At 67.6% G+C, this 55,419-nt stretch carries 55 protein-coding genes, 1 tRNA gene and 1 pseudogene (1 of these 57 only partly in view); 37 read left to right on the top strand and 20 right to left on the bottom strand.

What is annotated here, in order from left to right; genetic code table 11:
• Positions 1–270: 270 nt before the first annotated feature.
• Positions 271–780 (top strand): DUF1993 domain-containing protein, encoded by a 510-nt coding sequence (locus tag QRN67_RS18955; protein ID WP_285413104.1) that lies wholly within the window; start codon positions 271–273, stop codon positions 778–780.
• Between the two features lie 84 nt (positions 781–864).
• Here QRN67_RS18955 and QRN67_RS18960 read toward each other — a convergent pair whose 3' ends face one another.
• Positions 865–2,448 (bottom strand): tannase/feruloyl esterase family alpha/beta hydrolase, encoded by a 1,584-nt coding sequence (locus tag QRN67_RS18960; protein ID WP_285413105.1) that lies wholly within the window; start codon positions 2,446–2,448, stop codon positions 865–867.
• A 102-nt stretch (positions 2,449–2,550) separates the two neighbouring features.
• Here QRN67_RS18960 and QRN67_RS18965 point away from each other — a divergent pair, with 102 nt between their 5' ends.
• Positions 2,551–3,246: a Crp/Fnr family transcriptional regulator gene (locus tag QRN67_RS18965; protein ID WP_285413106.1), complete on the top strand. Its 696-nt coding sequence runs from the start codon at positions 2,551–2,553 to the stop codon at positions 3,244–3,246.
• 126 nt (positions 3,247–3,372) lie between these two features.
• Here QRN67_RS18965 and QRN67_RS18970 read toward each other — a convergent pair whose 3' ends face one another.
• Together QRN67_RS18970 and QRN67_RS18975 are read right to left on the bottom strand one after the other, a co-directional pair.
• Entirely contained in the window at positions 3,373–3,576 is a 204-nt protein-coding gene (locus tag QRN67_RS18970; RefSeq protein WP_285413107.1) for a hypothetical protein, read from the bottom strand.
• 53 nt (positions 3,577–3,629) lie between these two features.
• Entirely contained in the window at positions 3,630–5,087 is a 1,458-nt protein-coding gene (locus tag QRN67_RS18975; RefSeq protein ID WP_285413108.1) for an efflux transporter outer membrane subunit, read from the bottom strand.
• Between the two features lie 103 nt (positions 5,088–5,190).
• Between QRN67_RS18975 and QRN67_RS18980 the strand changes: the two genes are divergently transcribed.
• From QRN67_RS18980 to QRN67_RS19005, 6 genes are all read left to right on the top strand, one after another.
• Positions 5,191–5,808, top strand: coding sequence for a TetR/AcrR family transcriptional regulator (locus QRN67_RS18980; protein WP_285413187.1), 618 nt, complete (start codon positions 5,191–5,193; stop codon positions 5,806–5,808).
• Positions 5,809–5,890: 82 nt separating this feature from the next.
• Positions 5,891–7,006 (top strand): efflux RND transporter periplasmic adaptor subunit, encoded by a 1,116-nt coding sequence (locus QRN67_RS18985; protein ID WP_285413109.1) that lies wholly within the window; start codon positions 5,891–5,893, stop codon positions 7,004–7,006.
• Complete coding sequence (locus QRN67_RS18990) at positions 7,003–10,080, top strand: efflux RND transporter permease subunit (protein WP_285413110.1); 3,078 nt, start codon at positions 7,003–7,005, stop codon at positions 10,078–10,080. The genes QRN67_RS18985 and QRN67_RS18990 overlap by 4 nt, the downstream gene beginning before the upstream one ends.
• 40 nt (positions 10,081–10,120) lie before the next feature.
• Entirely contained in the window at positions 10,121–10,927 is an 807-nt protein-coding gene (locus tag QRN67_RS18995; protein ID WP_285413111.1) for an oxidoreductase, read from the top strand.
• A 65-nt stretch (positions 10,928–10,992) separates the two neighbouring features.
• Positions 10,993–11,892 carry a LysR family transcriptional regulator gene (locus QRN67_RS19000; RefSeq protein WP_285413112.1) on the top strand — a complete coding sequence of 300 codons (900 nt, stop codon included), beginning with the start codon at positions 10,993–10,995 and terminating at the stop codon, positions 11,890–11,892.
• Positions 11,893–12,095: 203 nt separating this feature from the next.
• On the top strand, positions 12,096–12,443 hold the full coding sequence (locus QRN67_RS19005) for a hypothetical protein (protein ID WP_285413113.1): 348 nt from the start codon (positions 12,096–12,098) through the stop codon (positions 12,441–12,443).
• Here QRN67_RS19005 and QRN67_RS19010 read toward each other — a convergent pair.
• Positions 12,419–12,601: a hypothetical protein gene (locus QRN67_RS19010; RefSeq protein WP_285413115.1), complete on the bottom strand. Its 183-nt coding sequence runs from the start codon at positions 12,599–12,601 to the stop codon at positions 12,419–12,421. The two genes, QRN67_RS19005 and QRN67_RS19010, sit on opposite strands and share 25 nt — an antisense overlap.
• A gap of 242 nt (positions 12,602–12,843) precedes the next feature.
• Positions 12,844–13,737 carry an NAD(P)/FAD-dependent oxidoreductase gene (locus QRN67_RS19015; RefSeq protein WP_285413117.1) on the bottom strand — a complete coding sequence of 298 codons (894 nt, stop codon included), beginning with the start codon at positions 13,735–13,737 and terminating at the stop codon, positions 12,844–12,846.
• A 96-nt stretch (positions 13,738–13,833) separates the two neighbouring features.
• Between QRN67_RS19015 and QRN67_RS19020 the strand changes: the two genes are divergently transcribed.
• On the top strand, positions 13,834–14,472 hold the full coding sequence (locus tag QRN67_RS19020) for a TetR/AcrR family transcriptional regulator (RefSeq protein WP_093060024.1): 639 nt from the start codon (positions 13,834–13,836) through the stop codon (positions 14,470–14,472).
• A gap of 255 nt (positions 14,473–14,727) precedes the next feature.
• On the opposite strand, the gene QRN67_RS19025 is transcribed toward QRN67_RS19020, so the two are convergent.
• Both QRN67_RS19025 and QRN67_RS19030 read right to left on the bottom strand, forming a co-directional pair.
• Positions 14,728–15,144: a GFA family protein gene (locus tag QRN67_RS19025; RefSeq protein ID WP_285413118.1), complete on the bottom strand. Its 417-nt coding sequence runs from the start codon at positions 15,142–15,144 to the stop codon at positions 14,728–14,730.
• A 10-nt stretch (positions 15,145–15,154) separates the two neighbouring features.
• Positions 15,155–15,475: a putative quinol monooxygenase gene (locus QRN67_RS19030; protein WP_285413119.1), complete on the bottom strand. Its 321-nt coding sequence runs from the start codon at positions 15,473–15,475 to the stop codon at positions 15,155–15,157.
• A 102-nt stretch (positions 15,476–15,577) separates the two neighbouring features.
• Here QRN67_RS19030 and gcvA point away from each other — a divergent pair, with 102 nt between their 5' ends.
• Both gcvA and QRN67_RS33325 read left to right on the top strand, forming a co-directional pair.
• A complete protein-coding gene (gene gcvA / locus QRN67_RS19035) occupies positions 15,578–16,507 on the top strand; it encodes a transcriptional regulator GcvA (protein ID WP_285413120.1) in 930 nt (309 codons plus the stop codon).
• A 96-nt stretch (positions 16,508–16,603) separates the two neighbouring features.
• A pseudogene (locus tag QRN67_RS33325) lies at positions 16,604–16,792 on the top strand (DUF7011 domain-containing protein); the annotation flags it as partial.
• Between the two features lie 559 nt (positions 16,793–17,351).
• Here QRN67_RS33325 and QRN67_RS19040 read toward each other — a convergent pair.
• Together QRN67_RS19040 and QRN67_RS19045 are read right to left on the bottom strand one after the other, a co-directional pair.
• Positions 17,352–17,426 (bottom strand) — tRNA-Arg (locus QRN67_RS19040).
• Positions 17,427–17,467: 41 nt separating this feature from the next.
• Positions 17,468–18,139 (bottom strand): TetR family transcriptional regulator, encoded by a 672-nt coding sequence (locus QRN67_RS19045; RefSeq protein WP_285413122.1) that lies wholly within the window; start codon positions 18,137–18,139, stop codon positions 17,468–17,470.
• 176 nt (positions 18,140–18,315) lie between these two features.
• Here QRN67_RS19045 and QRN67_RS19050 point away from each other — a divergent pair, with 176 nt between their 5' ends.
• From QRN67_RS19050 to QRN67_RS19065, 4 genes are all read left to right on the top strand, one after another.
• Positions 18,316–19,584 (top strand): efflux RND transporter periplasmic adaptor subunit, encoded by a 1,269-nt coding sequence (locus QRN67_RS19050; RefSeq protein ID WP_285413123.1) that lies wholly within the window; start codon positions 18,316–18,318, stop codon positions 19,582–19,584.
• A gap of 18 nt (positions 19,585–19,602) precedes the next feature.
• A complete protein-coding gene (locus QRN67_RS19055; RefSeq protein ID WP_081266060.1) occupies positions 19,603–22,767 on the top strand; it encodes an efflux RND transporter permease subunit in 3,165 nt (1,054 codons plus the stop codon).
• A gap of 156 nt (positions 22,768–22,923) precedes the next feature.
• On the top strand, positions 22,924–24,348 hold the full coding sequence (locus tag QRN67_RS19060) for an efflux transporter outer membrane subunit (RefSeq protein WP_081266061.1): 1,425 nt from the start codon (positions 22,924–22,926) through the stop codon (positions 24,346–24,348).
• Positions 24,349–24,472: 124 nt separating this feature from the next.
• On the top strand, positions 24,473–25,168 hold the full coding sequence (locus QRN67_RS19065) for a c-type cytochrome (protein ID WP_285413124.1): 696 nt from the start codon (positions 24,473–24,475) through the stop codon (positions 25,166–25,168).
• A gap of 48 nt (positions 25,169–25,216) precedes the next feature.
• Here the strand turns inward: QRN67_RS19065 and QRN67_RS19070 are convergent, their stop codons facing one another.
• The 3 genes from QRN67_RS19070 to QRN67_RS19080 form a co-directional block, all read right to left on the bottom strand.
• The gene (locus tag QRN67_RS19070; RefSeq protein WP_285413125.1) at positions 25,217–25,783 is read right to left on the bottom strand and encodes a DUF2946 family protein; all 567 of its coding nucleotides are present in this window, start codon (positions 25,781–25,783) and stop codon (positions 25,217–25,219) included.
• 19 nt (positions 25,784–25,802) lie between these two features.
• Positions 25,803–26,780 carry a YheT family hydrolase gene (locus QRN67_RS19075; protein ID WP_285413127.1) on the bottom strand — a complete coding sequence of 326 codons (978 nt, stop codon included), beginning with the start codon at positions 26,778–26,780 and terminating at the stop codon, positions 25,803–25,805.
• A 67-nt stretch (positions 26,781–26,847) separates the two neighbouring features.
• Complete coding sequence (locus tag QRN67_RS19080) at positions 26,848–27,300, bottom strand: YybH family protein (protein WP_081266065.1); 453 nt, start codon at positions 27,298–27,300, stop codon at positions 26,848–26,850.
• Between the two features lie 217 nt (positions 27,301–27,517).
• Between QRN67_RS19080 and rutA the strand changes: the two genes are divergently transcribed.
• Genes rutA through rutF form a run of 6 tightly spaced genes read left to right on the top strand, consistent with a single transcriptional unit; the run spans position 27,518 to position 31,834 of the window.
• A complete protein-coding gene (rutA, locus tag QRN67_RS19085; protein ID WP_285413128.1) occupies positions 27,518–28,630 on the top strand; it encodes a pyrimidine utilization protein A in 1,113 nt (370 codons plus the stop codon).
• 14 nt (positions 28,631–28,644) lie between these two features.
• Positions 28,645–29,439, top strand: coding sequence for a pyrimidine utilization protein B (gene rutB / locus QRN67_RS19090; protein ID WP_285413129.1), 795 nt, complete (start codon positions 28,645–28,647; stop codon positions 29,437–29,439).
• A gap of 25 nt (positions 29,440–29,464) precedes the next feature.
• Entirely contained in the window at positions 29,465–29,857 is a 393-nt protein-coding gene (rutC, locus tag QRN67_RS19095) for a pyrimidine utilization protein C (RefSeq protein ID WP_285413130.1), read from the top strand.
• An 8-nt stretch (positions 29,858–29,865) separates the two neighbouring features.
• Positions 29,866–30,672 carry a pyrimidine utilization protein D gene (gene rutD / locus QRN67_RS19100; protein ID WP_285413131.1) on the top strand — a complete coding sequence of 269 codons (807 nt, stop codon included), beginning with the start codon at positions 29,866–29,868 and terminating at the stop codon, positions 30,670–30,672.
• Positions 30,669–31,268, top strand: coding sequence for a malonic semialdehyde reductase (locus QRN67_RS19105; RefSeq protein ID WP_285413132.1), 600 nt, complete (start codon positions 30,669–30,671; stop codon positions 31,266–31,268). Before rutD ends, QRN67_RS19105 begins: the two co-directional genes overlap by 4 nt.
• Before the next feature lie 14 nt (positions 31,269–31,282).
• Positions 31,283–31,834, top strand: coding sequence for an NADH-dependent FMN reductase RutF (gene rutF, locus QRN67_RS19110; RefSeq protein WP_285413133.1), 552 nt, complete (start codon positions 31,283–31,285; stop codon positions 31,832–31,834).
• A 40-nt stretch (positions 31,835–31,874) separates the two neighbouring features.
• Here rutF and rutR read toward each other — a convergent pair whose 3' ends face one another.
• Positions 31,875–32,582, bottom strand: coding sequence for an HTH-type transcriptional regulator RutR (rutR, locus tag QRN67_RS19115; RefSeq protein WP_106936622.1), 708 nt, complete (start codon positions 32,580–32,582; stop codon positions 31,875–31,877).
• Between the two features lie 226 nt (positions 32,583–32,808).
• Between rutR and QRN67_RS19120 the strand changes: the two genes are divergently transcribed.
• From QRN67_RS19120 to QRN67_RS19175, 12 genes are all read left to right on the top strand, one after another.
• A complete protein-coding gene (locus tag QRN67_RS19120) occupies positions 32,809–33,810 on the top strand; it encodes an isopenicillin N synthase family dioxygenase (RefSeq protein WP_106936621.1) in 1,002 nt (333 codons plus the stop codon).
• Between the two features lie 207 nt (positions 33,811–34,017).
• Positions 34,018–34,404 carry a VOC family protein gene (locus QRN67_RS19125; protein WP_081266073.1) on the top strand — a complete coding sequence of 129 codons (387 nt, stop codon included), beginning with the start codon at positions 34,018–34,020 and terminating at the stop codon, positions 34,402–34,404.
• Between the two features lie 105 nt (positions 34,405–34,509).
• A complete protein-coding gene (locus tag QRN67_RS19130) occupies positions 34,510–35,577 on the top strand; it encodes a BMP family ABC transporter substrate-binding protein (protein ID WP_081266074.1) in 1,068 nt (355 codons plus the stop codon).
• Between the two features lie 3 nt (positions 35,578–35,580).
• The gene (locus QRN67_RS19135; RefSeq protein ID WP_285413134.1) at positions 35,581–37,107 is read left to right on the top strand and encodes an ABC transporter ATP-binding protein; all 1,527 of its coding nucleotides are present in this window, start codon (positions 35,581–35,583) and stop codon (positions 37,105–37,107) included.
• Positions 37,108–37,126: 19 nt separating this feature from the next.
• Positions 37,127–38,242, top strand: coding sequence for an ABC transporter permease (locus QRN67_RS19140; RefSeq protein WP_285413135.1), 1,116 nt, complete (start codon positions 37,127–37,129; stop codon positions 38,240–38,242).
• Positions 38,239–39,171 (top strand): ABC transporter permease, encoded by a 933-nt coding sequence (locus QRN67_RS19145; protein ID WP_081266077.1) that lies wholly within the window; start codon positions 38,239–38,241, stop codon positions 39,169–39,171. Before QRN67_RS19140 ends, QRN67_RS19145 begins: the two co-directional genes overlap by 4 nt.
• Complete coding sequence (locus tag QRN67_RS19150) at positions 39,168–39,878, top strand: cysteine hydrolase family protein (RefSeq protein ID WP_285413136.1); 711 nt, start codon at positions 39,168–39,170, stop codon at positions 39,876–39,878. Before QRN67_RS19145 ends, QRN67_RS19150 begins: the two co-directional genes overlap by 4 nt.
• A gap of 36 nt (positions 39,879–39,914) precedes the next feature.
• On the top strand, positions 39,915–40,889 hold the full coding sequence (locus tag QRN67_RS19155; RefSeq protein ID WP_106936616.1) for an isopenicillin N synthase family dioxygenase: 975 nt from the start codon (positions 39,915–39,917) through the stop codon (positions 40,887–40,889).
• A 38-nt stretch (positions 40,890–40,927) separates the two neighbouring features.
• A complete protein-coding gene (locus tag QRN67_RS19160) occupies positions 40,928–41,974 on the top strand; it encodes an ABC transporter substrate-binding protein (RefSeq protein ID WP_285413137.1) in 1,047 nt (348 codons plus the stop codon).
• Complete coding sequence (locus tag QRN67_RS19165; protein WP_285413138.1) at positions 41,971–43,086, top strand: ABC transporter ATP-binding protein; 1,116 nt, start codon at positions 41,971–41,973, stop codon at positions 43,084–43,086. Before QRN67_RS19160 ends, QRN67_RS19165 begins: the two co-directional genes overlap by 4 nt.
• A complete protein-coding gene (locus QRN67_RS19170; protein WP_285413140.1) occupies positions 43,083–44,012 on the top strand; it encodes an ABC transporter permease in 930 nt (309 codons plus the stop codon). The genes QRN67_RS19165 and QRN67_RS19170 overlap by 4 nt, the downstream gene beginning before the upstream one ends.
• The gene (locus QRN67_RS19175) at positions 44,009–44,827 is read left to right on the top strand and encodes an ABC transporter permease (protein WP_199851876.1); all 819 of its coding nucleotides are present in this window, start codon (positions 44,009–44,011) and stop codon (positions 44,825–44,827) included. The genes QRN67_RS19170 and QRN67_RS19175 overlap by 4 nt, the downstream gene beginning before the upstream one ends.
• Positions 44,828–44,852: 25 nt before the next feature.
• Here the strand turns inward: QRN67_RS19175 and QRN67_RS19180 are convergent, their stop codons facing one another.
• Positions 44,853–45,614 carry a hypothetical protein gene (locus QRN67_RS19180; RefSeq protein ID WP_081266081.1) on the bottom strand — a complete coding sequence of 254 codons (762 nt, stop codon included), beginning with the start codon at positions 45,612–45,614 and terminating at the stop codon, positions 44,853–44,855.
• A 45-nt stretch (positions 45,615–45,659) separates the two neighbouring features.
• Here QRN67_RS19180 and QRN67_RS19185 point away from each other — a divergent pair, with 45 nt between their 5' ends.
• The 3 genes from QRN67_RS19185 to QRN67_RS19195 all read left to right on the top strand — a co-directional run bounded on the left by QRN67_RS19185 (position 45,660) and on the right by QRN67_RS19195 (position 47,776).
• Positions 45,660–46,259: a LemA family protein gene (locus QRN67_RS19185; RefSeq protein WP_172839768.1), complete on the top strand. Its 600-nt coding sequence runs from the start codon at positions 45,660–45,662 to the stop codon at positions 46,257–46,259.
• Positions 46,260–46,385: 126 nt separating this feature from the next.
• Positions 46,386–47,243 carry a TPM domain-containing protein gene (locus QRN67_RS19190; protein ID WP_285413141.1) on the top strand — a complete coding sequence of 286 codons (858 nt, stop codon included), beginning with the start codon at positions 46,386–46,388 and terminating at the stop codon, positions 47,241–47,243.
• Positions 47,244–47,248: 5 nt separating this feature from the next.
• On the top strand, positions 47,249–47,776 hold the full coding sequence (locus tag QRN67_RS19195) for a TPM domain-containing protein (protein WP_285413142.1): 528 nt from the start codon (positions 47,249–47,251) through the stop codon (positions 47,774–47,776).
• A gap of 117 nt (positions 47,777–47,893) precedes the next feature.
• Here QRN67_RS19195 and pdeM read toward each other — a convergent pair whose 3' ends face one another.
• Positions 47,894–48,574 (bottom strand): ligase-associated DNA damage response endonuclease PdeM, encoded by a 681-nt coding sequence (gene pdeM / locus QRN67_RS19200; protein WP_285413143.1) that lies wholly within the window; start codon positions 48,572–48,574, stop codon positions 47,894–47,896.
• 77 nt (positions 48,575–48,651) lie between these two features.
• On the opposite strand from pdeM, the gene trxC reads away from it, so the two are divergent.
• Entirely contained in the window at positions 48,652–49,101 is a 450-nt protein-coding gene (gene trxC / locus QRN67_RS19205; protein WP_285413144.1) for a thioredoxin TrxC, read from the top strand.
• A 22-nt stretch (positions 49,102–49,123) separates the two neighbouring features.
• On the opposite strand, the gene QRN67_RS19210 is transcribed toward trxC, so the two are convergent.
• From QRN67_RS19210 to QRN67_RS19230, 5 genes are all read right to left on the bottom strand, one after another.
• Complete coding sequence (locus QRN67_RS19210; protein WP_285413145.1) at positions 49,124–51,805, bottom strand: ligase-associated DNA damage response DEXH box helicase; 2,682 nt, start codon at positions 51,803–51,805, stop codon at positions 49,124–49,126.
• Entirely contained in the window at positions 51,802–53,457 is a 1,656-nt protein-coding gene (locus tag QRN67_RS19215) for an ATP-dependent DNA ligase (protein ID WP_285413146.1), read from the bottom strand. Before QRN67_RS19215 ends, QRN67_RS19210 begins: the two co-directional genes overlap by 4 nt.
• The gene (locus QRN67_RS19220) at positions 53,454–54,536 is read right to left on the bottom strand and encodes a ligase-associated DNA damage response exonuclease (protein ID WP_285413147.1); all 1,083 of its coding nucleotides are present in this window, start codon (positions 54,534–54,536) and stop codon (positions 53,454–53,456) included. The genes QRN67_RS19215 and QRN67_RS19220 overlap by 4 nt, the downstream gene beginning before the upstream one ends.
• Positions 54,537–54,637: 101 nt before the next feature.
• Positions 54,638–55,159 (bottom strand): DUF3617 domain-containing protein, encoded by a 522-nt coding sequence (locus tag QRN67_RS19225; RefSeq protein ID WP_285413148.1) that lies wholly within the window; start codon positions 55,157–55,159, stop codon positions 54,638–54,640.
• Positions 55,160–55,239: 80 nt separating this feature from the next.
• Positions 55,240–55,419, bottom strand: the final stretch of a protein-coding gene (locus QRN67_RS19230) for a phosphatase PAP2 family protein (RefSeq protein WP_106936607.1). It continues 528 nt past the right edge of the window; the window shows 180 of its 708 coding nt (coding positions 529–708); its start codon lies off the right edge, out of view; the stop codon is at positions 55,240–55,242.

A 55,419-nucleotide genomic window follows, 5' to 3' on the forward strand; every position in this document is an offset into this window, starting at 1 on the left:
CACTCCTTCTGCCTACGCAGTTATAAGTGTGTTGCATCGACCGGTTGAATCCGCCAGCGATCGCGGTCCGTCGTGCGTCTGCAATTGACGTCCGCTTCTTGCTAATGAACCGCCCTTCAACGCGGCTGCTCCGACTACCAGCGGGAAGAAAAGCTAGCCACAAAAGCCGGGGCGATTCAGTTCGCCCTGTGCTGTTAGCCTTACATGGTCGGCAGGGCCCCTGCCACGCCAACTCCGGCCATCGTGCCCAATTTTTGAAGTGAACTCACCATGACTAGCCCGCTGTACAACGCCTCCGTTCCCGTCATGCAGCAGATGCTGCGCGCCCTGTCCGACGTGCTCAAGAAGGCCGAAGACCAGGCGACGCAAAGAAATATCGATCCAAATGCGCTGCTGCAGGCGCGGCTGTTCCCTGACATGTTTCCGCTGGTACGTCAGGTACAGATCGCCGCAGACTTCTCCAAGGGCATTGCCTCCCGCCTGGCTGGTGCCGAGGTGCCGTCCTGGCCCGACACCGAGGTCAGCTTCGCCGACCTCCAAGCGTTGATCGCCAAAGCTTTGGCCCATATCGGCTCCTTCAAGCCTGAGCAATTTGATTCAAGCGAGAGCCGCGAGATCGTATTGCGCCCCGGCACCCCCAAGGAAAAGAAGCTGACTGCAGGCGCATATCTTCTGCACTATGGACTGCCGCAGTTTTTCTTCCACCTGACCACCACCTATGCCATCTTGCGTCACAACGGTATGGAGATCGGCAAGCGCGACTACATGGGTGCCTACTGACCCAAGACAGACAGGCGTTCGGCCACTCTGGCCACTGCCGCTCGAAGTGCAAACGTGCACGGCAACCCCAATGTGTTGAACCTCTCAAGAACTCTGGCAGCTGTAGCTCTCCGCCGAGTTGATGTCGCCGCTACCTTTGTACTTCGGGAAGCTCGGGTACTTGCACAGAGGCCGCGCCAGAACGGGCGCCTTGGTCGTCGGATCAAGCTTCGTTATCACGACGCTCTGCGTGGAAGGCTTTGCGCCGCCTTCTCGCCATTTCGCGACAGCATCCACGAGGTCGACCGTGTCGGGGCCGACGCCTCCAGCGCAATGTTGAACGCCGGGCTGGAGGAAGAACTCCATCGAAGCATCGCGCGTGGACGTGCCGCCAACGGCGGTCGCGACGTCGTTGAAATACTTGACCGACCCCTTGTAGCTGATCGCCCAATCGTTCGTTCCATGGGCAAGGATCATCTTGCCGCCTTGTCCGAAGAAGGAGCGCAGGTCTGGCGTCGCATCGAGCGTGGTCGCGGCCAGGCGCAGTCCCGCAGAATAGAACTCCGGGTCGAAACCAAGCACGTTGAAGGACGGGTCGCCGGTGACCCAGTACTTCACCAAGCCGCTGCCGAACTGGAACTGCAGACCTGTGCCGCCGATGGCGGAGCCGGTCACCCAAACTGGCCAGCCCAGGTCTTCACCGCCGGGCCCCCAGCCCGGGTAGACGGTGCTTCCGTCAGCACGCTTGAGCTCCGAGTAGATCGTCTTGGCGGTCGCGATCTGCGGGTCGGTCAGGCAGGTGTCGGCGTCGCCTGCGGTACAGCGCAACACCGCAGGGTCGAAAGTACAGGCTTCCTGATTGCTCACGATACCGTCGGCAACGCCGTCCAGGTTGTCGCATTGCGCAGTGACGGCCTTGCCGATGAGCGAGACCTTCGCATCGCTGAGTTGCCCGCCCGGCGCGGCGAGCGCCTTCCCGTTCGCGACGAAAGCCTGGAACAGCTCGGTAAACGAGTAGGCCGGCGCACGCACGACGATGCCGTCGAAGTCGTTCGGGAAGCGCGTGGCCTGGATCAGTGCTTCCCTGCCGCCATTGGAGCAACCCTCGAAATAGCTGAACTCGGCATCCGAGCCATAGCGCTTGCGAACGATCTCCTTGGCGATCTCATTGACCGAATGGATCGAGAGGTAGCCGAAGTCCGCCTGGGCCGTGGGATTGTTCAGGAAGACCGAGGCATCCAGGGCATCTCCCTGGCGCCCGCCGTCCGAGGCGACGAGGACGTAGCCTGCGGTTGAACCGCTTGGCGAGATGGGCGTGATGCTGATGCTGCCGTCCCAACCGCCGCCGCCGGCGTACAAGAGCCTGTTGTTCCATTCGGTGGGTAGGTGCACCTCGAAGTTGAGCGAGCCATGAAGGGTGCCCGTGACCTTGCAGTACTCTGCGGCCACTGCCGTTGCGGGGACGAACGTGGCGTCTTTCAACGTTGCACCCGCGAGCGAAGCGCCAGAGAAGACGGCGCACTTCTCCTGCGCCGACGCAACCGGCGAGGGCGTGGGCGATGGAGGGGTTTGCGTTGGCGTGGTTGTCGGGAAGAGTAGCGGCAAGCTGCTTCCGCCACCACCGCCGCCGCACGCCACCAGCAGGCTGATGGACAGCGCGCAGGTTGCCATCGAGAGAGGGTTTTTCATGATTTGTCTCCTGTTCGTGCTGCCACATAAACTCGGGCGCCCCAGGCATGTCGCCTGCGCAGCGCATGCTAGGCAGTAAGGCCGAGGAAGAAAGTCTTTCCAATGACAAAGCACGTGCAGACCATCTCGACATTGCGCGCGGCTGCCTGGGCTCGCGGACTGACGCAAGAGCAACTTCAACGCGTCGAACTGGAAACGCAGGACCGGTTTTATTCAGCCGGCGAGATCGTCTGCCACAAATCAAGTCCTGCGACGCACTGGATCGGAGTCGTCGAAGGGATGGTCAAGGTCGATGTCCTGGCGGCGGACGGCAGAAGCACCACCTTGACGGGGGTATCCAATGGCGGTTGGCTTGGGGAGGGATCTGTACTCAAGGGCGAATTGCGTCCCTATGGCGTTGTCGCCTTGCACGACAGCCGCATCGCGTTGATGCCCAGCCATACCTTCCATTACCTGGTCGCCCACAGCTTGAGCTTCTGCCATTTCATGATGCACCAACTCAACGCGCGGCTTGGTCAGTTCATTGCGCTTGCCGAGAGCTATCGGATGCACGACATCAACTCGCGCGTGGCGAGTTGCCTGGCTGAGTTCTTCAATCCTCAACTCAACCCGCAGACCCATCCGGTACTTCACATATCGCAGGAGGAGATTGGCCGGCTGGCTGGCATTTCTCGCCAGGTCGCCCACCGTGCCCTGCACGAGCTGGAGGAGGCGGGCCTGCTTCACATCCACTACGGCAGCATCAACGTGCTGAACATCGAGGGGCTTCGAGCGTACGTGCGCGAACACGCGGAGTGAGTGCCTTGTGCGATCCGATCGTCGTCACCGCCAAGGCGGCACGAAAAATGGTCGCGACAGCGAGTCTGGCCGGAACCGCCCAGCATGCTTGTCTCGGGCTGATGCAAGCCCTCGGGCCCGGCACCTTTACCCCCGCCAGGTGGAATCGGGCGTCGAAAAATTGCTGCGTCTTCTTTCCAGCGCGCCCAGCCGGGCGACTTCGACTTCCAGCGCGTGGATGCGCGTCTCCAGACTGTCCACATAGGACTCGTCCATCCCTTCGAGCGCCTGCACGAGTTTTCGCCAGAAGCCTGGCGCACGTTGTTGCTCGGCGTTGAGGTCTTCGCTCATTTCGTTCTCCGGTTCACGCGCTTGCGAAGGAAGCAGGGCAGTCCGAGGTGCGGCTATCGACTTGCGACTGCACGGCTCTCGCTGGGCTCCCAGCCGCCTCCCAGTGCCTTGAAGGCCATGACCGCGGCGCGTGCCGCTTCGGTCTGCGCCTGGGCTTTCGCATCGGAGGCGCGCAGCAGGTTGTCGTCGGCCTGCAGCACTTCGATCAGGCTCACCACGCCTTGCTGGTAGGCCGCGAAGGAAGCGCTGCGCGCGCGGCCCAGCGAGTCCACGCCCTGGGCCAGCAAGCCGGCTTGCTCCTCGCGCTTGGCAAGGGCCGAGAGGGCGTTCTCGACATCCTCGGTGGCGCGCAGCACGGCCAGCCGATATGCGCCGAGCAGTTCCGCGTCCTGGCCCTTGGCGAGATCGATCTGCGCGTCGATGCGGCCGAAATCGAAGAGGCGCCAGCGCAGGCCCAGCACTCCGGCCGCCTGGCTGGCGCCGCCGGTGAAGAGATTGCCGCTCGCCACGGACGTCGCGCTGCCCAGCATGCCGCTCAAGGACAGCTTGGGGTAGTACTCGGCGACGGCCACGCCGATGCGGGCGTTCGACGCGGCGAGACGGCGCTCGGCCGCAATCAGGTCTGGGCGTCGCCTGAGCAGGTCACCCGGTGTGCCCGAGTCGTGGATCTGCGGCGCGACGGGAATGGCGCCGGCTTCGGCCAATTCGGCCCGGTGCGTGCCCGGCGAGGCACCCAGCATCACGTCAAGCGCGTTCATGGCTGTGGCCAGGCCAGCCTCCAGGACCGGGACGGCGGCCTGGACCTGGGCCAGCGCGCCTTCGGCCTGCCGCACCTGGAGTTCAGCGGCCAGCCCCTTGCCGTAGAGAAGGTTGACCGTGGACAGCAGCTGTTGCTGCGTCTGCACCTGCCGGCGCGCCACGCCGAGGCGCGTCTGCAGGCCGCGGATGCTGATGTAGATGTCGGCGGTCTGAGCCGCCACCGTCAACCGCGTGGCGGCCGCTGAGGCCTCCGAGGCCTGGTATTCGGCGATTGCCGCTTCGCGCCCGCGGCGCAGGCCTCCGAACAGGTCCACTTCCCAGCTCGCACCGAGATTGGCTTCGTAGGCGCTGCCGTAGCGGTCGAAGCCGGGCCTCGAGTTCAGCACCTGTCCCAGCGGCGTTTCGACGGACTGGTAGGCCCGGGCTGCCTGTGCGCTGACGTTGCCCGAGGGCAGCAGGGCGGCATTCGCGGCGCCCAATGCCGCACGTGCCTGTGCGACGCGCGCGGATGCCTGGGCGAGATCGAGGTTTTGCGCAAGCGCGAGCGTGACGAACCGAACGAGCTTTGGATCGCCGAAGCCGGTCCACCAAACGCGGAGGTCAGCGCTGGCCGGGGCGGTCCGCCGCTCGAGGCCCTGCTGGCCAAGGTACTGCGGCGGCATGGGTGTGTCGGGCCGTGCGTAGTCGGGGCCGACCGCGCAACCCGCAAGAAGGCCGGTCGCGATGAACGGGACAAGGATGCGCTGGAGCATGGTGTTCTTCCTGAGCGGAAAAGAAAAACGTCGATTGGTTGTGACTATATATCAATATGGTCACTCGTTGTTCATTCTTTCGGCGCGCGGTAAGCTGTCAGGCATGAGCAAAGCAATCTCCTCTGCTGGCGTGGCACGCGGGCCGGCCGACCACGACGTGCGCGACCAGATCGTTGCCGCGGCGACCGAACACTTCAGCCGGTACGGATATGAAAAGACGACCGTTTCCGATCTCGCCAAGGCCATCGGTTTTTCCAAGGCCTACATCTACAAGTTCTTCGAGTCCAAGCAGGCCATCGGCGAAATGATCTGCGCAAACTGCCTGCGTGAGATCCACGCCGAGGTGCGCGCTGCGGTCGACGGGGCAGATCGTCCTCCAGAGAAGCTGCGCCGGATGTTCAAGTCGGTGGTCGAGGCGAGTCTTCGCCTGTTCTCCGAGGATCGCAAGCTCTACGAAATTGCGAGTTCCGCCGCCACCGAGCGCTGGCAGGTGGTGTTTGCGCATGAAGCGCACATTCGGCAATTGCTCCAGGACATCCTGCGCGAAGGCCGGGAGATGGGGGAGTTCGAGCGCAAGACGCCGATCGACGAGGCGGTCTCGGCCATCTACCTCGTCATGCACCCCTACATCAATCCGCTGCTGCTGCAGTACAGCTTCGATCACACGGCTGAAGCGCCTTCCCAGTTGTCCAGCCTGGTGCTGCGCAGCTTGTCTCCATAAAGCCAAATTCATTGTGACTGTTGACTAAATTGGTCACAAGAATCAGAATTCGGGTCCTGATCATTTCGATACCGGGACTCTCATGCTTTGGCGCCTCCTTGCTATCTCCACCGTCACCTGTGCATTGCCGCTCGCGCTGGTCGCCTGCGGCGAGAAGGCGCCGCCCGACCCACGAACCAAGGCGCCGCAGGTTCGCGTCGCGGTGGTCGAGAGCGCTGGCACTGCGTCGCGTGCCTTCACGGGCACCGTGGCCGCCCGGATCCAGAGCGACCTGGGCTTCCGGGTCTCGGGCAAGGTCCTGCAGCGGCTGGTGGACACTGGGCAGGCCGTCAGGCGCGGGCAGGTGCTCATGCGCCTCGACCCCGCCGACCTGAAGCTTGCGGCCCATGCACAGCAGGAGGCGGTCGCCGCGGCACGGGCGCGCTTGCAGCAAGCGGCGCAGGACGAGGCCCGCTACCGCGATCTGCGCGGCACCGGTGCGATCTCGGCATCGACCTACGACCAGGTCAAGGCAGCCGCGGACGCGGCCAAGGCCCAGCTGAGCGCGGCCGAGGCACAGGCGGACGTCGCGCGCAATGCGAGCGGCTACGCCGAGCTCGTGGCCGACGGCGACGGGGTGGTCATGGAAACGCTGGCCGAGCCCGGCCAGGTCGTGAGCGCTGGTCAGACGGTGGTCCGCGTGGCCCGCGCCGGCCCGCGCGAAGCCGTGGTCCAGTTGCCGGAAACCCTGCGGCCCGCGGTCGGGTCCGTGGGGCAGGCCACGCTCTTCGGCAGGGAAGGCCTGAGCGTGGCGACCACGCTGCGGCAGCTCTCGGAGGCCGCGGACCGGCAGACTCGCACCTTCGAGGCACGCTATGTGCTCAAGGGCGAGCTCGCCGATGCGCCGTTGGGTGCGACGGTCACCATCCGGATTCCTCAGGGCCTTTCCTCCGCGTCGGGCGGACTGCAGGTGCCGATCGGCGCGCTCTTCGACGCGGGCAAGGGGCCGGGTGTGTGGCTCGTCAGTGGCGAGCCGGCCAAGGTCAACTGGCGGCCAGTCGTGGTCGAACGCCTGGATGACGATGGCGCGCGCGTTACCGGGGCGCTCCAGCAGGGCGACCGGATCGTCGCACTCGGCGCGCACCTGCTGCGCGAGGGCGAGCAGGTACGGGTGGCGGGCCAGGCGGGCGCCGTCGCGGCGCACGGAGTCCGCCAGTGAACGCAGGCCGCTTCAACCTGTCGGCGCTCGCGGTGCGCGAGCGCTCGATCACCTTGTTCCTGATCTGCCTGATCTCGCTGGCGGGCCTGGTGTCGTTCTTCAAGCTGGGCCGGGCGGAAGACCCAGCCTTCACCGTCAAGGTGATGACCATCGTCACCGCGTGGCCCGGCGCGACCGCGCAGGAAATGCAGGATCAGGTCGCCGAGAAGATCGAGAAGCGCCTGCAGGAGTTGCGCTACTACGACCGCGCCGAGACCTACACCCGGCCCGGTTTGGCCTTCACGACGCTGACCCTGCTCGACAGCACACCGCCTTCTCAGGTGCAGGAGCAGTTCTACCAAGCCCGCAAGAAGGTCGGCGACGAGGCGGGCAATCTTCCTGCCGGCGTGATCGGGCCGATGCTCAACGACGAGTACGCGGACGTCACCTTCGCGCTGTACGCCCTCAAGGCGAAGGGCGAGGCGCAGCGCCTGCTGGTGCGCGACGCCGAGACGCTGCGCCAGCGCCTGCTGCATGTGCCGGGCGTGAAGAAGGTCAACATCGCCGGGGAACAGTCCGAGCGCATCTACGTCGAGTTCTCGCACGAGCGCCTGGCGACCCTCGGCGTCAGTGCACAGGACGTGTTTGCCGCGCTCAATGGCCAGAATGCCCTGACGCCGGCTGGCTCCGTGGAAACCAAAGGTCCGCAGGTATTCATTCGCCTGGACGGGCCTTTCGATGAACTGAAGAAGATCCGCGATACGCCCGTTACGGCGCAGGGCCGTACGCTGAAGCTGTCGGATATCGCCGAGGTCAAGCGGGGCTACGAAGACCCGGCGAGCTTCATCATCCGCAACGGCGGCGAGCCCGCCCTGCTGCTGGGGGTGGTCATGCGAGAAGGCCAGAACGGGCTCGACCTGGGCAAGGCGCTGGAGCGCGAGGTGGGGGCGATCAATGCCGAGCAGCCGCTGGGCATGAGCCTGACCAAGGTCACGGACCAAGCCGTCAACATCAGCGCCGCGGTCGATGAGTTCATGGTCAAGTTCTTCGCCGCGCTGCTGGTGGTCATGCTCGTGAGCTTCCTGAGCATGGGCTGGCGCGCAGGCCTTGTCGTCGCCGCCGCAGTGCCGCTGACGCTGGCGATCGTCTTCGTGGTGATGGCTGCGACAGGCAAGGACTTCGATCGCATAACGCTCGGCTCCCTGATCCTCGCGCTGGGCCTGCTGGTGGACGATGCCATCATCGCCATCGAGATGATGGTGGTGAAGATGGAGGAGGGCTACAGCCGCGTCGCCGCCTCCGCCTACGCCTGGAGTCACACCGCCGCGCCGATGCTCTCGGGCACGCTGGTCACGGCCGTCGGCTTCATGCCCAACGGCTTCGCGCCATCAAGCGCAGGCGAATACACCAGCAACATGTTCTGGATCGTCGGCATTGCGCTGATCGCGTCCTGGGTGGTCGCGGTCGTCTTCACGCCCTACCTCGGTGTCAAGCTGCTGCCCGATTTCAAGAAGATCGAAGGCGGTCACGCCGCGATCTATGGCACGCAGCGCTACAACCGGCTGCGCGGGATACTCGGCCGTGTGATCGCACGCAAATGGGCGGTGGCCGGTGCGGTGGTCGGCCTTCTCGTGGCGGCCGTCCTCGGCATGGGCCTGGTCAAGAAACAGTTCTTTCCGATCTCGGACCGGCCCGAAGTCCTGGTGGAGGTGCAGATGCCCTATGGCACCTCGATCACGCGGACCAGCGAGGCCACGGCGAAGGTGGAGGCCTGGTTGGCCGGACAGAAGGAGGCCCACATCGTCACGTCCTATATCGGGCAGGGCGCGCCGCGCTTCTTCTTCGCGATGGGCCCCGAGTTGCCCGATCCGTCGTTCGCCAAGATCGTGGTACGCACCGACAGCCAGCAAGAGCGCGAAGCCCTGAAGCACCGGCTGCGCGAGGCCATCGCCGACGGCCTGGCCTCCGAAGCGCGGGTGCGCGTCACCCAGCTCGTGTTCGGCCCGTACTCGCCGTTCCCCGTCGCCTACCGCGTCACGGGCCCGGACCCCGACAAGCTGCGCGACATCGCGGCGCAGGTGCAGCAGGTCATGGAGGCCAGCCCGATGATGCGCACGGTCAACACCGACTGGGGTACGCGCACGCCCACGCTGCACTTCACCCTGCACCAGGACCGCCTGCAGGCCGTGGGGCTGAGCTCCAGCGCGGTGGCGCAGCAGTTGCAGTTCTTCCTGAGCGGTGTGCCCATCACCGCCGTGCGCGAGGACATCCGCACGGTGCAGGTGGTGGCGCGCTCGGCCGGCGCCACCCGCCTCGACGCGGCGAGGATCGCGGACTTCACACTGTCGGGGACCAACGGGCAGCGCATTCCGTTGTCGCAGGTGGGTGAGGTCGAGGTGCGCATGGAAGAGCCGGTCATGCGCCGGCGTGACCGCGTGCCGACGATCACCGTGCACGGGGACATCGCCGATGGCTTGCAGCCTCCCGACGTGTCGACGGCCATCACCGCGCAACTGCAGCCCCTCATGGACAAGCTGCCCGCCGGCTACCGCATCGACCAGGCCGGCTCCATCGAGGAGTCGGGCAAGGCAACCAAAGCCATGTTGCCGCTGTTCCCGATCATGCTGGCGGCCACGCTGCTCATCATCATCTTCCAGGTGCGCTCGATCTCCGCGATGGTCATGGTCTTTCTGACGAGCCCGCTGGGGCTGATCGGCGTGGTGCCGACGCTGCTTGTCTTCCAGCAGCCTTTCGGCATCAATGCGCTGGTCGGCCTCGTGGCGCTCTCGGGCATCCTGATGCGCAACACGCTGATCCTGATCGGTCAGATCCACCACAACCAGCAGGAAGGGCTCGATCCGTTCCACGCGGTCGTCGAGGCCACCGTGCAGCGTGCGCGACCGGTGATCCTGACCGCGCTGGCGGCGATCCTGGCGTTCATTCCGCTGACCCATTCGGTGTTCTGGGGGGCACTCGCGTACACGCTGATCGGCGGCACCCTGGCGGGCACGGTCCTGACGCTGGTATTCCTGCCGGCGATGTACTCCATCTGGTTCAGGATCAGGCCCGGCGACGCCGCAGCCGCTGCGCACTGACAACGCTTTTCATCACTCATTTGGATCGAAGGAAAACACCATGTCGAGTTCATCGGTTGTCGTCGTGACCGGCGCGTCATCGGGCATCGGGCGCGTCGCCGCAGAAATCTTCGTCGCACGAGGCTGCCGGGTGTTCGGCACCGTGCGTGACCTGCGCAAGGCGCCCGTGGTGCCCGGTGTGGAGTTCGTCGAAATGGACGTCCGGGAGGAAGAATCGGTGCGGGCTGGCATCGACGCCATCATCGAGCAGGGCCTGCGCATCGATGTGCTGGTCAACAACGCGGGAATGATGATGCTCGGCGCGGTGGAGGAGACGGCGACGGCTGAGGCCGCGGCGCTGTTCGACACCAACGTCTTCGGCGTGCTGCGTGTCACGCGTGCCGTGCTCCCCTCCATGCGCAAGCAGCATCGAGGGCGCATCGTCAACGTGAGCTCGCTGTTCGGCGTGCTGCCGGCGCCCTACATGGGCATGTATGCGGCCACCAAGCATGCGCTCGAGGGCCTCTCGGAGTCGCTGGACCACGAGGTGCGCCAGTTCGGCGTTCGCGTGACGCTGGTGCAGCCGGCGTTCACCCGAACCAACCTCGACGCCAACGCGCCCCGTGCCAAGACGCCGATCGCGGACTACGACCGCGAACGCGGCCGGGTCGAGCGCGCGGTGGCCGACGGCGTCAACAACGCGCCACCGCCGCAGGGTGTGGCCAACACCATCGTCGAGGCGGCCCTCGGCCCCTGGCGCATGCGTTGCACGCCGCCGGGGGAGGCGTCGGTCCTGACGAAGCTGCGCCGCTTCATGCCCGCGGGCCCGGTCGACGCGAGCTTGAGAAAAAAGCTCGGTCTTGCCTGAACATCGACCCGCCGGAACCTGCCTGTGGCCGATGTCTGGCACCGTCTTGCAAGGAAGGAGAGGCCTTGGACAGCCTAGAACTCTTGCGAACCTTCAACGAAGTCGCGGTGTCGGGCAGCTTCTCGCGCGCCGCCAAGCACCTCGAACTGTCCAGAGCCACCGTGAGCAAATACGTCGCGGCGCTGGAGGGCCGGTTCGGTGTGCGACTGCTCAACAGGACCAGCCACGCCGTCAGCCTCACGGATGCCGGCGTGCTCTTGCTCGAGCGCAGCAAGCCCATGCTGGAGTTGGTGGAAACAACCCGCGCGGAGCTGCAGGATCGTGCGTCGAACCCAAGCGGCCGTTTGCGCATTTCCGCGCCCCACGGCATCGACCAGACCGAGTTGCCGGCGCTGTTCAACGCCTTCCTGGGTCACTATCCCGATGTCAGCATCAGTCTCCTGCTGACCAATCGCCTTGTCGATCTGGCGGAGGAGGGGGTCGACATTGCGTTGCGCTTTGGCCCGATCGCGAACGAGAACCTGATTGTTCGGAAGCTGCTTCTGATAGGTTTGACCGTGTGCGCGGCACCGATGTATTGGAAAGGCAAAGGGAACCCCTCCCACCCCAGCGAACTCGCCAACCACGATGCGTTGATCAGTACCCACCTGAACCCATCGTCGAAGTGGCGCTTCCAAGTCGACGGCGAACCGTTGGAGATCGCGGTGCATGGCCGGCTGGATGCCACCGAGGCCAGCCCGCTCATCCAGGCCGCACTGCAAGGCGCTGGCGTGGTGTACTTGCCAACGGTCATGCTGCAGCCCTACCTCGACAGCGGCCGGCTGGTTCCCGCGCTGTCGGAGTTCGTCCGCAGTGACATGTGGCTCTCGGCCGTCTACCTGCAAAGGCGCCACAGCACCGCGGTTCACCGGGCATTCCTCGATTTCCTCGAAAGTCGGATCAAGCCCGGCAAGACTCTGCGTTGAGGCTGAACGCAGTGCCCGGTGCCGCCTTCATGGCATTTCATGGCCCTTCATGGGTGAGGTTCACATCCCGAAGACGCGGTGTTGCGTTTCGCGTGCATCAAGTCGCTTCCAGAGCCCCAGAGAATTTCGTACGCAGGTGAAGAGCTTCTTGGCAACAAGCGTTCGATCTGCAAAGACACGATCAACAACTTTGAAGGACAGACATGAAGAAGACTCACTTTTTCTCGGGAACTTTTCTTGCTTTTCTCGTGGCAGCAAACGCCCAGGCAGAGACATACGATGGCGTGCTTCAAGGCTCCGGCATTCGTTCTCGCGAGGATGTCGCTGCGGAAGCGGTGGCAGCAGCGGGCAGTGCGGATCCTTTTCGTGAATCGGGATCCAGCGGGGTCATCGCGCCGCTCGCACTCACGCGGTCGCGCGACGCTGTCAATGCCGAAGCAATCAAGGAAGCTCATTCGGCCAATCAGAACCTCACTGGGAAGGCCTACTACAGGGATGTCATACCTTCTCAATACGTGATCCAGCCTCAACTGGTGAAGGCGGCCAAGTAAGAGTTCCTGCCCGGCTGCAGCGCTTGAATCTGGGCGGCCGCGGCCATCAAGCCGTGGTCCAGCGCTTCGTCCCGCAGGCCCTTTTTCGCAGTCGCACTCATCTGCGCGACCGGCAAGTGCCGGCGTGCCATCCCCGCATTGCTCAGCGCAAACAGCATCTTCAGGGTTGCCGGCCAACAGGATAAGCAAGAGGCCGACACACATGGGGTGTCGTCGGGCAGGCAGGTAGGTAGGCCACACGCCGTGCAAAACACAGTGGCGCCCGGAGTGATGTAACGAGCGGTCAATGCGGTGGCATCGCGATCCATGCCGCTGCGGCACCGCCGCGGCAATTGCGCGGATCGCCCCTCGCCGGGATCGTCCTCCTGGCCACAGCCCTCGGCAAAGGGAATCTGTGCTCTCAGGCCAGCATCGACTGCTGGGCAAAGATGCCCGCCATCGCGCCCTGCGACGATGCCTGGGTGACCGAGGGCAGGAAGGGCGTGGCGAGGTCGCCGGCGGCGTAGATGCCAGGCATGCTGGTCTGGCGACGCTCGTCGACCTTGAGCACGATGCCGGTGGGCGTATCGACCGTGGCGAGGCCCAATGCTTCATGCAGGCTTGCGGACGGCTTGTTGCGCGGGTTGGCGAACAGGACGTCGACAGCGACGTTGCGACCGCTATCGAGATTAACGGTGGCAATACGGCCCTCGCGATGGGCGATCTCGATGATCCGGCCGTCGACGACAGCGATGTTGCGATTGGCCAGATCGGCCCGGATATCGGGTGCAATGTCGCGACCGTCAGCGAAGACGGTCAACTTGTCGGTCCAATCGTGGAACAGCCTGGCCTGGTTGTGCGACTGCGGGCCGGACCAGATGTGGCCCCAGTGCCGGTCGGCGACTTCGAAGCCGTCGCAGTAGGGGCAGGGCACGATGGACGTGCCCCAGCTTTCGGCAAAGCCTGGAACCTCAGGCATCTGGTCGGCGACGCCGTAGCTCAGGATCACGCGGCGCGCCTCGAGGCTTTCGCCCTCGGCGGTGAGGACGGAGAAATCGTCGATGGCGCCGGAGACGTTGTCGGCCCGGGCATTGACCAGCCTGATCGCGGGGTACCGGGCCAGCTGCTGCCGCGCCTCGGCCAGGATGTCCAGCGGTGGCTTGTGATCGTGGCCGAGCAGGCCATGCGAGCGGCCGGCGAAGCGATTGCGCGGCAGGCCGGTATCGAGAACTGTGACCTTGCGGCGGGCGCGGCCGAGTTGCAGGGCCGCGGCGAGGCCGGCAAAGCTGCCGCCGATGATGATGACGTCATTCATGGTGATGGGCTCCGTGTGGGTCGATTGATTATTGGACTATCAAGTACAGTAATTTATGTCCGATATAGTAAACTGTCAAGTCCACTAAATCCACTCATGACTCTCCCCCCAGTTCCTGCTCCCAAGCCCCAACGCGGACGACCACGCGATCCCGAGCGCAGCCGGCGCATCCTGGAAGCGGCGCAAAGGCACTTCAACGAGCATGGCCTGGAGCGTGCGAGCGTGGATGCCATCGCCGCGGACGCAGGTGTTTCCAAGATGACCGTGTACAGCAACTTCGGCTCCAAGGAGGGGCTGTTCCAGGCGGTCGTGCGCGACAGGACGGCAGCGGTGGTGGCTGACTTCCCGGGCGCCGGGACGCTGGACCCGGGTCAGCCGGAGAAGGTGCTGCTGGCGATCGGCGCCCGGTTTCTCGCACTTGCGCGCGGGGACGCACTGGGCGCGTTGCGCTCTGCCTACGGCGTCGCGGGGACGCAGCCGGAAGCCTGCCGAGCGTTCTACAAGGACGGCCCTGAGCGTGCGAACGGCGAGCTGGCTGCATACCTGCGCCGTGCCCACTTGGCGGGCACGCTGAAGGTGCGGAACCCGCTGCAGGCAGCGGACCTGTTCCTGTCGATGTTCCTGGGCTCCGGGCACATCCGCGGAATGCTGAAGCTCGATATGCCGGATACCCGGGAAAACAGGGCTCTTCTGCGCGAGGCCGTACGGGTCTTCATGGCGGCCTACGGCGCGTAGGCTCCACAATGTGGCAAGGTCGCGATTACGCGGCGGCAAGTGAATCGAAGCTTTTAGGCCGGAACCTTGAACCGAATTCCGCCGCCGCTCAAGAGCCCAAGATGGTGAGTTCTAAGGTCGTCGAAGGACAGCAATGGGCCCGCTGCTGTCATTCTCGGATTTGGCGCTGAAGGTAAAAACGATCCTTTCGGGCTCTGACTCCGCCATTCTGCTCACGACCAGCCAGTCAGTGAGCGTAGGCGTACTCCCAGATCTCTACCAACCCACCGCCTCGTCGTCACCCCCAAAAGCAGCCGGCACGTCCTTGAAGTGCGGTAGATCATCCTTCACCGGCATTACCGCATGCTGGCAGCGGATGTGGAAGGTCGGCTTGAAGAGGTCGGGCGGCAGCAGGAAGCCGCTCACACCGCGCATATTCATGCCCGGGGATTCGCCGAACAGCGGCGTGCCGCAGTGGGCGCAACGGGTCCGCGGCATGGTCCGATACGTCCAGGTCGTGGTGTCGCCGCCGGCGAGCTTGACGCTGGCGGCCGGGAAAAGCGCCAGCGGTGAATACCCGCCACCTGTCACGGCGCGGCAATCGCCGCAGTGGCAATAGAACTGCGCGATCGGCGCCTCGCTCAAGTGCAGTTGCACCTGGCCACAGCGGCATTGCAGGATGGTTGGTTGCATGGTGGTCTCCTCAGGCGGCAAACTTCTCGTGCCAGAACGCGAAATCGGCCTTGCCATCAAGGAAGGTCTCGGCCGTTTTCATGAAGGCCCGCATGTGCGGCTGCTGCATGTGCGGACCGCTGAATACCTCCTCGCTCTCCCACTGCTCGACGATCAGCCAGCGGTGTGGGGCATCCGCCGCCTCGAGCACGCGGATGCCCTTGCAGGCGGGCTCGAGCGCCATGACCTGCCGAATGACGGCCTTCAGCTCCTGCCGGGCGACCTCCAGCTTGTCGGGTCGGATGGCACAGGTGATGACCACGGTGACGGGATGACTGCCGGTGTTGCTCATGTTCTGTCCTTGATCTGTACTCATGAATGAAGGACATTCTGGGCAGTGCCGCCCCCAGTGACAAACCATATTTTGGCAACGACTTGTGAGAAATATTCACCCATGCCCGACGTAACCGCTTCGCCCGGCAAGCTGCCACCGCTCACCACCTTGCCATGTTTTGAGGCCGCGGCTCGGCTGCGGAGCTTCACCAAGGCGGCCGAGGAACTGCACCTCACGCCGGGCGCCATCAGCCGCGCGGTGAAGCACCTGGAAGAGCAAATCGGCGTGCAACTCTTCGAACGGGTCACGCGCTCCGTGCGCCTCACCGAGACGGGCGAGCCCTACGCCAAGGCCGTGCGCGACATGCTGAGTCAACTCGCTGCCGCCACAGCGGCCGCCACGGCGCGCCAGTCCGGCAGCACCCTCAATGTCAGCACCTCGGACGGCTTCGCGGGCCGCTGGCTGGTGCCGCGGCTGTACAGGTTCCACCGGGCCAACGTCGACGTCGACGTGCGCGTGTCCACCACGGGCCGCCTGGCGAATTTTCATGGCGACGGCATCGACGTTGCCATCCGGTATGGCCAAGGCAACTACCCGGGCCTGACGACCGAGTGGCTCGCCGACGAAGAGGTCTTCCCCGTCTGTAGCCCCGGTTTGCTCAAAGGCTCGCGGGCGCTGCGCAACCCCGCCGATCTGCGCCACCACACGCTCATCCGCGACGGCTACCCGATCGCCTGGGCCGACTGGCTCTCAGCCGCCGGCATCGAAGGCGTCAACCCTCGCGCTGGCCTGACGTTCGACTCCTATACCTTTGCGGTGCAGGCCGCCGTGCAGGGCGAAGGCGTTGCCCTGGGCCGCACCATGCTCGTTGCCGACGACCTCGCCGCAGGCCGTCTGGTGAGGCCGTTCAAGCAGGCGCTGAAGGCCTATTCCAGCTTCTACTTGGTGTATCCACCGGAGGCGATCCGTCAGCGGAAGGTGAAGGCGTTCAGGGATTGGCTGCTGGCGGAGATGAGGGATAGCGATGGCGGCTCCGCCGAAGATCTCTAGCTCCGCGTCCCCGCGTTTTTGACGACAGGCAAGCGCATCAGGCAGGAGATGTCCCCGTAGCTATCAGCGCCTCCATGCCGGGCATCAGTTCGACCACGGGACGCGCATCCGACCTGGCTGCCCGGCCATGCCGGCGTGGTGCAGCTCTACCCGATGCCGATCCATCGCAAGGTGCCATCGCTTTCGCGTCCTGGAACATCTGCGGCCACAAGCAATTGATCCACGACGGCAAGAGGCTGACGCTGATCGCGCACTCCGGACCTTTGCCAGCGCTACGCGCTGGCGAAGTTGCCTACAACCGTGCAACGAGAGAATGTGCAGCGCTTGACAGCCACGGCGGATTCCGGAGGAAGTCCCGGCCCAATGACGATGGCTCGATTGCTGCGCACAGCCGACATTCAGCGGGCCGTGCCGACTGACCGCAACCAGTCTGAAGCCGCCGTCGCCGGCGTGTGCAACGCGGTGGCACTAGGACATCCCGAGATGCGGTGCAAGAGAAATCGGGAGCGGACCCATGGCCCATGCAGGTCGTCATGCACTACACCATCTGAAAGACGGCCAGCGCGCCTGAATACCCATGCGTACTGCCCTCTGGATGCAGATCGACTGCTCACCTCGGGACAATCGCACGTGAAAAATACGGCTGCCTGCGCCACTCTAACCAAGGGGTACCTGAGCCGGTTTTCGCATACCCCCAAACCGCCATTTCGATACCCCTCCAGATACCCCCAACATACGTCGGATTGAGGCATACTTCTTCGGACCTTATCGGACTGAAGAATGGCCCTCTTCAGAGGAGAAAATAAAAAAGCCGGACACCTTCGGATGTGTCCGGCTTTGTAGCTGGTCCCGCCGCCAGGAATCGAACCTGGATCTCAGCCTTCGGAGGGCCGAATTCTATCCGTTGAAATACAGCGAGAGAGGGCTCCGGCAAGCACCGGAGCCAGACATTATGGCCTATCAGGCGGCCTCTGTTTCGGCTTCGTCCGCAACCGCCGCCGCGGACAGCAGCGCACCGAAGCCCAACCCCGCCAGATAGACCCTGAAGGTGCGCCTTCCCGTGGGCACGAGATCGAAGGCCTCCGGGTCGAGCAGCCAGTTCTGGATGAGCCCGCTGATGAGCGCATGCAGCCCCTGCGCGGCCATGGCGCCGGGCACCGGCAGCTTGATGCGGGCACGGCGGGCGGCCAGCCGCAGGGCCTTTTCGAAATCGGCGACGCAGGCGTTGCGGGCGTCGAGGTGGCGCTGCTGCACGGAAGCCATGTCGTGCGTGTATTCGACCTTGTGGGTCGCCACGTCGAACACGCGGCGCACCTGCGGGTCGGTGGCCATGAGGGTCAGCGCGTGGACCATGCCCTCCTCGATCTCGGCCAGCGGATCGTCGACGCCGCTGGCGCTGGAGGCCCTGGGCCCTGCTTCGAGCGGAAGGATGACGCGCTCCATCATGGCGTTGAACAAGTCGGCCTTGTCCTTGAAATGCCAATAGATGGCGCCGCGCGTGGCGCCGGCCTGCTGCGCGATCTGCTGCAGCGTGGTCTGCGAGACGCCCTGCGCCTGAAACAGCAGCTCCGCGGCATCGAGCAACCGATGCCGCGTGGCCATTGCTTCTTCCTTCGTACGACGTGCCACCAAGTCTCCTGATTTGTAAAGCAACGCCCTTTCCCGGTCGTGGGGCCATTGCACGACCGTCACTATACATCCATGAATGTATGTAAACTACCGGGCTTCCCCGATGGCCCGCCTGCCCGTACAGGTTTCCGGTTCGCCCGAGAACGCGCCATCTCCCGTCTTCGCTTCAAAGGAATCGCATGCCTCTCCTGCATGTTTCGCGCCAATCGTCCTTTTCGCCGCGTCTCGCGACCGTGGCCGCCGTTGTCCTGCTGGTCCTCGCGGGCTGTGGCAAGAGCGATGCGCCCGCCGGCGCAGGCGCACCCGGCGGCGGCGGCCACCCGGCGCCCGAGGTCGGCGTGGTGGTTGCGGCTCCGGGCGACGTCGGCCTCGTCACCGAACTGCCCGGCCGCCTCGAGGCCTCGCGCGTCGCGCAGGTCCGTGCCCGTGCCTCGGGCATCCTGCTGAAGCGCGAATTCCGCGAAGGCAGCGACGTGAAGGCCGGCCAGCTGCTGTTCCGCATCGACCCAGCGCCGCTGGTGGCCTCCCTGCAGAACGCACAGGCCACGCTGGCCCGCGCCGAGGCCAACGCCGTGCAGGCCAAGGCCCTGGCCGACCGCTACAAGCCGCTGGTCGAGGCCAACGCCGTGAGCAAGCAGGAATACGCGACGGCCATGGCCTCGCAGAAAACCGCCGAGGCCGACGTGGCTTCCGGCCGCGCCGCCGTGCAGACCGCCAAGATCAACCTCGGCTATGCCGACGTGACCTCGCCCATCGCCGGTCGCATCGGCCGCGCCCTCGTGACCGAAGGCGCGCTGGTGGGCCAGGGTGACGCCACCGAGCTGGCCGTGGTGCAGCAGATCAACCCCGTGTACGTCAACTTCACGCAGTCGGCCACCGACGTGCTGAAGCTGCGCCGCGCGCTGGCCGACGGCCAGTACAAGCGCGCGGGCGGCGAGGAAGCCGCCAGCGTGCGCGTGGTGCTGGAAGACGGCAGCGAGTACGCACAGGAAGGCAAGCTGCTGTTCTCCGACCTCACGGTCGACTCGACCACCGGCCAGATCACGCTGCGCGCCGAAGTGCCCAACCCCAAGGGCGAGCTGCTGCCCGGTCTGTACGTTCGCGTGAGGCTGGAGCAGGCCAAGGCCACCAACGCGATCGCGCTGCCGCAGCAGGCGGTCACGCGCACGCAGCAGGGCGACACCGTCACGGTGGTCGACAAGGACGGCAAGCTGTCCAAGCGCAACGTGAAGATCAGCGCCGCCAAGGACAACCAGTGGGTGGTGCTCGACGGCCTGAAGGCCGGCGAACAGGTGATGGTCGACGGCTTCCAGAAGCTGCAGATGATGCCGCCGGGCACGCCCGTGAAGGCGGTGCCGTGGACCAAGCCGAACCCCGCCGCAGCGGCCAAGCCGGCTGCGGCGGCGCCTGCCGCCGCCGAACCGGCGGCCACGGCCGAGAAGAAGTAATCAGGAGCGCGCCCGCAAATGGCCAAATTTTTTATCGACCGCCCGATCTTCGCGTGGGTGATCGCACTGTTCATCCTCGTGGTGGGCGGCGTGGCAATCACCCAGCTGCCGATCTCGCAGTACCCGCCGGTGGCGCCTCCCGCCATCGTGATCAACGTCGCCTACCCTGGCGCCTCGGCCCAGACGCTCGAGGACAGCGTGCTGTCCGTCATCGAGCGTGAAATGAACGGCTCGCCGGGCATGATCTACATGGAATCGGTGGCCCAGGCCGACGGCACCGGCTCCATCACGATCAGCTTCGAGGCCGGCACCAACGACGACCTCGCGCAGGTGGACGTGCAGAACCGGCTGTCGCGGGCAACGCCGCGCCTGCCCTCCGCCGTGACGCAGCAGGGCGTGCGCGTGGACAAGTCGCGCAACAACTTCCTGATGTTCGTGATGCTGTCCTCCGACAACCCGAACATCGACCCGGTGGCGCTCGGCGACTATGCCGCGCGCAACGTGGTGCCCGAGTTGCAGCGCGTGGTCGGCGTGGGCCAGGCCCAGCTGTTCGGCTCCGAGAACGCGATGCGCATCTGGATCGACCCGGCCAAGCTGCAGGGCTTCAACCTGTCGGCCACCGACGTCAACAACGCGATCCGCGCACAGAACGCGCAGGTGTCCTCCGGCACCATCGGCGACCTGCCCAACATCCCCGGCCAGGCCATCGCGGCCACGGTGGTGGTGAACGGCCAGCTCGCCAACGTCGACCAGTTCAAGGAAATCGTGCTGCGCGCCAACACCGACGGCTCGACCGTGAGGCTGAAGGACGTGGCCCGCGTCGAGCTCGGCGGCCAGTCGTACGCCACCTCGGCGCGCCTGAACGGCGTGCCGGCGGTCGGCGTGGGCGTGCAGCCCACGCCCAACGGCAACGCGCTGCAGTCGGCCAAGGCGATCCGCGCCAAGATGGCCGAACTCGAGCGCTACTTCCCGCAGGGCGTGAAGTGGGCCATTCCGTACGACAGCTCGCGCTTCGTGCAGATCTCGATCACCGAGGTGGTCAAGACGCTGCTGGAAGCCGTGGCGCTGGTGTTCGTGGTGATGTTCCTGTTCCTGCAGAACTGGCGCTACACGATCATCCCGACCATCGTGGTGCCCATCGCGCTGCTGGGCACCTTCGCCTCGCTGCTGGCGCTGGGCTTCTCCATCAACGTGCTGACCATGTTCGGCATGGTGCTGGTGATCGGTATCGTGGTGGACGACGCCATCGTGGTGGTGGAGAACGTCGAGCGCATCATGAGCGAGGAGGGGCTGTCGCCGCTCGAAGCCACGCGCAAGGCCATGCGCCAGATCTCCGGCGCCATCATCGGCGTGACCGTGGTGCTGGTGTCGGTGTTCGTGCCGCTCGCTTTCTTCGCGGGCTCCACCGGCAACATCTACCGCCAGTTCTCGGCGGTGATGGTGGCGTCGATCGCCTTCTCGGCGTTCATGGCGCTGTCGCTCACGCCGGCGCTGTGCGCCACGCTGCTCAAGCCGGTCGAAGCAGGACACCACCACGAGAAGACCGGCTTCTTCGGCTGGTTCAACCGCGGTTTCACGCGCACGGCCAAGGGCTACGAGAGCCTCGTCGCCCGCGTGCTGCGCCGCGCCGCGCGCTACCTCGTGATCTACGCCGCGATCATCGCCGCGGTGGTGTTCACCTACACCCGCCTGCCCAGCTCGTTCCTGCCGCAGGAAGACCAGGGCAACATCATCGTGAACGTGCAGCTGCCCCCGGGCGCCACGCAGGAACGCGCGCTGTCGGTCATGCAGCAGGTCGAGGGCTTCATCCTGAAGCAGCCCGAAGTGCAGAGCATGGTCGGCGTGATGGGCTTCAGCTTCTCGGGCCAGGGCCAGAACGCGGGCCTCGCCTTCGTGACGCTGAAGGACTGGGACGAACGCAAGGACCCGGCCCACTCGGCCAGCGCGCTGGCCGGCCGTGCCTTCGGTGCGCTGTCGGGCATCCGCGACGCCTTCATCTACCCGCTGAGCCCGCCGCCCATTCCCGAACTGGGCAACGCCAGCGGCTTCAGCTTCCGCCTGCAGGACCGCTCGGGCGCAGGCCACGAGGCGCTGATCAACGCACGCAACCAGCTGCTGGGCATGGCCTCGCAGAGCAAGATCCTGTCGCAGGTGCGTCCTGACGGCCTGGAAGACGCGCCGCAACTGCAGATCGACATCGACCGCGACAAGGCGAACGCGCTGGGCGTGACCTTCGACGCGATCAATGCCACGCTGTCGACCGCGCTGGGTTCGAGCTACATCAACGACTTCCCGAACCGCGGCCGCCTGCAGCGCGTGGTGGTGCAGGCCGATGCGCCGGCGCGCATGCAGCCCGACGACCTGCTCAAGCTGAACGCCAGCAACACGCAGGGCCTGCCGGTGCCGCTGTCGGCCTTCGCGACCACCAAGTGGGTCACGGGCGCCACGCAGACGGTGCGCTACAACGGCTACCCCGCGATCCGCATCAGCGGCGACGCGGCGGCCGGCTACAGCACCGGCGCCGCGATGGCCGAGATGGAAAAGCTCGCCTCGCAGCTGCCGCAGGGCTTCGGCTTCGAATGGACCGGCCAGTCGCGCGAAGAAAAGCTCGCGGGTTCGCAGGCCATCGTGCTGTACGGCTTCGCGATCCTGGCGGTGTTCCTGTGCCTGGCCGCGCTGTACGAGAGCTGGTCGATCCCGCTGTCGGTGATCCTGGTGGTGCCGCTCGGCGTGCTGGGCGTGCTGCTGGCAACCATGCTGCGCGCCTATTCGAACGACGTGTACTTCCAGGTGGGGCTGATCACCATCATCGGCCTCTCCGCGAAGAACGCGATTCTGATCATCGAGTTCGCCAAGGACCTGCAGGCGCAGGGCAAGGGCGTCATCGAATCGGCACTGGCCGCCGCGCACCTGCGGTTCCGCCCGATCGTGATGACCTCGCTGGCCTTCGGCCTGGGCGTGCTGCCGCTGGTGCTCGCCTCGGGCGCCGGCTCGGCCAGCCAGCGTGCCATCGGCACCGGCGTGCTGGGCGGCATGGTGACGGGCACGGCGCTGGCCGTGATCTTCGTGCCGGTGTTCTTCGTGGTGGTGCGCAGCCTGTTCAAGGGCAGCGCGCGCCAGCGCGAGGCCGACAAGCGGCATGCGGAAGCAGCCGGCATCACGGAGGAACCGAAACATGACTGAACTCGGGCACCCCCCCAGGCTGCGCGCACTGCGTGTCGCTACGCCCACCCCCTTGCAGGGGGCAACACCAGCGGCCCGGCAGAGCCGGTTCCGCGGTGCTTCCCGAACAGGCCGCGCCGTGCATGCAGCGCGAGCGGCCATGGAGTCGCTATGACAATGACGAAATTCATTCCAACAGCCCTGGCAGCGGCAATGCTGCTGGCCGGCTGCTCGCTGATCCCGACCTACGAGCGCCCCGCGGCGCCGGTGCCGACCACCTTCCCGGGCGACCCGGCGCAGCCGCCCGGACAGGCCGCGGCCAACCTGGCCTGGCAGGACTTCTTCACCGACCCGCGCCTGGCGGGCCTGATCCAGACGGCGCTGTCGAACAACCGCGACCTGCGGGTGTCGGTGCTCAACATCGAGCAGGCGCGCGCGCAGTTCCAGATCCAGCGCTCGGCGCTGTTCCCGGCGCTGGGCCTGACGGGTTCGGGCTCGCGCTCGGGCCCCAACCCGTACCAGGGCATCGAGCCCGGCGCGGGCAGCGTGGCCTCGCAGTACAGCGTCAACTTCGGCTTCACGGCCTGGGAGCTCGACTTCTTCGGCCGCATCCGCGCGCTGAAGGACCAGGCCCTGGCGCAGTACCTGGCCACCGATGAAACGCGCAAGGCGGTGCAGATCAGCCTGATCGCGTCGGTCGCGAACGGCTGGCTCACGCTGCTGGCCGACGACGAGCTGCTCGAGATCACGCGCCAGACGCTGGTCACGCGCGAAGAGTCGGTGCGCCTCACGAAGCTGCGCTTCGACAACGGCGTGTCGTCCGAACTCGACTTCCAGGCGTCGAACGGCCAGCTCGAAAGCGCGCGCGCCGCCTATGCGCAGCAACTGCGCACCCGCGCGGAGGACGAGAACGCCCTCGCCCTGCTGCTGGGCGCGCCGGTGCCCGCCGAAGCCACGGCGGGCGGCGCCAAGGGCCTGGCCGGCATCAAGCCGATGCCCGACGTGCCTGCCGGCCTGCCCTCCGACCTGCTGGCCGAGCGCCCGGACATCCGCGCGGCGGAGCAGCAGCTGATAGCGGCCAACGCCAACATCGGCGCGGCGCGTGCGAACTTCTTCCCGCGCGTGTCCCTGACCAGCTCCATCGGCACCGCGAGCACCGAGTTCTCGGGCCTGTTCGACCGCGGCTCCAAGGCCTGGTCCTTCGCGCCGACGGTGACGCTGCCGATCTTCAACGCGGGCAGCAACCGCGCGACGCTCGAGTCGGCCAAGGCCGGGCGCGAGATCGCGGTGGCGCAGTACGAGAAGTCGATCCAGACGGCGTTCCGCGAAGTGGCCGATGCGCTCGCGGGCCGCGCCACGCTGGGCGAACAGGTGCGCGCGCTGCGTGCGCAGGCCGATGCGGAGGCGGTGCGCTTCAAGCTGTCCGACCTGCGCTACCGCAACGGCATCGCCAGCGCGCTCGACCTCCTTGACGCGCAGCGCTCGCTGTTCTCGGCACAGCAGTCGGCCGTGACCACGCAGCTGCTGCAGCTGCAGAACCAGGTCACGCTGTACAAGACGCTGGGTGGCGGCTGGGCCACGCGCGACGGCAACAACGGCTGATGCGTTGAGAAACTTTGGCGTCCGCTAAGGGTAGGTCCCTTGCCCGCTTGGGCAAGGGGTCTCTCTATAATCGCCGGTTGGTTAGGAAAAGCCCCCCGACGAGCCCCCGATATTGAGGACGCCAATGAGCGCAGACCCGCATTACCAGGCCACAGAAGAAGCCCACACCGGGCCGATCAAGAACCCGAAGCAACTGCTTCTCGCGGTATTTTTCTCCTTCATCGCCCCGATCCTGATCATCGTGGGTCTTGTTTCCTATGTGGTCTCGGGCGACAAGCCCTCGGGCACCGCGCAGGGCGACAACATGTCCCTCTACGGCGTGACCAAGGAAGCGCGCGACCGCGAAGTGGCCGAGCGCCTCAAGAAGGTCGGCGCCATCGAGATCCGCGACGCCAACCGTCCGCTGGCCACCGGCGAGACCGTCTTCAAGGCCCAGTGCGCCACCTGCCACGGCTCGCCCGGCATCCCCGGCGCGCCGCACTTCCAGGACGCCGCAGCCTGGGGCCCGCGCATCGGACAGGGCTACGCCACGCTGCTCGAACACGCCCTGAAGGGCAAGGGCGCCATGCCTGCCCAGGGCGGCGGCGACTTCGAAGACCTCGAAGTGGGCCGTGCCGTGGTCTACATGGCCAACGCCGGCGGCGCCAAGTTCCCGGTGCCGGATCGCCCGGCTCCGGCCGCCTCCGCCGATGCACCCGCTGCCGAAGGCGCTGCTGGAGCGGCTCCCGCAGCTGCTGCAGCCGGCGCTGCGGCCGCACCCGCGGCCCCTGCGGCGGCAGCAGCCCCTACTCCCGCGGCGAGCGCTCCCGCCGCCAACTAGGCGTTTACCCTAGTCTCAGGAACGAAGCCGGCCCAGCGCCGGCTTTTTTCATGGGCGGGTGGCCTCTGCTGCAGCAGCGGCTTCGGCGTGGTGTTGCGCCGGGCTCAGCACGTGCCCGAAGCGGCCGGGCAGTCGTGCGGCACGCTCTTCCTCCGGCGTCCAGAGCCCGCGTTCGATGGCCTCCGCCGCAATGCCGACGTCCTGCGTGTGCACCAGCCCGAGCCCGGCCGGCGACGACAGATAGAGCCTGCCCTCTTCGTCGAGCAGGCAGCCGGTCACCTCGGCGGGCTGGCCGGTGTGCGCCGTGACGGTGAAGCCGTCGCCCTGCTCGGCCACGCGCCACACCAGGGGCGCCGCCTCCAGCTCCACGTACACGCGCTGCGGCCCGTTCTGGAAAAACCACTGTCCTTCGCCGTCGTGCTCGTAGTTGCGGTGAATGAACTCGATCAGCTTGTCGTGCCTGAGCATCGATCCCTTCGCTGCTGGAAAGGGGCCTTCGGCCTGCGTGCGGTCGTCGCGCATGTACCAGTTGCCGCGCGCGTCCAGACCGAGCCAGCCGTAGCAGTGCGGCACGTTGGGCCATTTGGCGAGTGCCTGTTTGACGATGTCATCCATGAAGCTATTGTGCTCGCCGTCAGGCGTGGCGGGCCAGCCAGCCGCCTACGCGCTCCGGCATGCCGCGCACGTGCCCCGGCGGCAGCCCCATGGGAAAGCCCACGTGGCCGCCATGCGCGGGCTGCCACAGCGTGACGTGCGCACCCACCTCGCCGGGCAGCGGCAGGCTGCTGGCGGGAATGAAAGGGTCGTTGCGCGCGTTCACCACCAGCGCGGGCACGCGGATGGATGCCAGGTGCGGCTTGGCCGAGCCCCGGGCCCAGTAGTCGTCGGCATCGCGGAAGCCGTGCAGGGGCGCGGTGAAGATGTCGTCGAAGGCATAGAGGTCGCGCGCGGCCAGCAGGCGGTCGCGGTCGAAAAGGCCAGGGAACTGCGCCAGCTTGGCCATGGCCTTGGGCTTCATGGTCGCAAGGAACATGCGCGTGTAGACCAGCTTGTTGAAGCCCCTGCCGATGGCTTCGCCGCCCGCCGCCAGGTCGAGCGGCGCACACACCGAGGCCACCGCGTTCACCACGCCGGCAGCCGTTTCACCGGCCTCCGAGGCCCATCGCATCAGCGCATTGCCGCCGAGCGACACGCCCGCGGCCAGCACCGGGCCGCCGCCCTTGCGCGCATGCTGCTCGCGCATGCGCGAGAGGATCCAGCCGATCTCCTCGAAGTCGCCCGAGTGATAGGCGCGCGGCGCCAGGTTCAGCTCGCCGCTGCAGCCGCGGAAATGCGGCACCGCGAAGGCCATGCCCTGCGACGCGGCGAATGCGGCGAAGGCTTCGGCGTAATGGCTGCGCGATGAACCCTCCAGGCCGTGGAACAGCACCAGCAGCGGCGCCGGCTGCCGGGGCGCATCGAAGAAGTCGACGTCGATGAAGTCGCCGTCGGGCGTCTGCCAGCGCTCGCGCCGGTAGACCGGCGCCGGCCCGTCGAAGCGGCGTGCATAGAGCGCGGGCCAGATCGTCTGCAGGTTGCCGCCGGGCAGCCAGCGCGGCGCCATGTAGCCCATGGCCGTCGAGGGGGGAAGGGCCCGAAGCGGATGACGAGGGAGCGGAAGGAACGAAGGACGGCATCGATCAATGCAGGGTCTGGGGCGGATCGTTGGCGTCGTCGGGTTCGCGCGCGCTGCCGGGGCTCGCATGGTGCGCCACCAGGCGCCAGCCCTGCGCGGTCTTGTGATAGACGTTGGTGGCCAGCACGAAAGCGTGGCGCGGGCCCTCGGCCGTGAGCACCTCGATGCGCTCCAGCACGTTGTGCACCGCGCTGGCGAGCGATTCGATCTTGCGCACGCGCGCGGGCGTGGCGTGGATGGCGCCGTTGCCGAACATCTGCTCGAAGGCCGCGCGGATCGCGACCGCGCCCACGAGCCGCGGACCGCCGGGGTGCACGCAGAACACCTCGTCCTCGTCGGCCCAGCAGGCCATCAGTGCATCGATGTCGCCGCGTTGCAGCGCTTCGTAGAAGGCCGCTTCGACGTCGTCGGCAGTGCCGCCGATGGCCGCGGCGGCGCGGAGTGGAGTCTTGGGCATGGCGTGATTCTGCCGCGCAGTCGGTGACGGGGGCACTGCACCGCTTTGGCACGGTCCGCACCGCGGTGCCGCAATCCTGGCGAATCGCCTGCTCCGTTTTGGACCAAATGGTCAAACACAAACCTGAAAATACCACTAAGCCATTGATTTAAAACAACTTTTCAAACTGGCACGCCGCATGCTAGGAGCTGCGCAATCACGCAACAGGAGTCCTTCCATGAACGTCGGCATCTTCATTCCCATCGGCAACAACGGCTGGCTGCTTTCCGAAAACGCGCCCCAGTACAAGCCCAGCTTCGAGCTCAACAAGCAGATCACGCTGAAGGCCGAGCGCTACGGCGTGGACTTCGCGCTGTCCATGATCAAGCTGCGCGGCTTCGGCGGCAAGACGGAGTTCTGGGACCACAACCTGGAGTCGTTCACGCTCATGGCCGGCCTCGCGGCCGTCACCAGCAAGATCAAGCTGTTTGCCACGGCCGCATCGCTGGTCATGCCGCCGGCCATCGTCGCGCGCATGTCGTCGACCATCGACTCCATCTCCAACGGCCGCTTCGGCCTGAACCTCGTCACCGGCTGGCAGCGCCCCGAGTACTCGCAGATGGGCATGTGGCCCGGCGACCAGTTCTTCGGCACGCGCTACCAGTACCTCAGCGAATACATCCAGGTGCTGCGCGACCTGTGGGGCACCGGCCGGTCGGACTTCAAGGGCGAGCATTTCAAGATGGACGACTGCCGCATGAGCCCGCAACCGCAGGCCGACATGAAGGTGATCTGCGCCGGCCAGAGCGACGCGGGCATGGAGTTCTCCGCCAGGTACGCCGACTACAACTTCTGCTTCGGCAAGGGCGTGAACACACCCAAGGCCTTCGCGCCCGCGGCCCAGAAGCTCATCGAGGCCACCGCCAAGACCGGCCGCCACGTCACCACCTACGTGCTGATGATGGTGATCGCCGACGAGACCGACGAGGCCGCGCGCGCCAAGTGGGAGCACTACAAGGCCGGCGCCGACCACGAAGCCATTGCATGGCTGGGCCAGCAGGGCGCGGCCGACACCAAGTCGGGCGCCGACACCAACGTGCGTCAGATGGCCGACCCGACCTCGGCCGTGAACATCAACATGGGCACGCTGGTGGGCTCCTACGCAAGCGTCGCGCGCATGCTCGACGAAGTGGCCGAGGTGCCCGGCACCGAAGGCGTGCTGCTGACCTTCGACGACTTCCTGCAGGGCGTGGAAGCCTTCGGCGAGCGTATCCAACCGCTCATGAAGAGCCGCGCGCACGTGCAGAGCCCCGTGCCGTCGCAGGTCGAGCCCCAGCGCCTCGCGGCCTGAACAGGAGCACCCACGTGAGCGCACCCGCACGCAACACCACCCTCACCTCGACCACGCCCGTCGGCGCGCCGCGCCTGCCCGGCGCACCCGCACCGCTGGTGCTGCCGGCACGCCCCGAGCCCCTTGCGATGCACGCCAGCGATTCGGCGCTGATCGTCGTCGACATGCAGAACGCCTATGCATCCATTGGCGGGTATGTCGACTCGGCCGGCTTCGACATCTCCGGCGCGCAGGGCACCATCGCCAACATCGTGCGCGCCATTGCCGCGGCGCGCGCGGCCGGCATGCTGGTCGTGTTCCTGCAGAACGGCTGGGACGCCGACTACGTGGAAGCCGGCGGGCCCGGCTCGCCCAACTGGCACAAGTCGAACGCGCTCAAGACCATGCGCGCCAAACCCGAGCTGCAGGGCAAGTTCCTCGCCAAGGGCGGCTGGGACTACGAACTCATCGACCAGATGAAGCCGCAGGCCGGCGACATCGTCGTGCCCAAGACGCGCTACAGCGGCTTCTTCAACAGCACGCTCGACAGCACGCTGCGCGCGCGCGGCATCCGGCACCTGGCCTTCACCGGCATCGCGACCAACGTGTGCGTGGAGTCGACGCTGCGAGACGCCTTCCACCTCGAGTACTTCGCCGTGATGCTGGAAGACGCCACGCACGAACTCGGCGGCCCGGCCATCCAGAAGGCATCGGTCTACAACGTCGAGACCTTCTTCGGATGGGTCTCCACGGTGGACCAGTTCTGCGCCACCTTCGCCGCGCCGCAAGCCGTTTCCCAACCCGCGTCGGCCGAAGCGGCCGTCGCCTGATTCACCTTCATCGAGGAGTTCCCCAATGCCCAAGCAAGCCATCATCCCTCCCGGCACCGGCGTGCCGCTCGCCCCCTATGTTCCCGGCACGCTCGCCGACGGCGTGCTCTACGTGTCGGGCACGCTGCCCTTCGACAAGGACAACAACGTGGTGCACGTCGGCGACGCGAGCGCGCAGGCCCGGCATGTGCTCACCATCATCAAGGGCGTGGTCGAGGCCGCCGGCGGCACCATGGACGACGTGACCTTCAACCAGATCATGCTCAAGGACTGGGCCGACTACGCAAAGATCAACGCGGTGTACGCCGAGTTCTTTCCCGGCACCAAGCCCGCGCGGTACTGCATCCAGTGCGGCCTGGTGAAGCCCGATGCGCTGATCGAGATCGCCTCGATCGCGCACATCGGCAACAAGGCCTGAGGCGCCGCATGCCTTCGCTGCACTACGAGGTGCACGGGCCGTCCGAGGCGCCCTCCACCGTGCTGCTGTCGTCGGGCCTCGGTGGCTCGGCCGGCTTCTGGCAACCGCAGCTCGGCGCGCTGGTCGACGCCGGGCACCGCGTCGTCGCCTACGACCAGCGCGGCACGGGCCGCAGCCCCGGCGCGCTGCCCGCTGCCTATGCCATCGAGGACATGGCGCAGGACGTGCTGGAAATCCTCGACGCCACGAACACTTCGCGGTGCCACTTCGCGGGCCATGCGCTCGGCGGCCTCGTGGGCTTGCAGCTCGCGCTGGATGCACCCTCGCGCATTGCGAGCCTCGTTCTCATCAACGCATGGTCGAAGCCCAACCCGCATTCGGCGCGCTGCTTCGATGCCCGGCTCGCGCTGCTCGGCGCATGCGGTGCGCGCGCCTACGTGGAAGCGCAGCCGATCTTCCTCTACCCCGCAGCCTGGGCCGCCGAGCACGCGCAGCGCGTGGCCGACGAAGTCGATCACGCCTTCGCCCATTTTCCCGGCGAGGCCAACATGCGCGCGCGCATCGCCGCCCTGCGCGCCTTCGACATCGACGCACGCCTGGGCGACATCGCCGCGCCCGCATTGGTGGCCGCGGCCAAGGACGACGCACTCGTGCCCTGGACCTGCTCCCAGCGCCTGGCCGATGGCCTGCGCGACGTCACGCTCGACTTCATGCCGCACGGCGGCCACGCCCACAGCGTGACCGAGGCCGAAGCCTTCAACCGCAGCCTGCTCGACTTTCTTTCGCGGGTCACCGCACCCGCAGTTCCAGCATGACCACTCTTGCATCCACACTCGACGACGCAGCGCTGTCGCTGCTGTTCACCGCCGCACGCAGCCACAACGGCTGGACCGACGAGCCCGTCACCGACGCGCAACTGCGGCAGATCTATTCGCTCGCGAGCCTGGGCCCGACCTCGGCCAACTGCTCGCCCGCGCGCTTCGTGTTCGTGCGCACGCCCGAAGGCAAGCAGCGCCTGGCGCCCGCGCTCTCCAAGGGCAACCTCGACAAGACCATGAGCGCGCCGGTCACCGTCATCGCCGCATGGGACCGCAAGTTCTACGACAAGCTGCCCACGCTGTTCCCGCATGCCGACGCGCGCAGCTGGTTCACCGGCAGCCCCGAGGCCGCGCATGAGACCGCCTTCCGCAACGCGAGCCTGCAGGCCGGCTATCTGCTGCTGGCCGCGCGCGCGGCGGGCCTGGACGCCGGCCCGATGTCGGGCTTCGACAAGGCGAAGGTCGACGCGGCCTTTTTCGAGGGCACCGACTGGACCGTCAATTTCCTCATCAACCTCGGCCACGGCGATGCGTCGAAGGTGTTCGGCCGCCTGCCGCGGCTGCCCTTCGACGAAGCCTGCGTGCTGGCCTGAAGGAGTCACTCTCCATGTTGAACGCCATGGCCTCCCACGCCCCTTCGTCATCGAACCCCGCCGGCTTGCCCGCGGGCTTGCAGAAGGCCGACTACCGCAACGCGATGGCGCGGCTGGGCGCGGCGGTGAACATCATCACCACCGACGGCCCGGCAGGCCGCGCCGGCTTCACCGCATCGGCCGTGTGCAGCGTGACCGACGAGCCGCCGACGCTGCTGGTGTGCCTGAACCGGTCCGCTTCCGTGTACCCGGCGTTCAAAGCCAACGGCGTGCTGTGCGTGAACGTGCTGGCAGCGGGCCACCAGTCGCTGTCCGCGTTGTTCGGCGGCAAGACGCCGATGGACGAGCGCTTCGCCGCCGGCCGCTGGAGCCGCAAGACCACCGGCTCGCCGATGCTCGACGATGCGGCGGTGTCCTTCGACTGCCGCGTGGTGCACGCGACGAGCGCGGGCACGCACGACGTGCTGTTCTGCGAGGCCGTGTCGATTGCGATCGGCGGCGCGGCGCAGGGCTTGATCTACTTCGACCGGCGCTATCACGAGATCGCGGCGCCGCCCCAGCACTGAATTGCTTCCTCCCCCGGAAGGGGAGGGAGCAAGGCAAGAGTCAGCGCGGCGCGATGCCCTGCAGCACGATGCGCTGAACGTTCTCCACCGTCTCCTCGAAGAACGCCGCATCTTCCAGCGTGTGCCCCGTCAGCGCCTGCACCTGCACGCCGAAATCCGCGTAGTGCTGCGTCACCGCCCACAGCGCGAAGATCAGGTGGTGCGGATCGATCGGCGCCAGCTTGCCGGACTCGACCCAGGCGCGGATCACTTCCGATTTCTTCTCCACCAGCGAGCGCAGCTCGCGGTCCAGTTCGTCGCGCAGCAGCGGCGCGCCCTGGATCATTTCAAGGCAGAACAGCCGCGATGCATCGGGCCGGTCGCGCGACACCACCAGCTTGCGGCGGATGTAGCCGCCGATGGCCTCGGCCGGGTCCTGCTCGGCGCTGAAGCCGCGCAGCGGTTCGAGCCACAGCGCGAGCAGGTCGCGCAGCACGTTGACGTAGAGCTCTTCCTTGTTCGCGAAGTAATAGAGCAGGTTGCTCTTCGACACATCGGCACGCGCCGCCACCTGGTCGATCGATGTGCCGTGCAGGCCGAAGCGCGAGAACAGCCCCAGCGCCGCGCCGAGGATCGCGCTGCGCTTGTCCTCGATCTGGCGCAGCCGCCGGTTCACGGCCGACGCACTGCGCACGGCCGGCTTGGCACGCTTGCGCGCCGGTTTGTCGGTACTGCTGCTGGCTGCGGCCAGCGCCTTGGTCTTCGGCATCTTCCCTCGCTCTTCTCTTCACGTTCATCGGTTTTCAAAAGGCGCACCACTGTAAGGCCACGGTGCATCGCCTTGCGTCACGACCGGCGGCACAACGCGGTGTTGCGCACCATGCTGACGCGGCGAATGCGATTTGTCCATTTGGTCCAACTGGCACAGACGTTGCATGGCGAAAGGCATGCCAACGCATGCACGACTGCATGACCGACCGAATGAGGAAGCTGCCATGACCCTGCTGTCCGTTCCCATCATCGATCTCGCGCCCTACTTCGACGGCACCGCCGAAGGCAAGTCGGCGGTTGCGAGAAAAGTCGACGAAGCCTGCCGAAGCATCGGCTTTCTCGTCATCACCAACCACGGCATCGCGCCCGAGCTGATAGAGCGCGTGTCGTCGCTCTCGCGCCAGTTCTTCGACATGCCGCTGGCCGAGAAGCGCAAGGTCGACCGGCCGCGCGAAGACGCGGTGCGCGGCTACAGCGCGGTCGGCGAAGAGGGGCTCTCCTACAGCCTCGAAGAGGCAGCGCCCGGCGACCTGAAGGAGTCGTTCTCCATCGGCCCGTCGAACGTGCCCGACGACGACTATCACCGCGGCCCCGCCGCCGGCCCGCACTTCGAGCCCAACAGCTGGCCGCCCATCGACGGTTTCCGCGAAGCCTACGAAGGCTACTTCGAGGCCATGAGCGATCTCTCGCGCTCGCTGATGCGCATCTTCGCGCTCGGCCTCTCCCTGCCCGAGACCTTCTTCGACGACAAGATCGACGAGCACATCAGCATGTTCCGCGTGCTGAGCTATCCACCGCAGCGCGAGCAGCCGCTGCCGGGCCAGTTGCGCGCGGGCGCGCACAGCGACTACGGCAGCCTCACCATCGTGCTGCCCGACGACAAGGGCCTGCAGGTGTTCAACAAGGCAGGCCAGTGGGTCGACGTGCCGCAGGTCGAGGGCGGCCTGGTCGTCAACATTGCCGACCTGATGATGCAGTGGACCAACGACCAGTGGGTGTCCACGCTGCACCGCGTGATCAACCCGCCGTTCGAGGTGGCGAGCACCAACCGCCGCCAGTCGCTGGTGTTCTTCCACCAGCCGAACTACGACGCGATGGTCGAGTGCCTGCCGAGCTGCCTCGCGCCCGGCGAGGTTGCCAAGTACGCGCCCATTTCCTCCGGAGACCACCTGACGTCGAAGTTCGTCAAGCAGACGACCTTCGGCGGGACCAAGGTGGTGGCTTGAGATGACTTACCGCTGTTCTTCGGGGCGCGCTCACGCCGAGCAGTTGTTGATCAGCCGAGCACCAGCAGCGTGCCCTGTGCACAGGGCGTCGGGTGCTCCCCGCAGCGAAATAAAGGAGGAGCCCGAAGGGCGGGGGACATTCGCGGAGGGGAGTACCCGACGGCCTGTGCACGCGCCCTGAAAAACACCACATCAAAAAGCACAGACATGGCACACCTCTCCTACGTCAACGTCTTCGCCAAAGACGTGGTCGCGCTCAGCGGCTTCTACCAGCGCGTGTTCGGCTTCACAGAGATAGAAGCCATCCGCTCCCCCATCTTCCGCGGCCTGGACACCGGCAAGTCGAGCCTCGGCTTCAACGCGCTCGACGCCTACGAGCTGCTGCACCTGAGCGAGTACTCCGACACACGCGGCGTCAAGTTCCTGCTGAACATCGACGTCGACAGCCAGGCCGACGTCGACCGCATGGTGCCCGTTGCCCTGGAGGCCGGCGCCACGCTGGTGAAGGCGCCCTACGTCACTTACTACAACTGGTACCAGTCGGTGCTGCTCGACCCCGAAGGCAACGTGTTCCGCATCAATTTCATGATGTAGCCGCACGCGACCTCCCCCCTTTTTTTCTCCTCTCTTCCCATGCTCCCCACGAAAGGTTGCTTCATGCCGCGCACTCCCTCCCACGGCCCCGTCCTCGGGCTTGCCATGACCCTCGCAGCCGGCGGCGCGCTCTTCACCACGCTGCCCGCCGCTGCGGCCGACGGCTTCACGCTCAAGGACAAGCCGAAGATCGCGATGCTCTACTTCGGCCCCAAGAACGACGGCGGCTGGACGCAGGCCTTCGACGAAGCCCGCGTGAAGATCGAGAAGGAAATCGGCCAGAAGATCCAGTTCGTCGAGAACGTGCCCGAAGACGCATCGGCCATCAAGCCCGCCGCGGAGAAGTTCATCCAGCGCGGCGCCAACATCGTCATCGGCACCGCCTTCGGATACTCCGACAGCTTCAAGGACCTGGCCGCCAAGTACCCCGACGTGGCCTTCCTCAACGGCTCGGGCACCACCAACGGCAGCAACCTCGAGTCGTTCTACGGCCGCACCTACGAGAGCCAGTACCTCTGCGGCATGGCCGCAGGCGCGGCGTCGAAGACCGGCAAGCTCGGCTTCGTCGCGGCCAACCCCTTCGGCGTGGTGAACTGGACCATCAACGCCTTCGCGCTCGGCGCGCAGAAGATGAACCCGAACGCCACCGTCAACGTGATCTACACCGGCGCGTGGAACGACCCGGTGAAGGAACGCGCGGCAGCCGCGGCATTGATCGACCAGGGCGCCGACGTGATCGGCCAGCACGTCGACAGCCCCACGCCGCAGATCGTGGCGCAGGAGCGCGGCGTGTACGGCACCGGCCACCACCGCGACCTGCGCCAGTTCGCGCCCAAGGCCACGCTGTGCTCGTCGGTGTGGGTGTGGGACCGCTTCCTCACGCCGGAACTCAAGAAGATCATGGCCGGCAACTGGAAGCCAGCCCAGTACGGCGCCTTCATCGAGATGAAGGACGGCGGCACCGACATCGCCGGCTTCGGCCCGGCCGTGCCCAAGGACAAGGCCGCGCTCATCACCGCCGAGCGCGACGCGATCATGAAGGGCAAGCAGATCTACGCCGGCCCGCTCGCCGACCGCGACGGCAAGGAGCGCGTCGCCAAGGGCGCGGTGCTGTCCGATGCCGACCTCTGGAAGATGGACTGGTTCGTCAAGGGCGTGGTCACGCAGAAGTAAGCCATGCCCAATGCGCTGGAACTCACCGGCATCCGCAAGTCCTTCGACGGCTTCGCGGCACTGACCGACGCCCACTTCACCGCGCGCTGGGGCGAGGTGCATGCCCTGCTCGGCGAGAACGGCGCGGGCAAGTCGTCGCTCATGAACATCGCGGCCGGGCTCTATGCGCCCGAGGCGGGCCAGCTGCTGGTGGATGACAACGCGGTGCGCTTCGCCGGCCCGCGCGATGCGGCCAGGCAGCGCATCGGCATGGTCCACCAGCATTTCAAGCTGGTGCGGCCGTTCACCGTGGCGCAGAACATCCTGCTCACCGCGCCGCCGCCTGTCGGCTTCCAGAGCCACGGCGAAAGGCTGCGCGAAATAGAGCGCGACATCCGCAACAAGGCCTCGGAGCTGGGCTTCGACATCGATCCGTCGAAGCGCGTCGATGCGCTGTCGATCGCCGAGCAGCAGCGCGTGGAGATCCTCAAGGTGCTGCTGGCGGGCGCGCGCATCCTGATCCTCGACGAGCCCACCGCCGTGCTGACCGACCAGGAAGCCGCGCGCCTGCTGCAGACCGTGCAGGGGCTGGCGCGCAAGGGCGCCGCGGTGGTGCTGGTCACGCACAAGATGGCCGACGTGAAAACGTACGCCGACCGCGTGACGGTGATGCGCGGCGGCCGCACGGTAGCCACGCTGAAGCCGGCCGAGGCCACGACCGCCGAGCTGGTCAAGCTCACGGTGGGCGAGTCGATCGCCGCGCAGGGCTTCCAGGCCCCGGCCGCATCGCGCGGCCCGGTGCGGCTGACGGTGCGCGGGCTGCGCACGCCTGCTTCGCCCGAAGGCCGGCGGGTGCTCGACGGTGTCGACCTCGAACTGCATGCCGGCGAGATCTACGGGCTTGCCGGCGTGGGCGGCAACGGGCAAGGCGAACTGGCGGGCGCCATCATGGGGCTGCCGGGCGAAGCCACCGAAGGCGAGATCCGGCTCGAAGGCCACGGCGACCTGAAGACCATGGCCGCATCCGCGCGGCGCGGCATCGGCATTGCCGCGATTCCGGCCGACCGCTACGGCCTCGCGCTCGCGGGTGGCCTGTCGGTGGCGGAGAACTACGCCATCGGCCGCGTGCACACCGGCCGCTACGGCCCCGTGTGGCGCCTGCGCCGGGGCCGCATCCAGGCAGACACGCAGGAGGCGGTACGCGCCTTCGACGTGCAGGGCGTGCGCTCCGTCGCGCAGAAGGCGGCGCTGCTGTCGGGCGGCAATGCGCAGAAGCTGGTGCTGGCGCGCGAGTTTGGCAAGTCGCCGACGCTGGTGCTTGCGCACAGCCCGAGCCGCGGCCTCGACGTGCGCGCCAGCGCAGAGGTGCACGCGCGGCTGCGCGCCGCGCGCGACGGCGGCGCTGCGGTGCTGCTGATCAGCGAAGACCTCGACGAGGTGCTGCAGCTCGCCGACCGCGTGGGCGTGATGACGCGCGGGCGCATCGCCGGCGAGTTCGCACAGCCCGCCGACCGGCAGGCGATAGGGCAGGCGATGGTGGACCATGGCTGAAGCATCCCTCTCCGCAAACATGGCAAGCGCACCGAACACCGTCGCGGCAAAGCCGCCGCAGCCGCTGGCGCACCGCCGCTACGCGCTGGAGATCCGCCAGCACATGGCATGGCGCTGGCAGGCGCTGATCCTCGCGGCGGCGCTGCTGGTGGGCTTCGCCATCTCCGCCGCCATCCTGGTGGCGGCCGGCGTGCCCGCCGACGAACTGGCCAACGAGTTCGTCACGCAGACCTTCCTCGATGGCCAGAACTTCCGCGCGGTGCTGTTCCAGGCGGCGCCGATGATCCTCGTCGGCCTGGCCGGTGCCATCGCGTTCCGCGCGCGCTTCTGGAACCTCGGGCTCGAGGGCCAGATGATCTGGGGCGCCATCGGCGCCACGGCGGTGTCGATGTGGCAGATCGGCCCCGAGAACCTGCGCCTGCCGCTCATGTTCATCGCGGCCGTCGGCTGCGGGCTGCTGTGGGTGCTGGGCCCGGCGTGGCTGAAGCTGAAGCTGGGCGTGAACGAGATCATCTCGACGCTGATGCTCAACTACATGGCGGCCAACTTCCTGCTGCACCTGGTGTACGGAAGCTGGAAGGACCCGAAGGACAACTTTCCCTATTCGCCGCAGTTCCGCGCGTTCGAGCGGCTGCCCGAACTCGGCGGCGGCGTGGGCAGCTCGATCCTGCTGGCGGGCGTGGTCGCGCTGCTCGCATGGTGGCTGGTGAGCGTGAGCCGCGCGGGCCTGTACCTGCGCTTCGTCGACGCCAACCCGCGCGTCGCGCATGCCAACGGCGTGCCGGTGCGGCGCACCATCTACGGCGCGGTGCTGCTGTCGGGTGCGATGGCCGGTCTCGCGGGCTTCGCCGTTGCGGCGGGGCAGGAAGGCAGGCTCACGCAGGCCTTCTACCAGGGCTACGGCTTCTCGGGCATCCTCATTGCCTTCCTCGCGCGCAACAACCCGCTGGCGGCCACGGTGGTGGCGCTGCTGGTGGCGGCGCTGTTCGTCACCGGGCGCAGCCTGCAGGTGTTCTACCAGGTGCCGTTCTCGATGGTGCAGCTCATACAGGCCATCATCGTGGTGTGCGTGGCGTCGAGCGATTTCTTCATCCGCCACCGGCTGCGCCGCGTGGGCGCGGAGGCTTTTCGATGAGCGGCGGCATCGTCCTCAACTGGCTGGCGAGCACGCCGGACTTCGCGGTACCCTATGCGCTCGCGGCGCTCGGCCTGATCATCTGCGAGCGCGCGGGCGTGCTGGCGCTCGGTGCCGAGGGGCTGATGCTGGTCGGCGCATTGGCCGGCATCGGCGCACAGATCGCCATCGGGCAGCCGGCGGTGTCGCTGGTGCTGGCCATGCTCGCGGCCAGCGTGGTGTCGGTGCTGTTCGCGGTGATGGTGATCTGGCTGCGCGTGAACCAGGTGATTGCAGGGCTGGCGCTGGTGTTCTTCTGCCAGGGGCTCACGGCGCTGGTCGGCTCCATGGCCGAGTGGACCAACCACGCGACCGAAGGCATCGGCGCGATGGGCCTGTGGCCGCTGTCGATGCTGCCGGGCGTGGGCAGGCTCTTCGAGCAGAACGCGATGGTGTGGCTCACGCTGCCGATCTTCTGCGCGGTGGCTTGGTTCTTCGCGCGCACCTCCACCGGCCTGCGGCTGCGCGCGGTGGGCGAGAACCCGCAGGCCGCCGACGCCGCCGGCATCCGCGTGGCGGCATGGCGCTTCGCGGCGGTGCTCGCGGGCTCGGCGCTGGTGGGGCTGGCGGGCGCGTACATCTCGGTGGTCAGCACCAAGCTGTGGATCGCGGGCATGACCGGCGGGCGCGGCTGGATCGCCGTGGGCCTCGTGATCTTCGCGCGCTGGTCGCCGTGGAAGGCGCTGGTGGGCGCGCTGCTTTTCGGCTGCATCGAGGCGCTGATTCCGCAGCTGGCCGCCGCCGGCGTGCAGCTGCCGCAGTACTTCGTGATGATGACGCCCTATGCGGTGACGCTGGGCGTGATGGTGTGGGTCGCGCTCTCCAGGCGCGGCGCCGATGAAGAGCCCGGTGCGCTGGGCCAACCCTATGTGCGGGAAGAACGCCGATGAAGGCCTGGGTCTACAACGAGGAGCGCGAGCTCGACGCGGCGCAGTTCGCCGACTACCTGAACCCGGCCACCACGGCCGTGGTCTCCATCGACATGCACCGGGGCCATCTCGACGACGACCCCGACTGCCCCTGCCCCGCGCCGCGCGCACGCGACGTGGTGGCGCCCATCGACAGCTTCCACGACGAAGTGCGCGCGCTGGGCGTGCGCATCGTGCACGTCAAGTCGGTGCTGCGGCCCGGCGGCGAGGACGACACGCGCGGCATTCCGGCCGCATGGCGGCGCACCTTCCCGCTGCATGTGGGCGAGATTCCGAATGCCGATGCGCATGCCATCGAAGGCACCAAGTGGACCGAGTGGGTCACGCGCGTGGAGCCCGGCGACATGCGCGTGGACAGCAAGCGCCGGCTCTCGGCGTTCTATCCGACCGACCTCGACTTTCTGCTGCGCAACCAGCGCATCGAAACGGTGGTGCTCGACGGCGGCTTCACCGACTGCTGCGTGCTCAACACCGCCTTCGACGCCAACAACCACAACTACCGCGTGATCGTGCTGCGCGACCTGGTGCGGGGCACCGACGCGCACCTGGAAGGCGCGGCGCTGGCGATGGTGTCGCTGCACCTGGGCCTGGTGATGGACTCGCGCGAGCTGCTGCGCAAGTGGCGCGGCCTGGCTGGCGGCCAGCCTTCCCCGTCTTCTCTTTCCTGATCCGCCCTCCGTCTTCCTGCTGAACCCCGACGCCCGATGCCGAACTCCATTCCCCTCGTCGATCTCGGCGGCAACCTCGACCCGAGCACCGCCGCCGCCAAAACTTCCGCCCTGCAGCTGCACGAGGCGCTGAGCACCATCGGCTTCGCCTACATCTCGGGCCACACGGTGCGCCGCGCCACGCGCGATGCGGCCTTTGCGGCTTCGCGCGAGTTCCACGCCTCCACGCTCGAACAGAAGCAGTCGCTCGCGATCAACGCCTTCCATCGCGGCTACATGGGCATGGCCTCGTCGACCATCGTGACCTCGTCGGTCGCCAAGGTCACGCGCCCGAACATGAGCGAATCGCTGATGCTCATGCACGAGCTGCCGCCCGACGACAAGGGCCTGCTCGCCGGCCTGCCGATGCAGGGCCCCAACCAGTGGCCCGAATGGCTGCCGGGCTTCAAACCCGCCATGACGCAGTACGTGAGCGAGGTGGACGCGCTCGGGCGCTACATCGTGCGTCTGATTGCAATGAGCCTCGGCCTGGAGGCGCATGCGCTCGACCACCACTTCGAGCACCCCACCACCTTCCTGCGCGCGCTGCACTATCCGCCGCAGCCGCCCGTCGACGACGACCAGATGGGCTCGGCGCCGCACACCGACTACGGAATCATCACCCTGCTCGCGCAGGACGACTCCGGCGGCCTGCAGGTTCGGCCGCGCGGCGGCGACTGGATCGAGGCGCCGCCGATTGCGGACACCTACGTGCTCAACGTCGGCGACATGCTGGCGCGCTGGACCAATGACCGCTTCGTGTCCACGCCGCACCGGGTCATCAACCGCTCGGGCGGCGACCGTTACTCGCTGCCGTACTTTCTCGACCCCGCCATGGACGCGCTGATCGAGTGCCTGCCCACCTGCACCGACGCCCAGCATCCGCCGCGCTACGACCCCGTCACCTACGGCCACTACCTGCTCGAGCGCCTCGACAAGAACTACGCCTACCGCAAGCAGGCCCAGCCCTGACAGCGCCTCCTTTTCCCATCTTCCCCAGGATCTCCATCATGAAAAACTTCTCCCGCCGCGACTGCCTGCAAGCCATGGCCGCAGCGGCCGGCATGTCTGCGCTGGCCATGCCCGGCATGTCGCTCGCCGCGCAGAACCTCGTCGTCAACACCTACGGAGGCCGCTGGGAAAAGTTCTGGCGCTCCGACCTGATGCCGATGTTCATGAAAACGGCCGGCGTGCAGACCACGCTCGACGTGGGCCTGGGCAAGAACTTCGTGGCCAACCTGCGCGCCGCCGGCGTCGAGAAGCCGCCCTACAGCATCCTGATGGTCAACGAGAACATCGCAAGCCTGGTGCGCGCCGAAGGCTACTTCGAGCCCATTCCCGCGGCCAAGGTGCCCAACCTCGCGAACGTGTACCCGATCCTGCGCAACCCCGGCGACAACGGCGTGCGCGGCATCGTCTCGACCATCGGCATCGGCTACCGCAAGGACCTGGTGAAGACGCCGCCCAAGTCGTGGTCGGACCTGTGGAGCAACCCCGAGTTCAAGGGCAAGATCGGCCTCTACCAGATCGGCAACACCGCCGCGATGCTGTTCCTGCTGATGACGGCCAAGCTCTACGGCGGCTCGCAGGACGCCATCGACCGCGCCTTCGCCGAGATCAAGAAGCTGCTGCCGTTCACGCAGGCCGACTGGAGCGGCACGCTGTCTACCATGCTCACGCGCGGCGACGTGACCGTGGCGGTGATCGACTTCCCCGAGATCGTGGCGCTGCAGAAAAAAGGCGTGCCGGTGGAAATGGTGGTGCCCACCGAAGGCGTGCTGGCCTTCGAGCAGTCGTTCAACGTGCTGAAGAATGCGCCGGCCAAGGAAGAGGCCTACAAGTACCTCGACTTCATCCTGCGCGCCGACGTGCAGGAAATGATGGCCAGGGAATTCTTCACCTCGCCGACCCACATGGGCTCCAAGCTGCCGCCCGATCTCGCCAGGGACGTGCCGGTGAGCGGCGAGCGCATGAAGTCGATCTTCCAGTTCGACTGGACCAAGGTCAATCCGCAGGTGGCGGCCATCACCGACCGCTGGAACCGGGAGATGAAGTGAACGCAGCCAGCCCCGCACGCACGGCGCCCGCGCGCCGCACCACGAGGGTGTCGCTCGACGGCCTGCGCAAGCGTTTCGACAACGCGCCGGCGCCGGCCATCGCGCACCTCGACCTGAAGACCGAGGAAGGCGAGTTCATCTCGCTGCTGGGCCCGAGCGGCTGCGGCAAGACCACCACGCTGCGCTGCGTGGCGGGTTTCGAGTTTCCCGACGAAGGCCGCGTGCGCCTGAACGACGAGGACATCACCGACCTGCCGCCGGAGAAGCGCGACATCGGCATGGTGTTCCAGAACTACGCGCTGTTTCCGCACCTCACGGTGTGGCGCAACCTGGCGTTCGGCCTGGAGATGCGCGGCATCGGCAAGGCCGAGTGCAAGCGCCGCATCGACGACGTGCTCGCGATGGTGCAGCTCACCGCCATGGCCGAGCGCTACCCGCGCCAGCTCTCCGGCGGCCAGCAGCAGCGCGTGGCGCTGGCGCGCGCGCTGGTCGTGGAGCCGCGGCTGCTGCTGCTCGACGAGCCGCTCGCCAACCTGGACGCCGTGCTGCGCGAAGACATGCGCGTGTTCATTCGCGAACTGCAGAAGCGCGTAGGCATCACCACGCTGTACGTCACGCACGACCAGTCGGAGGCGATGGTGATGTCCGACCGCGTGGCCGTGATGCTGGGCGGCCGGCTGCTGCAATTCGACGTGCCGGAGGCGATCTACATGCGCCCGCGCAACGTGGAGGTGGCGCGCTTCATCGGCCGCTCGAACCTCATCGAAGGCCGCGTCGAAGGGCTCACCGACGAGCCCGGCCCGTACCCGACCTACCGCGTGAGCACCGCGCTGGGCAGCGTGCCGGCGAGCCACGACCAGCCTCTGGCAACGGGACAGCCGGTGCACGTGACGATCCGCCCCGAGGCGATCCGCTGGCGCAACGACGGACCCTACACGGGGCTGGTGCAGTCGGCCTATTTCCTCGGCAGCACGGTGGAGCACACGGTGCAGTGCGCCGGCGGCCAGAGCCTGCTGGTGCAGACCTCGCCGGGCCAGCGCGCGGAGGCCGGCGCACAGGCGGCCTTCGCCTTCGATCCGGGCCACGCCTGGATCATCGCGGCGGCGCCATGAGCGCGGTGATGACGGCCGACGCACCCGGCGCCGCCGCGCGGCGCGACGGCAGCAAGCCCCGCAAGGCAGGCAAGCGGGGCCCGGGTAGCGGCGCGTTCTGGCTGATCGCGCCCGCGCTGGTGCTGATCGGCGTGTTCCTGGTGCTGCCCTATCTCAACATCATCGGCATGAGCCTGCGGCCCACGGCCGTGGGCGCGCCCTACGGCGCCGGCTTCACGCTGGCCAACTACGCCAGCGCGCTGGGCGACCGCTACGTCCTCGGCGTGCTGGCCGACACGCTGCTGCTCGGCGTCACCACGGTGCCCATCTGCCTGCTGCTGGGCTACCCGGTCGCCTACCACCTCGCGCGCACGCGCTCCCGCTGGGGCAGCCTGCTGTACGTGCTGGTGCTGTCGCCCTTGCTGGTGGGCGTGGTGGTGCGCAGCTTCGGCTGGCTGATCCTGCTGTCGGGCAACGGCGTCATCAACCGCACGCTGATCGACCTGGGGCTGCTCACCACCGGCCTGCAGCTCATGAACAACCGCCTGGGCGTGACGATCGCGCTGGTGCATGTGTTCCTGCCCTTCATGATCCTGCCGCTGGTGGGCGTGATCCAGAGCATCGACCCGACGCTGGAGCAGGCCGCGCGATCGCTCGGCGCTTCGCGGCTGAAGGTGTTCTGGCGGCTGGTGCTTCCGATGTCGTGGCCCGGCATACAGGCCGGCACCATCCTCGTGTTCGTGCTCACGCTGAGCGCCTACGTCACGCCCGTGATGCTCGGCGGCGCGCAGGTCAAGACGATGTCGGTGCTGGTGGTGCAGAACCTGATCGACAACTTCCAGTGGCCGGCCGGCGCGGCGCAGGCACTGGTGCTCTCGGCCTGCGGCATGGTGGCCGTGTGGCTCTACGCCCGCCTCACCGGGCGCTTCATGAAAGGCCTGCAATGACCCGCAAGCGCACTCCCCTGGCCACGCGCGCGGCCAATGCCATGGGGCTGGCGTACGTCGGCGCGGTGTACGTGTTCCTGCTGCTGCCGATCGCGGTGATCGTGCTGATGTCGCTCAACGCGGGCGAGTTCCTCACCTTCCCGCCGCAGGGGATCTCGCTGCGCTGGTTCGGCGCGCTGTTCGCCAACGAAGCCTTCATGCGCGCCATCGGCACCTCGCTGCAGGTGGCGGCCATCGCGACGGTGTGCTCCACCATCATCGGCGTGGCCGGCGCGCTCTACGTGGTGCGCCATGCCACGCGGCTGCGCGAGGGGCTGCGCATGATGCTGATGCTTCCGCTCATGCTGCCGGAGATCCTCACGGCGATCGCGCTGCTGTTCTTCCTGTACGCGAGCGGCATCGGCACGCGCACGATGTTCGGGCTGGTGGTGGGCCACGTGCTGGTCACGCTGCCGTACGTGTTCACCAACGTGGCGTCGGCGCTCTACAACCAGGACGGCACGCTGGAGCAGGCCGCGCGCAGCCTCGGTGCGTCACCGTGGCGCGCCTTCGTTCGCGTGACGCTGCCGCTGGTCAAGCCGGGCATCATCACCGGCGCGCTGTTCGCGTTCGTGATCTCGTTCGACCTGTTCAACATGTCGCTGCTGCTCAAGGGCATCGGCATGACGACGCTGCCGCTGCAGCTGTTCGACTACCTGCGCTGGGACTTCGACCCGACCGCAGCGGCCGTGTCGACGGTGAGCATCGTGGTCACGCTGGTGGCGGTGGTCTGGGTCGACCGCACCGTGGGGCTGCGCTCGCTGCGCTTCGGCTAGCAGGCCGCAGATGCCGGGCCCGGGGCTAGGGCTGCAGCCACGCGCGCGCCACCGCGTGCATGTCGCCCTGCGCGGCCTGCCACACCAGCTCCGGCGCGGCCACATGCACGCCCGGCGGCGCGATGCGCAGGGCGATGTCGACCAGCTCCGCCACCTTCGACGCGCGCACCGGCTGTTCGCTGCTCGGCACCATGAAGCGCACGATGGACAGCATCCACGCGGCCACCCGCTCGAAGGGGTTGGCGAGCTTCGCATCGGCCGGCTTGCGCGCCGAGCGCACTAGGATCACGCGCTCGAAACCGTGGGCCACCACCGCCTGCTCGTCGAGGCTGGCGAGGCCGCGTTTCAGCGCCTCGGGCAGCCGGCCCTGGTCGTGCGGCTGCACGATGGCCAGCGTCTGCACGCCGCAGGCGCGCAGCCAGCGGGCGAGTTCGGGAAGGTCAGACGGCTCGGGCACCCACAGCGCGCGCTCGCGGTCGTGGTACAGGCGCGGCGGGTCGAACGCGATGATGGCGGTGTGCGCCGACGTGAGCGGCCATTGGCCGATAGGAGTGCTCGTGCGCGGCGGGGTCAGGCAGGCTTCCACGCCGCGCACGCCGTCGCGGATCGGCTCGCGCGCCAGCACGCGGGTGTGGGCATGCCGGTGGCTGCCCGCCAGCCGCCGCAGCAGTTCGGCGCCCAGCGCGCCTGTCGCGCCTGCGACCAGCAAGGTGCCGAACGCGGCGGACGCCACCGGCAATGCCGCGCGGTTCGCGGCCTGGAGGGCGTGGAGCGGGTCTAGGGCCATGGGGCATCTATGCTAACTTCCGCCTCTTCTGCGGAGGTAATGCAAATGATGATGAAGCGCTGGTTCCTGATCCTTGCGGCGGTCGTGTCCCTGAGCGGCTGCGGCTACAACCAGTTCCAGTCCCTCGACGAGGCCAGCAAGTCGGCCTGGAGCGAGGTGCTCAACCAGTACCAGCGCCGCGCCGACCTGGTGCCCAACATCGTCGCCACCGTCAAGGGAGAGGCCTCCTTCGAGCAGGACACGCTCACCAAGGTGGTCGAGGCCCGCGCCAAGGCCACCTCGATCCAGGTCACGCCGGAAACGCTGAACAACCCCGAAGCCTTCGCCAAGTTCCAGCAGGCACAGGGCGAACTGTCTTCCGCGCTGTCGCGGCTCATGGTGGTGTCGGAGCGCTACCCCGACCTCAAGGCCAACCAGGCCTTCCGCGACCTGCGCGTGACGCTCGAGGGCACCGAGAACCGCATCACCGTGGCGCGCAACCGCTACATCGAGACCGTGCAGGAGTACAACGTGCTCGCGCGCAGCTTCCCGACCAACATCACGGCCAAGATCTTCAGCTACGCGCCGAAGCCGACCTTCACGGTGCAGAACGAGGCGCAGATCTCCGTGCCACCAACGGTCGATTTCAGTAACCCGAAAAAGTAACCTCCCCCAGTCTTCGTGCACTTCGTGTCACTGCGCCTTCCCCCTCACCGGGGGCAACACCGGCGTCCCGGCAAAGCCGGTTCCGCGGTGTTTCTGGAATGGGCCGCACGCCTCCTTGCGGCACTCATGCTGCTGACGATGGGCGGCGCATTCGCGCAAGGCCTGCTGCCGGTGCCCGCGCTCACCGCGCGCGTGATCGACCAGACCGGCACGCTCGACGGCCCGCAGCGCAGCGGCCTGGAGACCAAGCTCGCCGCCTTCGAGCAGCGCAAGGGCTCGCAGATCGTGGTGCTGATGGTGCCGACCACCGCGCCCGAGGACATCGAGAGCTACACCCAGCGCGTGGGCGACACCTGGAAGATCGGCCGCAAGGGCGTGGGCGACGGCCTGCTGGTGGTCGTGGCCAAGAACGACCGCCGCATGCGCATCGCTCCCGCCAAGACGCTCGAAGGTGTTGTGCCCGACCTCGCGGCCAGCCGCATCATCGACGAGGAGATGAAGCCGCGCTTTCGCAACAACGACTTCTCCGGCGGGCTGAACGCGGCGGTCGACCGGATCATCGGGCTGGTCGACGGCGAGCCGCTGCCGGCACCGGTGCAGGACACGGGCGGCTCCGGCCGAGGCGGCGGCTTCGACTGGGAGAACCTCGCGATCTTCCTGTTCGTGGGCGTGTTCGTCGGCGCGCCCATCGCGCGCGCCATCCTCGGCAAGAAGCTGGGCACGATGGTCGTGGGCGGCGGCGTGGGCGTGGTGGTGTTCTTCATCACCGCCAGCATCGCCATCTCGGTGATCGCCGCGCTTGTCGCGCTGGTGTTCTCGCTCGTCGCCGGCGCCGGACGTCCGGGCGGCGGCGGGGGTGGCGGCTGGGGCGGTGGTCTGGGTGGCGGTGGCGGCGGCGGCTTCAGTCGTGGCGGCGGAGGCGGTGGCTTCAGCTCCGGCGGCGGCGGCAACTTCGGCGGCGGCGGCGCCTCGGGCAACTGGTGAACACGATGACGACCGAAGCAAACCTGTTCACCAAGCTCGGCCGCATCTGGCGCCATCGCTGGATCGACGAAGCCGAGGTTCGCCGCGCCCTGCCCGACGAGGCCATGCAGCGCCTCACGGGCCGCGTGGCCGCGAGCGAGCGCCGCCACAGCGGCGAGATCCGCATCTGCATCGAAGCCGGCCTGCCGATGTCGTACCTGTGGCGCCACGCCTCAGTGCGCGAGCGCGCCGTCATGCAGTTCGGCAAGCTGCGTGTTTGGGATACCGCGCACAACAACGGCGTGCTGATCTACCTGCTGCTGGCCGAGCATGCGATCGAGATCGTGGCCGACCGGGGCATCCATTCGCGCGTCGACGCCGCGGCGTGGACCGCGATGATGCAGCGCATGAGCGCGGCCTTCCGCGAAGGGCGCTTCGAGGACGGGCTCACGCAGGCGCTCGAGGAGATTTCGGCGCTGCTGGTCGAGCACTTTCCGCTGGGCGAAGGCGAACTCGACGTGAACGAGTTGCCGGACGAGCCGGTCGTGCTCTGAGGCTTTCTTTCTCCCTCCCCCTCTGGGGGAGGGCCGGGGTGGGGGCAAGCGGCGCTCGTTGTGGGCGCTCTGCCTGCCCCCATCCCAACCTTCCCCCGGAAGGGGAAGGAGAAAACTTCACTCCGACGCGGGCAGGGCCCAGACGGCCGAACCGCCCACGGCGTGGAAGCGCCGCCCCGGCGCACGCTCCATCAGCCACCCGCCTGTGAACTCGCCAAAGGCAGGCAGCACCGCCTGCCCCGCCTCGCTCACGAAGCAAGGCAGCCGCACCCTGTCGCGCCCCGGCCCATGAAGCCGGCACACCGGGTGCAGGTGCCCCGCGAGCACGAAATGCGTGGCATGCGGCTGCGGATGGTGGCAGCAGGCAAACGGGCCCATCAGGTGCGGTTCGTCGACCACCTCGATGCCCAGCGCTTCGGGCGGGTCTCCAGCGCGGCTGTCGTGGTTGCCGCGCACCAGCGTCATCGCGATGCCCGCATGGCGTTCGCGCCAGGCCTGCACGCCGGCAAGCACCGTGCGCGCCTGCGCCGCATGCAGGAAGTCGCCCAGGAACACGATGCGCCGGGGGCTCCACCGCGCGACCAGCGCATCGAGCCGCGCGAGGTTCTCCTGCGTGGTGCCGCCCGGCACCGGCTGGCCCAGCGCGCGGTAGGTCGCGGCCTTGCCCAGGTGCAGGTCGGCCACGAAGAGCACGCCCGCGGCGGGCCACCACAGCGCCCGTTCGGGCAGCAGGTGGAGCAGTTCACCTGCCCAGCGGACAGTGGAGGTGGTCGATTCGGAGGATTCTGCGAGCGTCACGGCTGGCAAGTTTCGCAAAAGACGCCTTGCCCGGCGCACGCCTTGCAATTGGCCCCTGCGGCCCCCAGTTCTTGCGCATGACCGAATCGACTTCGCTGCACATCGTCTGCCCGCACTGCCACACGACCAACCGCGTGCGCGCGGACCAGCTGGGCAGCGCGCCCGACTGCGGCAGTTGCCACCGCCCGCTGTTCGCCGGCCATTCGACCGCGCTGCCCGACGAGGCCACCTTCGATCGCCACATCGCGCGCAACGAGATTCCGGTACTGGTCGACTTCTGGGCGCCGTGGTGCGGTCCGTGCCGCCAGATGGCGCCGGGCTACGAGCAGGCCGCGGCCCAGCTCGAGCCGAAGGTGCGGCTGGCCAAGGTCGACACCGAGGCGGTGCGCTCGCTGGGCGCGCGCTTCAACATCCGCAGCATCCCCACGCTGGCGCTGTTCAAGGGTGGCCGAGAGGTCGCGCGGCAGGCCGGCGCCATGGGCGCGGCGGACATCGTGCGCTGGGTGAAGGCGCACGGCGCCGGCTAGGCAACGGCCTTTCACCAGGCCCTCAAAGCGGCGGCAGCGGGCGTGAAGGCCGCCTGCGTTCGCGCCGCGGCGCCGGCGGCTTGCCCGCGCCTTCCTGGCCGAACGCCATCGTGCTCCTCACGCGATCGATGCCGCCGGCCGTCACCACGCCGCCCGCGGCTTTCTCCAGTTGCTCGACCATGCGCGCGATGCGGTCGGCCACGTTCTCGTTCGACAGCTTCTCGCGGAACAGCTCGACCATCAGCGGAAACGAGAACGGCGTGGGCCGCGCGATCGGCTTGAGCACCAGCTGCTGCCCGGCCATGCGGGTGAGGCTGGCGCGCAGACGGCCGATCTCGAGCTCCTGCGCCAGCAGTTCCTGCTCGGCCTGCTGCAGCAGCCGGTTGCCGGGGTCGTACTTGCGGAACACCTCCCAGAACAGCGAGGACGAGGCCTGCAGCTGCCTGCTGCTGCGCTTCTCGCCCGGGTAGCCCTGGAAGATCAGGCCCGACACGCGCGCGATCTCGCGAAAGCGGCGCTGCGCGAGCTCGCCGGCGTTGAGCGATGCGAGCACTTCGTGCAGCAACACCGCGCGCGCGTCTTCACCCTCGCCATTGCCTTCGCCGCTGCCTTCGGGCAGGCGCAGCACCTGCGGCAGCAGCGTCGGCCAGTCGACCTCGGTCGCGCTCAGCAGCTCGAAGCCGTAGTCGTTGACCGCGATGGAAAAGGTGCGCGCCTCGTGCTGCGCGACGCGCCAGGCCAGCAGGCTCGCGAGCCCCAGGTGCACATGCCGCCCGGCGAACGGATACAGGAACAGGTGCGAGCCCTCGCGCGTGGTCAGCGTCTCGGCCAGCAGCGTCTGCGGCGTGGGCAGCGCGGACCACTGCTGCTGGATCTCCAGCAGCGGGCGCACGCATTGCAGCTCGGGCGAGCCGTAGGCACCATCGCCGGCCAGCGCCAGCTGCTGCACCACCGCGTCGGCCAGCGTGTTCGAGAGCGGCATGCGTCCGCCGTTCCAGCGCGGCACGGCAGGCCGCTTGCCGCTGGCGCGCCGCACCCAGGCGGTCATGTCGTGGATGCGCACGAGTTCGAGCAGCCGGCCGCCGAACAGGAAGCAGTCGCCGGGCTTCATGCGCGCGACGAAACCCTCTTCGACGCTGCCGATCTTCGCGCCGCCGACGAACTGCACCGACATGCTCGCGTCGCTCACGATGGTGCCGATGTTCATGCGGTGCCGCCGCGCGAGCCGGGCATCGGGCACGCGCCACACGCCCTCGGCGTCGGGCACAGCGCGGCGGTAGTCGGGGTAGGCAGAGAGCGAAGCGCCGCCCTGCGAGACGAAGTCGAGGCACCACTGCCAGTTCTCCCGCGAAAGCTCTTCGTAGGCGGCCGTGCCGCGCACCTCGGCGTACAGGTCGTCGGGCACGAAGCCGCCGCCGAGCGCCACCGTCACCAGGTGCTGCACCAGCACGTCGAGCGGCTGGTCGGGCGAACGGCGCGACTCGATGTGCCCCTCGGCAATGGCCGCGCGCGCGGCCGCGCCCTCGACCATCTCGATGCTGTGCGTGGGCACGAGCGTGATGCGCGACGGCCGCCCCGGCGCATGGCCCGAGCGCCCCGCGCGCTGCAGCAGCCGCGCCACGCCCTTTGGGGAGCCGATCTGCAGCACGCGCTCGACGGGCAGGAAGTCCACGCCCAGGTCGAGGCTCGATGTGCAGACCACCGCCTTCAGCTCGCCGCTCTTCAGGCCCAGCTCGACCCACTCGCGCACCTCGCGGTCGAGCGAGCCGTGGTGCAGCGCGATCAGGCCCGCCCAGTCGGGCCGGGCCTCCAGCAGGGCCTGGTACCAGATCTCCGACTGCGAGCGCGTGTTGGTGAAGACCAGCGTGGTCTTGCTCGCGGCGATTTCCTCTATCACCTGCGGCAGCATCGTGAGGCCCAGGTGGCCGCCCCACGGAAAGCGCTCCGCGCGGCCGGGCAGCAGCGAATCGATGACGAGCTTCTTGGGCACCTGGCCCTGCACCAGCACGCCTTCGTCATGGCCCAGCAGCACGTGCATGGCCTCGCGCAGGTTGCCCAGCGTGGCCGACATGCCCCAGATAGCGATGCCCGGGTTCCAGCGCCTGAGCCGGGCGAGCGCAAGCTGCACCTGCACGCCGCGCTTGTTGCCGAGCAGCTCGTGCCATTCATCGACCACCGCCATCCGCACGCCGCCCAGCACCTGGCTCGCATCGGCGCGCGCCAGCAACAGCGAGAGGCTTTCGGGCGTGGTGACGAGCACGCTGGGCAGCCGCTGGTTCTGCGCGCTGCGCTCGCTGGAGGACGTGTCGCCGCTGCGCGCTCCGGTGCTCCAGGGATGCACCTCGGCGCCCAGTGCTTCGAGCGGCTGCTGCAGCGCGCGCAGCGTGTCGGCCGCGAGCGCGCGCATCGGGGTGAGCCACAGCACCGTGAGCGGCAGGGGCGCGGGGCGGGCTGTTTCCTTTCGGGGCTGCGAGAAGGCCTGCAGCGCGCCGAGCCAGACGGCGTAGGTCTTGCCCGCGCCGGTGGTGGCATGCAGCAGGCCGGACTGGCCTTGTGCGATCGCCTTCCAGACGTCGCGCTGGAACTTGAAGGGCTTCCAGCCGCGCGCGGTGAACCACACATCGAGCGCAGCCTTGACCTTTGTCCTGCTCCTTCCCCCGCTGGGGGAAGGGAGAAAATCCTCGGGGTCCGGCCTGGTGCTCATGCCGGCAGCAACGCGGCAAGCGTCTGCAAGGTATCGGCCTCCTCCACCGGCTTGTCTTCCCGCCACCGCAGCATGCGCGGAAAGCGCACCGCGATGCCGCTCTTGTGGCGCGTGCTTCGCGCGATGCCCTCGAAGCCCAGCTCGAACACCAGCGTCGGCTTCACGCTCTTCACCGGGCCGAAGGTATCCACGGTGGTCTTGCGGATGATCGCGTCCACGCGCGCCATTTCGGCGTCGGTGAGGCCCGAGTAAGCCTTGGCAAAGGGCACGAGCCTGCGGTCCTCCTGACCGGGCGGGCCGTCCCACACAGCGAAGGTGTAGTCGCTGTACAGGCTCGCCCTGCGGCCATGGCCGCGCTGCGCGTAGATCAGCACGGCGTCGATGCTCAGTGGGTCGATCTTCCACTTCCACCACACGCCGACGTCCTTGGTGCGGCCCACGCCGTACTGCGCGTCGCGGCGCTTGAGCATCATGCCTTCGACACCCATGGCGCGCGCGGCTTCGCGCTGCGTGGACAGATCGTTCCAGTCGACGCCCGTGAGCATCGGGCTGGGCAGCAACGAAGGGTGCTGCATGCGCGCGACCAGTTCGTCGAGCAGCGCCCGGCGTTCCGACTGCGGCAGCGCGCGCAGGTCCTGGCCTTCCCATTCGAGAAGGTCGTAGGCCAGCAGCACGACCGGGATGTCGCGCAGCAGCTTGGCGCCGAGCGTCTTGCGGCCGATGCGCTTCTGCAGTTCCGCAAAGGGCTGCACCTTGCCGTCGCGCCATACCGCGATCTCGCCGTCGAGCACGGTGCCGTCGGGCAGGGCTTCGCCGAGCACCGCGAGTTCGGGGAATCGCTCCGTCACCAGCTCCTCGCCGCGCGACCACACCCATGGCACGCCCGCACGCTTGACCAACTGTGCGCGGATGCCGTCCCACTTCCATTCCACGATCCAGCCGGAAGGCGGGCCGAGCACGGCGTCGAACTGCTCCAGCGGCAGGTTGAACGGATGCGCAAGGAAGAACGGGTACGGCTGCCCGCTGGTCTTCTGCACCTGCTCCATGCCCGACTCGGGTGCGATGAGCGCCTGGTAGTCGTCCGGATGCGGTCGCGCGCCGATGTGCGTGTAGCCCATGAGCCGCTGCGCGACGCGCTTGGGGTCAATGCCGCCGACGGCCGCCAGCGCCTGCGTGACCTGCAGCTTCGACACGCCCACGCGGAACGCGCCGGTGATGAGCTTGAAGTACACCAGCCGCTCTTCGGCCGCGAGCTGGCGCCACTGCGCGCGCAGGCGGTCGGCCAGTTGCTCGGGCGAAGTCTTCGCCGCATCGCGCAGCGGCAGCAGGTGCTGCTCGACCCAGCCCGCGAGCCCGAGGTCATGCACCTCGCTGGGGGGCGGCAGCAGCAGCGCGATGGTTTCCGCGAGGTCGCCAACCGCGTCGTAGCTCTCGTCGAACAGCCACTCCGGCAGGCCCGCGGCCTCCTGCGCGAGCAGGCGCAGCAGCTTGGTGGGCACCAACTGGCGCGGCTTGCCGCCGGCCAGGAAGTACACGGCCCATGCGGCATCGGCCGCGTCGGCCTCGCGCAGGTAGCGCTGCAGCGCGGCCTGCTTGGCGAGGTTCGAGGTGCTGGCGTCGAGCTCGCGGTAGAGCGCGGCAAAGGCTTTCATGCGTTCGCTCCCTCCCCCGCCGGGGGAAGGCCGGGATGGGGGCCGTCGGCGGCTCCATCGGGTGCCGCCTGGTCGTCTTCATCGCCGTACTCGGTCTTGAAGCCCTGTGCGTCCAGCCCGTTCTCCGTCAACCACCGCACCATCACCTGCACGCTGCCATGCGTGACGAACACGCGCTGCGCGCCCGTGCCGGCGATCGCCTTCTGCAGCCCGGGCCAGTCCGCGTGATCCGACATCACGAAGCCGCGGTCCACGCCGCGCCGCCTGCGCGTGCCGCGCAGCTGCATCCATCCGCTGGCGAACGCATCTGCATAGTTGCCGAAGCGGCGCATCCACGGCGTGCCCTGTGCCGACGGCGGGGCCAGCACCAGCGCGCGCTTGAGCAGCGCCGCGTCGACACCTTCGTCGCTCACGCGCAGCGTCGGCGGCAGCGCCACGCCCGCCGCGCGGTACACGGCATTGAGCGGCTCCACCGCACCGTGCACCACGATCGGCCCGATGCTCGCGTCCACCCCGTGCAGGATGCGCTGCGCCTTGCCGAAGGCATAGCAGAACAGCACCGACGCGCGTCCCGCCTCGGCATTTGCGCGCCACCATGCGTCGATCTCCGCGAACAGCGCGGCCTGCGTGGGCCAGCGGTAGATCGGCAGGCCGAAGGTGGATTCGGTGATGAAGGTGTCGCAAGGCACCGGCTCGAAGGGGGTGCAGGTGCCGTCGGGCTCGGTCTTGTAGTCGCCCGAGGCCACCCAGACGCGCCCGCCGTGCTCGAGCCGCACCTGCGCCGAGCCCAGCACGTGCCCGGCCGGATGCAGGGAGACGCGCACGCCGTGGTGCGTGATGGCTTCGCCGTAGGGCAGCGTCTGCAGGTCGATGTCGGCGCCCAGCCGCGTGCGCAGGGTGCCGGCGCTGTCGGTGTGGGCCAGGTAGTGCCCGTGCCCCGTGCGTGCGTGGTCCGAATGGGCGTGGGTGATGACGGCGCGCGCCACCGGCCGCCAGGGGTCGATGTAGAAATCGCCCGGCGGGCAGTACAGGCCCTCGGGCCGGGCGACGACGAGATCTTCTTGCTGCGTTGCGGGCATGGCACGCCATCGTAGGCGCAGCCGGCGCTGCCCGGCGCCGAACGTCAGCCGCGAAGCGCTGTGGGCCGGCGCCTACCCGCCGGCCGGCCCCGCAGGCCCCGTCAGGGCCGCTTGGGCCGGTTGTTCATCATGTCGATGACGTTCATCTTCATGCCGTTGGGCATGACCATGTCGCCGGGCTTCTGGTCGGCCTTGCAGGGGCCGACCCACCTGGCCTCGATCACGCTGGTGCCTTCGGCGCGGCCCATCAGCGGCGGGTTGTAGCTCGATTTGCTTTCCATGCGGTAGGCCGAGTTGAAGTCGCCGCTCATCACCGCATGCGAGGTGGCGGTGGTGTTGCCGATCTTGCACACGGAGTCCATCACCAGCTTGCCGCCGTCGAGCCGCAGCTCCTGCTTCGAGCACATTTCCTTGCCCATGCCCTGGCCCATTTCACGCAGCGACTTGTCGCTGGCCGCGTCGATGCACTGCTGCATGGTGTGGCCCTGGCCCCGGCCGCCGTCGCCGGTCTGGATCTCCCACAGGCCGGGCTTGCGCGCCGGGTAGTCGAGCGCGAACGCGGGCATGGCGATGGCAGCCGCGGCAAGGCAGGCTGCAGCGGCGGCGGACGGGCGAATCTTCATGGCGGGCTCCGCATCGCCTGGACGGCGACGATGCCGGATTTGTACCGCGCGCCCGGTGGCGGCGGAATACCGCGATCGGCCTACGCCGCACGCGCATGCGCCGCAGCCGCGGCCGGCTCCCGCTGCCGCGTGGCCACGCCGAGCGCGACACCCAGCGCAAGGCCGCCCAGCACGTCGACCAGCACATGCTGGCGCACCGCCATCGTCGAATAGACGATGCCCGCGGCCCACGCCACGTTGACGAAGCGCAGCCACGCCGG

Source organism: Variovorax sp. efr-133-TYG-130 (assembly GCF_030208835.1).
Lineage (GTDB): Bacteria > Pseudomonadota > Gammaproteobacteria > Burkholderiales > Burkholderiaceae_C > Variovorax.

Bases quoted from the DNA above. Each gene is read 5' to 3' on its own strand.
- QRN67_RS19120 (WP_106936621.1), top strand. From the start codon at position 32,809: ATGACCCTGCTGTCCGTTCCCATCATCGATCTCGCGCCCTACTTCGAC.
- QRN67_RS19175 (WP_199851876.1), top strand. From the start codon at position 44,009: ATGACCCGCAAGCGCACTCCCCTGGCCACGCGCGCGGCCAATGCCATG.
- QRN67_RS19155 (WP_106936616.1), top strand. From the start codon at position 39,915: ATGCCGAACTCCATTCCCCTCGTCGATCTCGGCGGCAACCTCGACCCG.
- rutD (WP_285413131.1), top strand. From the start codon at position 29,866: ATGCCTTCGCTGCACTACGAGGTGCACGGGCCGTCCGAGGCGCCCTCC.
- QRN67_RS19130 (WP_081266074.1), top strand. From the start codon at position 34,510: ATGACCCTCGCAGCCGGCGGCGCGCTCTTCACCACGCTGCCCGCCGCT.
- QRN67_RS19140 (WP_285413135.1), top strand. From the start codon at position 37,127: ATGGCAAGCGCACCGAACACCGTCGCGGCAAAGCCGCCGCAGCCGCTG.
- QRN67_RS19190 (WP_285413141.1), top strand. From the start codon at position 46,386: ATGCTGCTGACGATGGGCGGCGCATTCGCGCAAGGCCTGCTGCCGGTG.
- gcvA (WP_285413120.1), top strand. From the start codon at position 15,578: ATGCCCGACGTAACCGCTTCGCCCGGCAAGCTGCCACCGCTCACCACC.
- QRN67_RS19005 (WP_285413113.1), top strand. From the start codon at position 12,096: ATGAAGAAGACTCACTTTTTCTCGGGAACTTTTCTTGCTTTTCTCGTG.
- QRN67_RS18995 (WP_285413111.1), top strand. From the start codon at position 10,121: ATGTCGAGTTCATCGGTTGTCGTCGTGACCGGCGCGTCATCGGGCATC.
- QRN67_RS18965 (WP_285413106.1), top strand. From the start codon at position 2,551: ATGACAAAGCACGTGCAGACCATCTCGACATTGCGCGCGGCTGCCTGG.
- QRN67_RS19030 (WP_285413119.1), bottom strand. From the start codon at position 15,475: ATGAGCAACACCGGCAGTCATCCCGTCACCGTGGTCATCACCTGTGCC.
- QRN67_RS19050 (WP_285413123.1), top strand. From the start codon at position 18,316: ATGCCTCTCCTGCATGTTTCGCGCCAATCGTCCTTTTCGCCGCGTCTC.
- QRN67_RS19195 (WP_285413142.1), top strand. From the start codon at position 47,249: ATGACGACCGAAGCAAACCTGTTCACCAAGCTCGGCCGCATCTGGCGC.
- QRN67_RS19185 (WP_172839768.1), top strand. From the start codon at position 45,660: ATGATGATGAAGCGCTGGTTCCTGATCCTTGCGGCGGTCGTGTCCCTG.
- QRN67_RS19075 (WP_285413127.1), bottom strand. From the start codon at position 26,780: ATGGGCTACATGGCGCCGCGCTGGCTGCCCGGCGGCAACCTGCAGACG.
- rutA (WP_285413128.1), top strand. From the start codon at position 27,518: ATGAACGTCGGCATCTTCATTCCCATCGGCAACAACGGCTGGCTGCTT.
- QRN67_RS19055 (WP_081266060.1), top strand. From the start codon at position 19,603: ATGGCCAAATTTTTTATCGACCGCCCGATCTTCGCGTGGGTGATCGCA.
- QRN67_RS19125 (WP_081266073.1), top strand. From the start codon at position 34,018: ATGGCACACCTCTCCTACGTCAACGTCTTCGCCAAAGACGTGGTCGCG.
- trxC (WP_285413144.1), top strand. From the start codon at position 48,652: ATGACCGAATCGACTTCGCTGCACATCGTCTGCCCGCACTGCCACACG.
- QRN67_RS19020 (WP_093060024.1), top strand. From the start codon at position 13,834: ATGACTCTCCCCCCAGTTCCTGCTCCCAAGCCCCAACGCGGACGACCA.
- QRN67_RS19215 (WP_285413146.1), bottom strand. From the start codon at position 53,457: ATGAAAGCCTTTGCCGCGCTCTACCGCGAGCTCGACGCCAGCACCTCG.
- QRN67_RS19220 (WP_285413147.1), bottom strand. From the start codon at position 54,536: ATGCCCGCAACGCAGCAAGAAGATCTCGTCGTCGCCCGGCCCGAGGGC.
- QRN67_RS19160 (WP_285413137.1), top strand. From the start codon at position 40,928: ATGAAAAACTTCTCCCGCCGCGACTGCCTGCAAGCCATGGCCGCAGCG.
- QRN67_RS18960 (WP_285413105.1), bottom strand. From the start codon at position 2,448: ATGAAAAACCCTCTCTCGATGGCAACCTGCGCGCTGTCCATCAGCCTG.
- QRN67_RS19010 (WP_285413115.1), bottom strand. From the start codon at position 12,601: ATGCTGTTTGCGCTGAGCAATGCGGGGATGGCACGCCGGCACTTGCCG.
- QRN67_RS19150 (WP_285413136.1), top strand. From the start codon at position 39,168: ATGAAGGCCTGGGTCTACAACGAGGAGCGCGAGCTCGACGCGGCGCAG.
- QRN67_RS19210 (WP_285413145.1), bottom strand. From the start codon at position 51,805: ATGAGCACCAGGCCGGACCCCGAGGATTTTCTCCCTTCCCCCAGCGGG.
- QRN67_RS18980 (WP_285413187.1), top strand. From the start codon at position 5,191: ATGAGCAAAGCAATCTCCTCTGCTGGCGTGGCACGCGGGCCGGCCGAC.
- QRN67_RS19070 (WP_285413125.1), bottom strand. From the start codon at position 25,783: ATGGATGACATCGTCAAACAGGCACTCGCCAAATGGCCCAACGTGCCG.
- rutC (WP_285413130.1), top strand. From the start codon at position 29,465: ATGCCCAAGCAAGCCATCATCCCTCCCGGCACCGGCGTGCCGCTCGCC.
- QRN67_RS19180 (WP_081266081.1), bottom strand. From the start codon at position 45,614: ATGGCCCTAGACCCGCTCCACGCCCTCCAGGCCGCGAACCGCGCGGCA.
- QRN67_RS19080 (WP_081266065.1), bottom strand. From the start codon at position 27,300: ATGCCCAAGACTCCACTCCGCGCCGCCGCGGCCATCGGCGGCACTGCC.
- QRN67_RS19135 (WP_285413134.1), top strand. From the start codon at position 35,581: ATGCCCAATGCGCTGGAACTCACCGGCATCCGCAAGTCCTTCGACGGC.
- QRN67_RS19065 (WP_285413124.1), top strand. From the start codon at position 24,473: ATGAGCGCAGACCCGCATTACCAGGCCACAGAAGAAGCCCACACCGGG.
- rutR (WP_106936622.1), bottom strand. From the start codon at position 32,582: ATGCCGAAGACCAAGGCGCTGGCCGCAGCCAGCAGCAGTACCGACAAA.
- QRN67_RS18985 (WP_285413109.1), top strand. From the start codon at position 5,891: ATGCTTTGGCGCCTCCTTGCTATCTCCACCGTCACCTGTGCATTGCCG.
- QRN67_RS18955 (WP_285413104.1), top strand. From the start codon at position 271: ATGACTAGCCCGCTGTACAACGCCTCCGTTCCCGTCATGCAGCAGATG.
- QRN67_RS19225 (WP_285413148.1), bottom strand. From the start codon at position 55,159: ATGAAGATTCGCCCGTCCGCCGCCGCTGCAGCCTGCCTTGCCGCGGCT.
- QRN67_RS19105 (WP_285413132.1), top strand. From the start codon at position 30,669: ATGACCACTCTTGCATCCACACTCGACGACGCAGCGCTGTCGCTGCTG.
- rutF (WP_285413133.1), top strand. From the start codon at position 31,283: ATGTTGAACGCCATGGCCTCCCACGCCCCTTCGTCATCGAACCCCGCC.
- QRN67_RS19015 (WP_285413117.1), bottom strand. From the start codon at position 13,737: ATGAATGACGTCATCATCATCGGCGGCAGCTTTGCCGGCCTCGCCGCG.
- QRN67_RS19025 (WP_285413118.1), bottom strand. From the start codon at position 15,144: ATGCAACCAACCATCCTGCAATGCCGCTGTGGCCAGGTGCAACTGCAC.
- QRN67_RS18970 (WP_285413107.1), bottom strand. From the start codon at position 3,576: ATGAGCGAAGACCTCAACGCCGAGCAACAACGTGCGCCAGGCTTCTGG.
- QRN67_RS19145 (WP_081266077.1), top strand. From the start codon at position 38,239: ATGAGCGGCGGCATCGTCCTCAACTGGCTGGCGAGCACGCCGGACTTC.
- QRN67_RS18975 (WP_285413108.1), bottom strand. From the start codon at position 5,087: ATGCTCCAGCGCATCCTTGTCCCGTTCATCGCGACCGGCCTTCTTGCG.
- QRN67_RS19060 (WP_081266061.1), top strand. From the start codon at position 22,924: ATGACGAAATTCATTCCAACAGCCCTGGCAGCGGCAATGCTGCTGGCC.
- QRN67_RS19170 (WP_285413140.1), top strand. From the start codon at position 43,083: ATGAGCGCGGTGATGACGGCCGACGCACCCGGCGCCGCCGCGCGGCGC.